The following is a 57,671-nucleotide window of genomic DNA, read 5'->3' as shown; positions in this document are numbered from 1 at the left end:
TATGAATACTTTGCGAAGCAATCTTAAAATATTCATCTAACATTTCTTCATGTTCATTACAATACATCGAATCTTGATGACAGGCGACTAATGCTTTTTTCATATTTTGCGCATTTTCAAAAATTTGATTCACATCTTTAGGATCTAAAGGATTTTCATACAACACCCTTTCCTTGTCATAACAATACTGTCCATTAAAAGTTAATGCCCCATCAAATGCAACTCCTTCAAAATGAGGAAGTACAAATTTTGGCCGCCCTGAAGCTAAAAATAAGCGAATTCCTTTTTTTTGAAGTCTCTGTAAAGCTTTTGTCAACGATGGTGTCAAAGTTTTGGTTCGTAACGGAAGCAAAGTTCCATCAATATCAAAAAATATGATCTTAATCATTTTCTATCTCCTTACAAATTTTAAAGTTTTCCGGCATTCTTTTGTTCTTTGGATATATATCCATATATACTTTTGAAAAAGATGATAAATTTGACCAGGTATAAAAAGCTCTTGTCTTTAATTTGGTATGATCTATCAACAAGATACTTTTTCGACTGCGCATCTGTACTTCTTTTTTGATCGTGCCTATATGCATATCAAATACATACGCTTCATCTTCTTGTACACTGATACCATTGGCCGTTAAAAAACAAAGATCAAAACGAAACTGTTTCAATAACTGTGTAGTCATTGATCCAAATGAAGAATCATACTTTTTAGAAAACTCGCCACCTAGTAAATACACATGTCCTTTAAAATCCAACGGCAATCTTTCTAACAGATAGGTGTTTGTCGTAACCAGCTCTACATCTTTATGTTTTAAGCCTTCCAATAAATAAACTGGTGTAGTTCCCGCGTCAATAAAAATACAATCCCCATCATGTACTTCTTCTATTGCCTTATGACAAATTATTTTTTTTGCATCTTTTTGTGTATCTTCTTTAAACTGCACAGCCGGTTCATTGTATCGTGACAACAAGACATCTGTATCTACAAGGCTGGCACCGCCTCGCACACGTAAAATGCGCCCTTGTTCTTCTAACTCTTGTAAATCACGCATAATAGATGAACGAGATACTTGAAAACGTTTCATTAAATCTTGAATCGACACAAATGAGTTTTTATGAAGCAGATCCATGATTCGAACCATTCTTTCTTCTGTTAACATCTTATCCTCCTATTTTGACGTATATGTTCTTTGTCTTTCCATACGCAACAAAAGCATTTAAAGTCTCTTTTTTCATCATGGGATAGGATGCATATGGATATACTTTATTTAAATTTTCCCATTTGTTTTTTCCTAAAGAATGAAAAGGTAAAAGATCCACTTCTGAAAATCCCAAACGAGATGCCTGATCGATCGTTTTTTCAATCTGATCTTCATTAAAATTCCAAATTACCGGCATACGAACAATGACTTTTTCAGGACAATGTTGCGAAAGATAGGTAAAGCTATCTTGTGCAAACTTTGGATTGGCACTGGTTATTTTTTGAAGTTTTTCTGGTTCCAAGTGTTTACAATCCATCAAAAACAAATCAATATAAGGTTCCACTTTTTTTAAATGTTCCAAAGGATAATTACCTGTCGTTTCTAAAGCTAAATGATAGCCTCTTTCATGAAGTGTACAAATCAACAAAAAAACTTCATCAAACTGAAACAAAGGTTCTCCTCCGGAAAGTGTCACACCACCATTTGATTTTTGATAATATCGATCATCTTTTTGTACTTCTTCTACAATTTCTTCTATGTCCATCCACTTACCCGATATTTCTAATGCTTCTAAAAGACACGCATCCACGCAAAGAGCGCACCCATCACATACATTACGATTTAGTGTAAACTCCGGTTGAAAAGAGATTGCCTGTTTTGTACAAGCTTTTAAACACGAATGACATCGTACACACTTATTTTCTTTATGCATCAAAACAGGATGTACATCCCAGGTTTCAGGATTGGCACACCATGGACAATGTAAGCTACACCCTTTTAAGAAAATCGTAGTACGAATTCCCGGTCCATCATGCGTCGCAAAACGTTCGATATTTGATACGCTAATCATATAAAGTCCTACTTAATAACTCATCTTGTATATCTTTGGTCAGATTAACAAACACGGCCGAATAACCGGCAACTCTAACAATCAGATCCGGGTATTTCTCTGGATGTTTTTGTGCATCTTCCAACTGGCCATGATCAACAACCGTAACCATTAACTGGCAGCCACCATTTTCAAAATACGTTTCGAATAAAGCTTTGACCTTCTCTTTATCTTCATGCATCATACGTGGTGCAAATTTGATATTTTGCACACTGCCGCCATGATATTTCGCATCAAAATGCACAAGTGAGTTCAAAACAGCGGTTGGTCCGGATTTGGCAGCACCACCTTGCGGGTTATTAGCCGGATTCATATACACACCTTTGTTTCTTCCATCCAGACTGGCATCTGTCTGATGGCCCCAGTCTGTATTGGTTTGATTGTTGGAAATGACGATCAGATAATAACCCATTCCGGCATCTATGCCTCGTTGACGTATGCCTTTGGCCACATATTCATAACAGCGATTGGCCAACTCATCACACTCTTTTTTATCATTTCCATATTTATCTTGTTTCAATAAATCTTTCTGAATTCGTTCATAGCCTTTAAAATCATGCAAAGCTGCTTCATTTAACTGCTCCAACGTATATTTTTTCTGATCAAACACCAGCTTCTTGATCGCATATAAGGCATCACTGGCATTGATATTTCCATATGTTTCATTGGTACCGCCTAAAATTTCAACTCCACCATCCAACAAAGCTTTTTCACGATGAATACAATCATCCATCAAGATCGAAGTAAATAAGAAGCTAACTTCCTGATTCATGATTTCATACGAATGTTTTTGTGCATAAATACTTAAATCAAAATAATAATCCTGCACTTTTTGATATTGATCCATCAAATCTTCAAATGTCTTTAGTTCACTTAATGGTTTACACTGTACCGGACCTGCCTTATAAATTTTATCCATAGGATCAAATCCTTCATTCATGGAAATCTGTAACAACTTTAACATATTCAATAATGTATTTGGCGTTCCTACACTTTTTCCCTGGATCACATATTCTCCACAACCAAAAGGAACATATTGTTCGGCAATCTTTTCCGGTACACGCATCGCATATTGTACAGCCGGTATATTGACATCATCATTGTATAAAGTCGGATAGGTAGCTCCTGAAGCGATACATTCATATGCCATATCCAAAATATCTTCCGGTGTATTATGATCAAAGCGAAGCGTAAACTGTGGTTCTACATATCGCACTTTTTTACAGACCTTTAAACACAATCGAGTGAACAAGTCACAAGCTTCTACATTTTCTCTTCCTCGTCCACCGACGATAATACGACCATTTACCGTAGTTCTGCGATTTTCGATCATTTTCCACAAAGAAGCAATATATTCCAGCGCCTTTTCTTCGGTCAATCTTCCTGCATCCATATCTTTTTTCAAATAAGGACCTAAAACCATATCCATACGTCCATAATTAATACAACCGGCACATAACGCATACAACCAGAATAACTGCAACGCCTGATGGAAAGTAACCGGTTTATGCTCCTTGATCCAGATTAAATCTTCTTCCATCACATCCAAATCCTGTTTCCAATCAAGACTTGCTTCTTTTTTTGCTTCTTTAACCAAATCTATCTGGTAGGAAATGACTGTTTGAAAGAGCTTCATTGCCTCCAACGAAGCTTGGATAAATGGCTTGGTAAGATCTTGTCTTTGAATCTCTTCTATCAATCCATTCACTCCCAAACGCATCAGCTTTTGATAATCTAACATCATACCAGACAATCTTGCCGTAGCCATAAATGGATATTTACAATCGATAAAACGGCCTGTGGTATCTTCAGTCAGCACATCCTGACAATAGATAGATTTCACATCATGATATTGCCAATAATCATATAAGGCATCCACTCGTGCCTTTTCTTCCTCCGTCTTTAACAAGGATTTAAAGGCTCGTAATTTATGAAACACACAATAATGCCCTACACCACCAATGGAAGTGACACTGCCAAAGCCGATCGGCAAAAAATCTAACCGTCCGGCAATTTGATCACCGGGTTCTAAAGTCCGAAATAAACGTGGAAATAAAACTTTTAAACAATGAATTTCTCGAAACGCTTTATCTAAATTTGCCCCATTTTTGTGCGCCTGCGTATAAGCTTCCATGATCTCCAGCTGTTCCTGTGGGCTTTTCTGGCTGGGAATCGGTTTAGATACTTCTACATTTTGTGCTCCATCAATGTTGATATGTGCCATACTGCAGACCTCCTATTCAGTTTCAATATAGCACCTCACCTTTTTACAATCAATCATTTTTGTTCTTTTTTGTTCAAATTTATTCATAGCGCTTGTAAAAAAAGGAGCTTTATTCCGTAGCTCCATATTCTGCATAATAAGCATCGATTCGATTTTTAAGGTCTGCATCCAATGCGTTTTTACTTTCGAGATATTCTACAACCTCTGGCATAGATACGATGGCTGCCGTTGGAAAGCCATATAACTCACTAACTTCCTTCAAAGCGGTTTTATTGCCTTTTCCTTTTTCGTTACGATTTAAGGAAACCATCAAACCTACGATTTCCACATTGGCTGCCCCTCTTACTTTCGGTACCGTTTCTTCCATAGATTTACCGGATGTAGTCACATCTTCAATCATAACGACACGATCTCCATCCTGAAGCTTTGTTCCTAAAAAGCTTCCTTTATCCGCTCCATGATCTTTTTCTTCCTTACGATCCGAACAATAACGAACTTCCATTCCATAAAGTTCATCCAATGCGATTGTTGTAGCAACAGCCAATGGAATACCTTTATAGGCCGGCCCAAATAAAACATCGAAATCTTTTCCATAAGTCTCTACAATGGCCTTGGCATAATATTCGCCCAGTTTCTTTAATTGATAGCCTGTTACATAGCCACCGGCATTTATAAAAAACGGACTTTTTCTACCAGATTTTAATGTAAAGTCTCCAAACTTAAGAACTTTGCTTTCTAACATAAAGTCGATAAATTCCTGCTTATACTGTTCCATACTTTCCTACTCCTTTATAATTTCTATATCAATTATAATGTATTTCACAAAGTAATTATAGCCTATTTGACAATTTATAATTGTGACTTCTTCACTATAAAATAATGAAAGAAACGATTTTAAAATTGTTATCTATATCCATCGCTACAATTTATCCGCATGTGCATTTTCATAACATTGTACAATGTCAGCAGGCATATCCTTTTCTATATGTTGTGGCATGTTCACTTCTGTTCCTTCTTTACAGGCTGTTTCATAATACCAGCACTTGAACTTGACCATATCCAATGTTCTCTGCAGCTCTTCCATCTGTTTTTCAATTTCCTGACGACGTGCATAAAACATTTCTTTTCGTTTTTCTAAAGTACGATCGCCCTGGCTGCACCAGTTCATAAATTCACGAATCTCTTTGATCTGCATCCCGGATTTCTTTAAACATTCAATGACACGTAACGCTTCAATCGATTTTTCATTAAATTTACGAATACCGGATGGTTCTCTTTCTAAGTCTTGGAATAAGCCTTCTTTATCATAATATCGTAAGGTTGGGATCGGTAAATCAAACATTTTTGAAACTTGTCCTATCGAATACATAAACATCCTCCTAAAAAATTTATATTTTTTTCTTGACCTAAAGTTAGCTTTAGGATTTACAGTAAACTTAATCCAACAGGATAGTATTGTCAAGGAGGAAGTTACAATGAATGAAACTTTACATTTATGCCAAGAATGGGACAAGGTTTTTCCATTAAGTGAGGAAGTACGCCATCATAAAACAACCTTTACCAATCGTTATGGAATCACATTGGCAGCCGATGTTTATGAGCCAAAGAAGGCAAGTGGAAAGCTGCCGGCTATTGCCCTCAGTGGGCCTTTTGGTGCCGTTAAGGAACAAGCATCCGGCTTATATGCACACCAACTGGCGAAAAGAGGCTTTTTTGCGATAGCCTTTGATCCATCCTATACCGGTGAAAGCGGTGGATTTCCCCGCAATGTCACCTCCCCGGATATCAACACCGAAGATTTTATGGCAGCTGTTGATTTTCTGTCTGTACAGGAAAATGTCGATCCCGATAAGATTGGAATCTTAGGTATCTGCGGTTTTGGCGGCATGGCTTTAAATGCTGCCACGCTGGATACGCGTATCAAGGCAACTGTCACATCAACGATGTACGATATGACCCGAGTGAATGCCAATGGTTATTTTGATGAAGAAGATAGCGAAAAAATTCGCTTCCAGAAAAAAGAAGCACTGTCCAAACAAAGAACGATTGATTTTAAGAATGGAAACTATGCTTCTGCCGGTGCCTTACCGGATGAAATTCCAGATGGTGCCCCTCAATATTTAGTCGATTATATTTTGTATTATCGCCGAAAACGCGGTTATCATCCTCGATCTCAGGGAGAAGGAAAAGGATGGAATGTGACCGGATGCCAGTCTTTTCTAAACATGCCGATTCTGCAGTATTCCAATGAGATTCGCAGTGCCGTCTTGATGATTCACGGCGAAAAAGCACATTCTTGTTATTTCAGTAAAGATGCGTATCAAAAGATGATGGATGGAAATCCCGTACCGGACAATAAAGAATTGTTGATCATTCCAGGAGCTGTGCATACCGATTTATATGATCAAATGGATATTATTCCATTTGATAAGATCACCGATTTCTATCAGACCTATCTTAAATAAGAAACCCAAGAGTCATTAGTCATGGCTCTTTTTATCATCCTATTTTTAAGGCTCTATCCTTTTCATTCTGTTTTTTGTGCATTAAAATAGAAGTAAGAAGAAAACCATACAGGAGGCCTTATTATGAAACACACGATCATTACCATTGGCCGACAATTTGGAAGTCATGGCCGAAGCATCGCCAAACAATTGGCAAAAAAATTGGGATATGCGTATTATGACAAGGAGCTATTAGTCAAAGCTTCCCAGGAAAGTGGTTTAGCCACCAGCTTTTTAGAAAGCATGGACGAAAGACAAGCCAGTCCATTCTTTTATTCCCTGTTAGCCGGACCGACACAATTTATGTGGAACGATCAATTCATTTCCACAGAAGCTATGGCCTATCAGGCACAACATGATACGATCCTAAAAGTCGCACAGGAAGGAAACTGTGTAATCGTAGGTCGCTGTGCCGATTACATTCTCAAAGATCAAGAACGACTGGTTCGTGTTTTTATCAGCGCCGATTTACAAGATCGAATTGCCCATGTCATGGAACGTGATCAGATCACTGAAAAAGAAGCACGAAAGAAAATAAAAGAAATGGATAAATCTCGTGCTGCCTATTACAACTTTAACACCGATCAAAAATGGTCCGATGCGGCAAATTATGATTTATGCATTAACACCTCTCGTCTTACAGAAGAGAAAACAGTAGAAACTATACTGCATTTTATTCATAATTTACTGGATTGATCCCGTCATGGGATCTTTTTTTCAAAAGAAATCTTATTTTATGCTATAATCAGATGGCTGTAACTTCAGAAAGGAAGATTCCATGACCGATTATCAAAACGACAACACTTTTTCCTTTGAAATTGAAAAAAGACTGGAAGGAAAACTAGGCCGTGCCGGTATCATCCATACTCCACATGGCGATATCAAGACACCGGCTTTTATGTGTGTAGGAACACGAGGCAGTGTCAACTTTTTATCGATGGATGATTTAAAAGCCATTCATGCACAGGCCATGTTGTCCAACGGATATCATTTGCGAAATGCCTCCTATGAGATTGCTCAAAACGGTGGACTGGCCGCCTGGTCAAAGTGGAACGGCCCAACTTTAACCGATTCCGGAGGCTTTCAGGTCATGTCATTAGGCTCCGGCAGTGGAAAAGTAGTCAGCATGAAGGTCGGTCATGATTTAAAAAACACCGAACCAGAACATCGCTTTGCCAAAGTAACCGAAGATGGGGTTGCGTTTACCGATCCTAACAGCGGGCAGGATGACTTTATCGGTCCGGAAGAATCGATGCAGATTCAATGTCGTATTGGAGCCGATATCCATATGGCCTTTGATGAACTGACTTCCTTAGCCGATGATTACGATTATAATGTGGAAGCTTTGGCAAGAACTGAACGCTGGGCACTACGAAGCATAGAAGAACATCGAAAGCATCAGTATGATCTAGGTTATTACCAAGCTTTATATGGTGTCATCCAAGGTGGCCGATGGGAAGACTTACGTCGATCCACTTCGAAAAAATTTGCCAAGATGGATTTTGATGGCTATGGCTTAGGCGGTGCCTTCTTAAAAGAAAATCTGGGAGATATTTTACGATGGTGTTGTGAAGAACTGCCGGAAACCAAGCCACGACATCTTTTAGGGCTGTCCCATCCAGACGATATCTTGATTGGAATTGAAATGGGAGCGGATACCTTTGACTGCGTGGCACCAACAAGAGAGGCTCGTCACGGAAAGATCTATACACGATATGGCAATATCAATCTTGCCAATTCTCGTTTTAAAGACAGTATGAAACCACTTGATGATGACTGTGACTGCCCTGTTTGTAAAGCCGGATGGACCAAAGGACAGCTTCGTGAATTATTAAAGTCTCAGGACAAAGAAAAACGTCACTTGTATTTTAACTTAGCTTCGCAACACAATCTTCGCTTTATTCTTCGGTTGACCGAAGAAGCCAGACAAGCCCTGATAGATGATACTTTCTATGAATATCGAAGTCAATTTTTAAAAGATTATTATCATAAATAAACAAATAGAACCTCAAGATCATAAATACTGATCATAATGAGGTTCTATTTTTTGAGCATAGAAAAACTAGGAAGATTGCTTCCTAGTCATTCTACTAACTATTTACGTTTTTTAAGCAAGGCAATTATACCAACAAGAGCAACGCTCATAGAGCCAAGTGCTCCAACAATGGATAAATTTGCCGATGTATTTGTTCCATCTGTTTTCTTTGTTTCTTCTTTTGATTGTTCAGTCTGCGCTGGTGTTGTAGGTTCCTGCGGTTTGTCCTCTGTCGGTTTTTCCGGACTCTTTTCTTTTTCGATTTCTACTTCCACAACACTACTTGTACCATATGCAACTGTTGTATGGATGGTATCGATTCCAGTTACAGAAACATATCCTTCCGGTATTTCTAGTGAAATGTCAAAAGTAGCTTCCTGACCAGGTATTCCTGCTTCAGAAGTGTAAGTTTTTGTCGCAACAACTTCTTCACCATCTACATAGTTTACTGTTAAAGATGCCGTTTTTAATTCCGCAAAATTAGCTGTATATGTATTGGAAAAACGACTTTGAGGAACAAAGCCAGGATCTGTACTTACCACTTCTCCATTAGCATCTGTCCAATTCACAAAATAATATCCTCCATTTGGAGTTGCGATAGAACCTGTAGGATTTTGATCCATAGATGTCAATGTTTCAGATGGCACAGATACGCTACCACCTTGCGCTGCGACATAATTGATTTGGTTGGCATTTACAGTAACATCGATACTACCTACGGTAACTTTACCGAATATTCCGGCAGTACAACGAATTGTCATAGAACCTGCGTTACTTGCAACCGTAGAAAACTCGCTATCATAATCGTTCATACTTTGGTCACCAATAAACCAGTGATGTCCATGTAACCATGAATCTACATTACATCTTACATAAATCGTTTCTCCTACTTCATAGGTTGTTTTGTCTGAGGTAACATAATTTCCATAGCTGTAAGCTTCAGGAGCAGCAGTTACTGTTGTTTCCTCTTGCGCCAAAATTGTTGTCGTTGCACCCATGGTAAAGGTAAAGCCCAAGGCCAAAGATGCTGCTAAAACTTTTTTCATTCTTTTCATGATTCTCCTCTCCTAAATTTTTTTATACTTCAATCACATCTTAACCCTCCCCTTAATAAACTGTCAATATATTTGTTGTTATTTTGCTTTATTTTAGTTATTTTTTATAAATAGAATAACCTTTACACAAAAAAAACGAATAAGGTTTATACTTCATTCGTTTTCACATTTTCTTATTTATTCTATTTCTTATTTCGAATATCAATGATAATCATCACAATAGACCGAAATACAGACAACAATACACAATAACTTCTTTGTTTCTGCAGCAGTTTATGTACTACATGGGTTTGAGAAATTTCTTTTTACAATTTTTTTCTCCTTCTGTAATTTATCTGAATCTGGTAACTCCCCCCACTTGGTCAACCGATGTTGGCGCCATATTTGAAGTCGAGACTATTCTTGATGGTTTTGAAGCCAAGTAGTTATCAATACAGCTTTCCTTGTCTTTTTAAATCATACCTTATTTACGCCATTACTATCCTTAAGGTTTTCATACCTTGCTCCATGCATTTTATGGCTTGATTGACAAAAGATCCTCCGCCTGAATCGCTACATCATGATCACTAGACTGAAAACTTCTATCCGTTTACTACTGATTCTGTCATATTCAGTTTTCACCTTTTATTCAAAGCTGGAGATCAATTCAAACGTAAAAGCATCTCCATCTTCAATCACCACTTTATCCATTGCCGGACACATACTGGCTTCTTTACAAACGGTATTGTTTTCGGATTCAAAAACAAGCCATGGGCCTTTGCTAATGTGTGATAAAGAAGCATTAGAAGTGTAAAAAATTTTGCCGTTCCTATCCGGCACTTGGCCATTGTGTCGGATAGGTCGGGCGGTTATTCGGGCAAGTCAATCTTGCCGACAAAGCTGTAATAAATCTCAATGTCCTGCCTGCGGGTGCCGTTCTCGTCGTAACTGCACTCATGCACCACGATTTTCTCTACCATTTCCCGCAACAGGGTGGGGGTCAGTTCTTCAAAGGCAAGGTGCTTGCGGACAATGCCCATGAATTTCTCGGCGTTGACGGTGGCGGCCTGCGACTTGTCCAGTTCAGCTTGCAGGGCTGCGGCTCTCTTTTTCAGTTCAGCTTGCTCGGCTTCATAATCAGCCGACAGTTCCATGAAACGCTCGTCGCTGATTTTGCCGTTTACATTGTCCTCATACAGCCGCTTGATAATCCGGCTCACTTCGGCAATGCGTTCCTGTGCCTGTTCAAGCTGCTTGGTGGCTGCGGCGGTCTTTCGCTTGCCGCCGATCTCGTTCTGCTGGACAAGCAGTTTCACAAACCGGCTCTCATGCTTGGCTGCGTATTCGGTCACTTGCCGAAGATTTGCCAGGACACCGGCGGTCAACAGGTCGGTGCGGATAAAGTGCGCCGTACAGTCGCGGGTGCGCTTCTTGTAGCTGCCGCAGATGTAACAGTCCTGCTTGCGGTCTTTGTTCTGATACCGCTGCTGATACAGCACATGGCCGCAGTCGGCGCAGAATAAAATCCCAGAGAACAGCCCCACTTCATCATAGCGGTTCGGGCGTTTGCGCTGCTTGCGTAACTCCTGCACACGCTCCCATGTTTCCATGTCGATCAGCGGCTCATGGTGGTTCTCAAAAATGGCCTGCTTCTCAATGGGGTTCTCTACGCTGTGCTTGACCTTGTAAGAGGGCTTTTCCGTCTTGAAGTTTACCAGACAGCCGGTGTACTCCCGATTTTCAAGGATATGCACGACGGTGTTTGTCGCCCACTTGCACTCATAGCCGGGGTGGTAACGGCGGGTGCTGCCTGTCCGCTGATATTCCAGCGTCCCCGGCGTGGGGATTTGCTGCTCCGTCAGCATACGGGCAATCTTGGTCGGGCCGTTCCCGGCAAGGCAAAGCTGGTAAATCTGCTGTACCACCGGGGCGGCTTCCTCGTCTATGATGAAGTTTTCGTCCTCGTCCATCACATAGCCGTAAACCGGCTTGCTGGTAACGGGCTTGCCGCTCATGCCTTTTGACCTTTTTACTGCCTTGATTTTCTTGCTCGTATCTCTCACCAGCCATTCGTTGAACAGATTTCGCAGCGGGGTAAAATCGTTGTCCATGCCGCCGTTTGCGCTGTCCACATTATCGTTGACAGCGATAAAACGCACACCCTTTTGAGGGAACAGCATTTCCGTGTAAAACCCCACTTGCAGGTAGTTTCGCCCCAGCCTTGACATATCCTTGACGATAACGGTTCCCACTTTTCCGGCTTCAATGTCTGCAAGCATAGACTGAAAGCCCGGTCTTTGGAAATTTGCCCCGGAATAACCGTCGTCGGTGTACCAGCGCAGATTGGTAAAGCCGTTCTGTTTTGCGTAGGCTTCGAGTATCCTTTTTTGGTTCGATATGGAATTGCTCTCTCCTTGCAGTTCATCGTCTTTGGATAATCTCGGATAAAGGGCGGTAATCAGGTTTTGGGTGGCTTGTCTTAACATAAAATCCTCCGTTTCCGACAGCCAGCCCCACTATTCCGTATTTTTATCATACCACATGGGGCGGCTGTCTGTATAGCGGCAAAAGTGTAAAATCTGCTTCTTTATAGTTTATAAAAAAGAGCGTTCTTTTCATAGGGATTATCATGAAAAACGGTAATTGAAAATCCCTTTACTTCATGCTATAATACGAAAAGCGTTACCAGCGACGATAATGCGGGATTTTGTCTGCAATTCATTGAAGGAGGTACAGGCATGAAGTTTGAAAAAATTGATTGTGGCAACGGAATTGCGGTTGCCGTATCAAGTGACAGCATGATTATTACTGATGTCGATTCTGCGCTTGATTTGCTTATGTCTGCCAAATACGAAGCAGGCACAAAGTATATTGTCGTGGATAAAAAGAACATCATTGAAGATTTCTTCATTTTGAGCAGCGGCTTGGCGGGAGAAATTCTTCAAAAGTTTATCAATTACGGTGGAAAAATCGCTATATACGGGGATTTTTCACATTACACCAGCAAGCCGCTGAAAGACTTTATCTTTGAAAGCAATAAAGGGAAAGATGTGTTCTTTGTTGCAACAAAGGAAGAAGCAATTCAAAAAATAAGTCAAAGCATTTAGTGGATAAAATCCCCATATCGGATAGTTGTGTATTAACCCAACGCGAAAGCGGCCATGTCAAAGCATGGCCGCTTTTTCCATGCCCCCGGCTCATGCCGGATAAGTCGGCTTCTGTGTAGCAGCGGCTTCGGCTTGCAGCACTTTTTCCATTTTGTCGATGGCAGTTTCGGTGCTGTCCTGCTTGAAATAGCCGGACACCACAAGGACAGAGTTGCCCATGCGGATTTTCGTCACGCAGTCGGGGCGGCGGGGATTGGTTTTTGTGGTCTGTTCGTAATCTGCCATAGGCTACTCCTTTCACTCATTCATCAGATTTTTCAGCCGTTCCAGCTTGGCTTGTGCGGTTTCCCTGCGGAAGTTGCCGCCCGTAAAACGGACAGGGGCGCACATTTCCAGCAGCCGGTCATAGATACGGGCATAGGCGGTGTCGGTTGGGTTCTGGATTTGCTGCAAGGTCAGGTTGGTGGTGACGATCAGCGGCCTGCGGCTGCGGTATCGGCTGTCTATCACGCTGTAAACCTGTTCCAGCCCGTAGGCGGTGTCACGCTCCATGCCAAAATCATCAAGGATAAGCAGCGGATAGCGGCAAAGCCGGGAAATGTATTCGTTCCTGCCCTCGAAGCTGGCGGCAAGGTCATTGAGGATAGCGGCAAAGTTCGTCATGCGGACAGGGATTTTCTGCTCCATCAGGGCGTTTGCGATACAGCCCGCAAGGTAGCTTTTGCCGGTTCCCACACCGCCCCAAAAGAGATAACCGATGTTCTCGGCCTGCATGGTGTCCCAATGCTCCGCATAGAACCGGGCAACGGCGGTCTGGGGGTTCCTGCCGTTGTCGTTTTCAAAAGTCCAGTCCCGCATGGCGGTATCGGAAAATCCCCGGCGTTTCAAGTCCTCTACGGTGTCAAGGTGTCTGCGCTGCTGTTCGGCGGCTTCACGCTCAATCCGCTGCGCCCTCTGGCAGTCGCACTCTGCCGGGTGGCGGTCAAGCCCGAAAAGCGTCTTGCCCTCTGGGAAATAGGCTTCTTTGGGCTTGCGGCATTTTCCGCAGTACAGCAAACCGTCCTCGCCTGTGTAGTCGCCGCTGTCCGGCTCGGTATCCGGCAGCAGATTGATATTCTCGATTTTGTTCATAAACTTTCTCCCTCCTTGCAGGTGTAGTCCGGGACACCCTGTTTCGGGGCGTCCTTTTTGTCATTCTCTGCCCATATCCGCAGGGCGGCGGCATAGTTCTGGTAGGTTCTCCCGTTGGCGGCAAGGTAGCGGCTCATTTCCTCAATGAGCCGTTCCAGTCTGTCCGGGAACTCGGCTTTCAGTTCTGCATACTCGGCTTCGGTCAGAAAAACATTCTCATATCTGCCAAACGGTTTGTGCGGCTCTCCACTCACTCCCATTGTTTGGTTTTCTATCAGGTTGTTTATAGTAAGGTTGTTAGGGGTCGGTTTTCCGACTGTCATAGGGTCGGAAATCCGAACTAATGGCGGCAGCTTCACATACAGGCGGTTGGCTGCGGAAAATCCCGCCCGTTTCCGTTCCAGAAGTCCGGCTGCGTCCAGTTCGTTCAAGGCGGCTTTGATGGCGGTCTGCCCCTTATCCAGCATTTCGGCAATCTCCGCTATGGGATAGACAATGAATGTCCTGCCCTGATCGTCCTGCCAGCCGTTCCGCTGTGACAGGGTGGTGCGGTCTAACAGCAGCGCATAGAGCAGCTTGGCGGTCTGGGAAATGTCCATTTTCAGCAGGAACCGGGGATATGGCAGGTAGGGCGGCAAGCCTGTGTCCAGCCCTACATAAATGGTTTCCTGCGTGTTGTCCGGCTTCATGGCTTCGCCCGCTTGGAGCGAAACGGCGGGCACTCGATGATCATAGCCCGGAAACTCTGCTTGCAGGTGCGGCGGCACTTGCGGCAAAGAGGATTGTAGGTGATACGGTTGCGCTCATTGAGGAAGAACGCCCATTCTTCCTTGCGCTTCTTGCTCATTCTCGGCATGGCGGCTCCTTTCTGCCGTTTCTATCGATGTAACCGGATAGGCGGCGTTTGGTGTATGATTTCGGTGTCATTTTCGGGGATTTTCCTCTCTGTATGCCCCTTGAAAAAGGCAGGTGGTATTGCGGATAGGGTCAGATATAGGGAACGCTTTTGTGCGGTTTCGGTATCATTTCGGGGTGGAGTTCAGTGGTCAATTTCCCATAGCAAAGGGGTGTCCAAAATGGAACCCCCTTTCCGGGTAGGGGTGGAACAAAACGGAACACCCTTACCGCTCCCAATCCCGACGCACCTCTTTTGTCCGTTCCTGCCGGAGCATGGCGGCAAGGTTGGATTTGACCTTTTGCAGCTCGGCGGCTCTGGCTTTCTGCTCCCGGTACTCGGTGTAAATCCCGTTTTTCTCGGAAATCAGGGCTTCATTTTCCGCTTGCAGCTTGGAAACGGCGGGCAGCTTCTTTAAGCCCTGTTGCCGAAAATACCGCACCGCCGCTTCATACAGCGTCAGGTCTGCATGAAACGCTTCCCGGTATCGTTCCGGCTTCTTGGCAGTTTTCAGCCCGTCATGGGCGGGCTTGGTTCTGCGGTAAACGCTGATCTGGTGCATGAGTTCCTTGTTGGCGGTGATTCTGGATTCCAGTTCTTTCAGCTTTTCTCCGGCGGCGTGCTGCCCGGAAATGGCGGCTTCCAAAGCTGTGTCCACTTCTTCGGGGCTGGCAAAACCATGCTCGGAAAGGAAATTCATGGTCTTTGCCATCTGTTTGAGGTTAAAGGTTTTTGCCCAACGCTCATAACCGATACCTTTTCCCTCGGCTCGCTTGGCGGCTATATCTACAAGCCGCTGCGGGCTGTCAGGGTTCGGGGTGATTTGGGCGGGTTTTGTCCGCTGTATGCCCTTAGTAAGCTGCGGCTGGTGTTCCTGTCTGTCCTGCATCTTTGCGGCTGCTCTATGGGCGTTCTGCTGGAAAACAGCAAGGACAGCGGCCTTGTCGAAGTCCGTCCCCAGCTTCCGGGCGGTGATGGGCTTTGTTCTGTCCGGCGTGAGATAGGACAGCCGCCCCCGGCTCTCCTTAACGGTCACGCCCTCCCGCAACAGGAGAGCGGAAAACTCGTCAAAGCTGGCGGCGGTGGCAAGGGCTTGGCGTATGGTCTGCCGCAAACGGCCTTTGTCGGTTTCAAACTTGGTCTGTCGGGGTGCGATACCCTCGGCAAGCAGCACAGCGTTTTCCTTGTCCAGCTTGGCTTGCCCCTTGCGCTTCGCCCAGTATTCACGCTCGGTCACTTTGTTTCGGCTGCCGTTCAAGAGGTCGATCTGGTAAAGCCCCTCCCGGTGGCACATCTCCATGACTTCGCTGCGGAAATACCGCATGGCGGCTGCGGTACAGCGGTGCTTGTTCCCGGCTCTGGTGTCGCTTGCCCTGTCCATGTAGGGCTTGCGCTCCACCTCGGCAATCCGCAGACTGTTGATGACAATATGCACATGGATATTGCCGCTATGGTTGTGCCCGTCCGGGTGGGTACAGACAAGGGCTTGGTGTCCGGGAAAATGCTCTTTGCAGTAGGCCAGCCCCAACGCCTGCGCCCGGTCTACGGTCAGGCCATTGTCGGCTGCGTCCCGTGGGTCAAAGCTGATGATATAGTGGTGGCTCTTGATGTCCTCCCGTTTGCTGTTCTTGCCGTACCGCAGATTTGCCCGGATACATGACAGGGCAAAATCTTCCTCCCCGCAGTTCAGCGTGTCCAGCCGGTAGTCCTGCCGGGGAATGAGCCGCCCGGCTTCATCAAGGGTGGGTTTCATGGTAAACTCGTCATGCTCAAAGGTGAGATAGGCTTCGGCGGCTCCGTAGTCGGCATTTTTAGAGCTGATATGCTTAATCGTTGCCATAGGCTTCACCTATCACTTTCAGCACCTCGAATTTGAGGGCGGCAAGGTCGGAAACAGCGGCTCTCACCTCACTGGACAGGGCGTTGTAGGGTGCGCCGTATTCGTTGAGATACCGGGCGATCTGGTTCAGGTTGCTGCCGATTTTCCCGTACTGCGCCACAAGGGAAGATATGGCGGTGAGCATTTCTTCGCTGTGGGCAGTCACCCGGATAACAGGAGAAATCCGGCTGTAAAAAACGGCTTGCCGGATATACTCGGACTGGCTCATGGAGAGGGCGGCGCATTTGTCCTCAAAGGCTCTGCGCTCGTCCTCGGTCAGACGGGTCTTGACAACACATTTCCGCTTGGGGGTGTTGTAGGTTTTGTGTGGCATGGTGGCTCAACTCCTTTCAAACTGCAACGGACAATTTTTATCTAAAACACAAGTATTGGGGCAAGTTTTTTCAGCGGCGCAAGCCGCAAAAGGCGGGTTTGGGGTGGCAACCCCAACAAGTATCTGACCGGGGGACAAATGAGCGAAAAGCGAAATTTGGTACACTGGTCGATACTTGCTCTCCGTGACTGCAAACTTTCTCTCACTTCCGTCCGCCACTTTTTTGGAAAACTGCAACCACAAAAGTTTGTTTCTCTTTTTCTGCTACTACTAATCCTGTAAAGGGCATTCCTGCCCGCTTTCGCTAAAATGACACCGGACGCAGTGGTTTCTACCCGGTGTTGGAGAAATCCTTTCTCTTTGCCCTCTACTACGGGTAAATGCTCCAAATGCCAAACACCAGGGCAGAAAAATTCCCTCCTCGCTTACTACTACAACCGGCAGGGGGCAAAATGGCCGGGAGCGGAGCCGGACAACAAAAAAAGCAGTAAATCTTTTTCAAGACTTACTGCTTTCGCTGGCCGCGTCGGTGGCGGCTGGTATTCAGTTTTTATGACTTGTCCGGTGGTTCGTCAAGCCGGAACTTGAATTGACAGTCAATTAACCGCTGCTTTACATAGTCCTCCACCTCGGCGTTGACCTGCCCGTTCACTTTTGAGAAATAGCGGATATATCCGGCGTAGTGGAGCAGGACAGCGTTCACGGCTTCTGGGTCGCCCTCACGGGCTTTGAGGATTGTTTCATAGGGGAGAAGTCTACTCATACCGGCTCACCCCCATTTCTTCGCGTAGCCGCTGCAAGGCAAGCTGGATATGCCGCCCCGCTGTGCTGCGTGACCGGCCAATACACGCGCCGATCACGCGCTGCGGCTGGCGCAGAAAGTAATAGCGCAGGATTTCTTCCCGCGTCTGCTCCGGCAAAACAGAGATCGCGTCGGCAAGGGCGGCGTTGCAGAGCAGGACGGTCTGACCGCAGACGGTAAATGGGTATTCCTCGTCCGGCTCCGACGCGGCAAACTGGACAAACTTCTCGTTCATCAGATAGTCAAGGGAAACTTGCCGTTCCCATTGCCGTTTAAGCTTCAAAATCTTGTCCAAGGCGGCACAGCGGATAACAGTCTTGCAAAAGGCGTTGTACCTGCGCTGGATATATTCTTGATAGGCTATCTGGTCGGTCATGGAAATTCCCCTTTCTGAATAATAGTGCGGGGCGGTGGCACTTCTTGCTGTCGCCCCTTGATTGCCTACCAGCAAAGGCGGGCGGGGCTGTCAACGGCTGCGCATATGCGCCGTTCATCTTGACCGTTGACTGGCTCGGCTGGGTTTGCTATTTACCCGACAAACTTGAATTTATTTTAAGCTATCACGTTTTACCTTCTTAAGCCTTACTATCATTACCATAGGAATTTCTTTGTTGGTTTTAAAACATTCTTCATAAAATCCATCAATGACAAATCCAGCTCTAAAACAAAGGTTAAAAATATCTTGTATGGAACGATGATAATAAATCTGCTCTTTCGGTTGCCCTTCAATCGCTATATCATAGTAACTGTGCGGTGTCATATATTTTTCAGTCAACGTGACAAAACAAGGGTGTTGCGTTGCAAAGACAAAAATTCCGCTTTCCTGCAACAGTTCATAAACAGCCATAAGAAGTGGTTCAATATCCGTAATATCCATAATTGCCATATTAGAAACTGCTTTCGTAAAGGCTCGATTTCTTTTTAATTCTAATATACTTTTTCTATCGGTCGCATCCGCCACACAAAATTCAATTTGTTTTGCATATTGTGATTGCCGTCTTTTAGCCAATTCTATCATTTTTTTGCTGTAATCAAAAGCGACAACCGAAGCGCCTCTTTGTGCAAGATACGAAGAATAATTTCCATTGCCACACGCAATATCCAAAATGTAATCCGCAGGATTAGGAGATAGAAGTTCCGTTACTTTGGGACGCACTACCTCTCTGTGAAATTCATTAGATTCGTCACCCATTGCATTATCCCAAAATTGTGCGTTCTCCTCCCAGATTTTTTTACTTTCCTCTGTTCCCATGTTCTCTCCCACTCCCCAAATTTGCTTTTTTGCTTCCATTAAATCTTCCTTACTATATTCCATTGTTACCCTCCATAACTTCTGATTGTTGCCGTCTTGACGATTATGTATCTTTACATTACCTTCTGAAACATATGGCGCACCTTGTCCAGGCGGCTGTTTGGACGGCGGGGCTGGATGACCGGCTGACCGACAGCGGCCTGATATCCTTTCAGCTCTGTAAGGCATACGCTCCGCCCGTTGGTGTAAAAGGCCAGATCAGTACGGTATGCCTGTATACAGCGGGCGGGAATCTCGCCAGTAAAGACAACTTCATCCTTTTTTACCTGGGCCGTTTCGATGGTGGCACAGTATTTCGGTGCATCATGATAAGCCCTGGAAAGGTATTCCTGGGGCGCATAGAGGATGAAGGAGAGATAAGGTTCCAGCAGCTGCGTCCCCGATTCCTTCAATGCCTGTTCCAATACAATCGGGGCCAATGAGCGGAAGTCCGCCGGCGTGCTGACCGGACTGTAATAAAGCCCGTATTCAAAGCAAATCTTACAGTCCGTTACGTTCCAGCCGAACAAGCCCTGCTCCAGCCCGTAACGGATACCATCCCTGACAGCGTTTTGAAAACTCTGGTTCAAGTATCCCAGCGAAACCCGGCTCTCGTATTGTACACCGGAGCCAAGCGAGAGTGGTGTAACAGACAGTCCTATGGATGCCCAAAACGGGTTGGGCGGCACCTCGATATGGATGGTGTGGCTGGCTGCTTTGAGCGGCCGCTCCATATAAATGACGGAGGGTTCCTTTACCACTGTTTCAAGCTTGTATTTTTCCGACAGCAAAGCGGAAACAACCTCCAACTGCACCCGGCCCAAAAAAGAAAGAATGATCTCATGGGTGATGGAATCCACTTCGCAACGCAAAAGCGGGTCAGTATCCGCAAGTTGCGTAAGAGCGTCCAGCAGCCGTTCTCTTTGCGCTGCCGTTTTCGGCGCAATCGTCGTCCGCAGCATGGGGAGGGGGTCCTCGCGCCACCTTTTACGAGGGAGCCGGGTTTGGTCCCCTAATACATCGTTTAACCTCACGCTGTCGCTGGGAAGGATAACAATTTCACCCTGATAAGCGGTGTCTGTCCGAACAATTTCCCCTTTGGATGGAATACGCATCTCTGTGATTTTCAGCTTTTCTCTCCCGGCCAGGGCCACCGTATCCCGCAGGCGCAGCGTTCCGCTGTATAACCGTAGATAGACACGCCGCTGGCCGCAATCGGTGTACTCAACCTTGAAAACGCTGCCGCATAGGGCGGCGCCCCCCTGTTCCCCAATCGGTTGGAACAGCCCTGTCACCGCATCCATCAACGGTTGAATGCCAAGGCCATTTTTGGCGCTGCCATGATAGACTGGGAACAGGGAGGCGTCTTGAACCCGCTGCTGTTCCTCCCGCGCAAGTTTTTCCCGGCTGATTGGTTCTCCTGCGATATACTTTTCCAATAATTCATCGTTATTTTCGATGACCGCATCCCATGCTTCTATGTCGGTATTTTCCTCCAGGACTATTTCCGGGGACAGCGACACCGTCTGCTTGATGATAATATCGGCGGAGAGCTTATCCCGAACAGACTGAACCACGCTCTGCAAATCAACGCCAGCCTGGTCGATCTTGTTGATAAAGATAACGGTGGGAATGTTCATTTTCCGCAGGGCATGGAACAGAATACGGGTCTGGGCCTGCACGCCATCTTTAGCGGAGATCACCAAGATGGCCCCATCTAAAACAGCCAAAGAGCGGTACACCTCCGCCAAAAAATCCATGTGGCCGGGCGTATCCACAATGTTAACTTTACATCTGTGCCACTGGAAGGAAGTGACTGCCGCTTGAATGGTAATCCCACGCTGCCGCTCCAAAAACATGGTGTCCGTCCTCGTTGTCCCTTTTTCGACGCTCCCCGGTTCTGAAATGGCTCCGCTGGCATATAGCAGGCTCTCCGTCAAGGTCGTCTTTCCAGCGTCTACATGGGCAAGAATTCCAATATTGATTATTTTCATGTGATTGTCCTCCCTTTACAGCCCCAAAGGGCATAAAAATCCCCAGCAGTAAAATACTTTTACCACTGGGGATTATAAGTTGCGGACATACACATATACAGCATACACCTGTTTGTGATTGCTGTTTTTGGGGATATGTCAAAATTGATAAGGCAAAAGTATTCTTAAATTGGGTACAAAAAACTAAGCCCCTACAAAAGGAGCTATCATAATCCTTTGTTCCCACTATTTGATTATAGTTTTATTTAAGAATACCTTGCCGCATATTTTTTACTCCTTTTCTGGATTAAATCCATTGTATCACATCAGTTTTAGGAAAGCAAGTACCTAAAAGAAATTTTTCTTCCCCTTATATGTAACAATCATACCGGCTTCCTAGCGTTCAGAATGTTTTCTGCTGTCTGCTGTGGTGTTTGGTTGGAATTGTCCAACCAAAAGCCGATCCGTGGTGTTGTCTGCATTTTACTAAATACAAATTCAATGTATACAGAAAGATATAAGGAGTGGGAGGGATTCCGCCGTAGTTGGCATTGTAGGAAAATCCAAAAGTTTAGATTTTCCCACAATGCTTATCTTTTGGTCTTTGGTTCGGAATAGTGTAGTGCTGGCGGTCTATCTCTTGTTTTCGGTTGCTTGCTTCCTTACCGTACATGAGCATTTCTCCATATCTTGTTTCAACCCGCAGATTTCATTCAACAAGGAACCATATTCACCTTGTTCGATATTCACATCCAGTTCTTCTGTTTCTTCTAAAAACTCTGTCAATGTTTTGGCATCTGTATAAAATGTTTTCTTAAATACTTCTTTATCTTTTGTCGCATCAACAACCTGAATTTCTATTTCTTTTTCACCTTCATGCGCCTTTGGTGCAAAGTATTGCGACCCAACCACCACACAAACAATAACAATCACAGCCGCCAGGGCCCATCTTAATTTTTTCTTCATTTTCAAAACTCCTCTTTTCTACTTAATTCTTTCCTGTTGTATTCTTTCCAGCACATGTATAACCGGCTCCCATAAAAAGAGTGTTACGATAAACGTTAGACATCCTTGAATGAGCGACGTTTTTAACCCCATCACCAGATAAAGCATCGTGATCGTCTTACTGAATAATAAAAAGGGAAGATCCACCAGCTGGCCTGTCAAGAAGGAAAAAAAGCCGGCCAATAGCGCATTGGCCCACAGACGTTTTTTCATAAAATCTCTGCTTTTGGAAAAAATCCAGCCATATAGTGGAAAAATCAGTAAATATGCGACATTCCAAAGAGTCAATCCGTTTAATAAAATTTGAATACATGCAAATAAGATACAGGAAATGACCACTTCTTTTCTTGTGAAGGCATGCGCAAAACATAGAATCGTAAAAGTGATCATTTCCAAATATAAAGTATTGGAAAAGGCTTGAAACACCGCATATAGTATAGCTCCCATCAATGCGATGTGTGCCATTTGTCTAACGTTCACGAACCCGTTTCCTTTTTCTGTTTGGTGTATAAGCCTCTTTAGGGCGCCTTGCCGGAATCAGACACTTCGGCCCGGAGCCGATCAAATCGTCCCGATGCGCCTTTTTTAAAGCACGATAGACAATATCATAGTTTTTCGGATATCGATACTGCATCAAAGCCCTTTGTTCCAGCTTTTCTTCATACGTTTTTGCCACATAGACCGGTTTCATGGTTCTTGGATCTAGTCCAGTATAATACATACACGTTGCCAGGGTTCCCGGTGTCGGATAGAAATCCTGCACCTGCTTAGGCGTATGATGAATCTTCTTTAAATAACAGGCCAGCTCGATCGCATCGTTTAGATCACAACCCGGATGAGAGCTCATCAAATAAGGGACAAGATACTGATTCATGCCAAACTCTTTGTTCTTTTCATAATACTTATCTACAAATTTCAGATACAACTCTTTTCTTGGTTTTCCCATTTTATCTAAAACTTTGGCACTGACATGTTCCGGTGCTACTTTTAACTGGCCGCTGATATGGTATTGCACTAAACGATCAAAAAAAGTCTCATCTTTATCGTACATCAAATAATCGTAGCGAATCCCCGATCGAATAAAGACTTTTTTAACCTTGGGCAACTGTATTACCGCATCTAACATTTCTACATAATGAGAGTGATCCACCTTTAGATTCGGACACGGCTTTGGCCATAAACACTGTCTTGTCTGACAGGCTCCATATTCCTTTTGTTTATCACAAGCCGGGCGGGAGAAATTGGCACTGGGGCCACCAATATCATGAATATACCCTTTAAAGTTAGGCATATCGATGATTTTTTTGGCTTCTTCTACAACACTTTCAGTACTTCTTGTAGAAATCACCCGACCCTGATGCGAGGTAATGGCACAAAAAGCACACGATCCAAAACAGCCTCGGTTGCTGGTGATGGAAAACTGCACTTCTTCTATTGCCGGCACATAGGTATATTTAGGATGAAAGATTCTCTCATACGGCAAAGAATACGTAAAATCCATTTGTTCCTGTGTTAAGGGAAGCGGTGGCTGATTACACACGACATACCAACCATCATAAGGTTCAATCAACATCTTAGACTGAATCGCATCCTGGTTCTGATATTGGATCAAAAAGCTTTTCGCATATGCCTTTTTATCCTTCTTGACCGTAGTAAAATCCGGTAAAAGAATATAATCATCCACGATCGTATCAATGGATTTTGTCTTCCAGGCCGTTCCACGTATATAACACAGATCCTGTACCTGTAATCCACTGTTTAAGGCATCCGCTACTTCGATGATCGTATTTTCACCCATGCCAAACATTAAAAGATCAGCCTGTGAATCCATTAAGATCGAACGTCTGACTTTATCATCCCAATAATCATAATGAGCCAAACGGCGAAGACTGGCCTCAATTCCGCCAATTAAAACGGGAACTTTTGGAAATAAGCGTTTTAAAATCTGAGTATAAACAATCGTGGCTCGATCCGGGCATTTTCCCATAATTCCCTGATCCGTATAAGAATCCTTATCTCTTCTTCTTTTATTGACTGAATAATGATTGACCATAGAATCAATATTTCCGGCAGAAACTAAAAATCCCAGCCGCGGTGTTCCAAATTGTAAGAATTCTTCATCGTTATGCCAATCCGGCTGAGCCAAGATGGCACAGCTGTACCCAAAGACCTGCAAGATTCTTGTGATGATGGCACAGCCAAAAGAAGGATGATCGACATAGGCATCGCCGCAGACATAGACAAAATCCACCTGTTCAAATCCTTGTTCTAACATCTCCTGTCGTGTTGTTGGTAAAAAAGACATAACATCCTCCTACTGTTTGAGTATTTGCTCGGCATAACGAACCGTTGCCATCGCATCTTTGGCGTAATGATCGGCATGAATCTGATCGGCAAATTCCTGATTTAAGACTGCACCCCCGACCACCACAAAGGTATCCGGTTTTTCTTTATGAAGCAGTTCAATGGTTTCCTCCATACTTTTGACGGTTGTGGTCATCAAGGCACTTAATCCAACCAGCTTTACTTCTTCTGAAATAGCCGTTTGAACAATCACTTCCGGGGCTACATCTTTGCCCAGATCCAATACCTCATACCCATAGTTTTCCAATAAAACCTTCACAATATTTTTCCCAATATCATGAATATCTCCCTGTACGGTGGCAAGGATAATTTTGCCTTTGGATAAAGACTGATTTTGTGCCATTTTTTCTTTTAAGACTTCGAAGCTGGCCTTGGCTGATTCTGCACTCATCAAAAGCTGCGGTAAAAATACCGTGCTTTGTTCAAAGCCTTTTCCCACAAGGTCCAAAGCTGGAATCAATTCTTCATCAATGATCTCTAAAGGCACTTTTGTTTCTAAAAGCGAAGTCGTAATTTCCTTTACACGATCCTGCATACCTTTCTGGATCGCAAACGATAAAGAAACTTCCGGATTTTCACTTTTCTTTTCTTCCACCTGCTTACTGTAGTTGGAAATATAATGCATGCATTGTGCATCTTGATTCATCAAGGCCATTGACGCATCAAATGCTTTTTTCATCATTTCATTATTCGGGTTGATCATGGCACACGATAGTCCGCTTTGTAAGGCCATGCTTAAAAAATAAGAATTGATGATCTCTCGTTGCGGTAATCCAAACGAAATGTTGGAAACACCCAGTGTCGTAGAAACATTAAGTCCTTCTTTAACCTTTTGTAGTGTATCTAACGTAACCAAAGCACCATCCGGCTGCGAAGAAATTGTCATCGCAAGGCCATCGATCACGATATCCTTTTTTTGAATACCATATTCCTGTGCCTTTTGCACGATCTTTTGGGCAATGGCCAGACGCTTTTTAGATGTAGAAGGAATGCCACTTTCATCTAAACATAGCCCAACGACCACCGATCCATATTTTTGAATCAAAGGAAATACAGATTCCATAGAATCCAGTTTCCCATTCACCGAGTTAACCATCGGTTTTCCATTATAAAGACGTAAGGCGTTTTCTAAAGCTTCTAAATTTCCGGTATCAATCTGTAACGGCAGGGCACAGACATTTTGAAGGCGCACAACCATTTCTTTCATCATCTCGGCTTCATCAACATCCGGTAATCCCACATTCACATCTAAGATCTGGGCACCTGCTTCTTCCTGCTCCAACGCCTGCGAAAGAATATAATCAAACTCTTTGTTTCGTAAAGCTTGTTGAAAGCGTTTTTTTCCCGTAGGATTGATTCTTTCCCCAATCACAACCGCTTTTTTTCCGATCTGCACCGCCGATGCATAAGAAGTTACCCACGTTTGTTCTTTCATCGTATTCGGTTGGCAGGGAATATCCTTTACAGCTTCTATTATTTTTTGTATGTATTCCGGAGTAGTTCCACAACAACCCCCTAATCCCTGTACACCGATCTGTGCAATCTTGACCATCGCCTGGGCAAAATCATCGGCTTTTAAATCATAGACAGTCTTTCCATTCACCTGGACAGGGAGTCCGGCATTGGGATTGACGATGATGGGAAGAGAAGAAACTTCCCGAATCCTTTTGACAACCGGAAGCATCTGTTCGGGACCTAAGCCACAGTTGATTCCCAAGGCATCAACACGTAATCCCTCCAACATTGCGACAGCGGATTCTACACTGCCACCGGTCAATAATCGCTGGTTTTCATCAAAGATCATCGTTACGATCACCGGAAGATTGCTGTTTTCTTTCGCGGCCAAAACCGCCGCTTTGGCCTCATACGTATCCGACATCGTTTCAATCAAGATAAGATCTGCACCGGCCTTTACACCGGCTTTGACCATTTGGGAAAAATACGATACAGCCTTTTCAAAAGGAAGATCCCCCATAGGCTCCAATAACTTCCCGGTCGGGCCGATATCCAGAGCAACATAGGCATCCATACACCCTGCTTGTTTTTTAGCTTCTTTTGCCAGTTGAATCCCGGCTGTAATAATTTCTTCCACATTATCAAACTTGAGACCATTGGCCCCAAACGTATTGGCGTTGATCACATGACAACCGGCTTCCAGGTAAGCCTTGTGTATCGCAATCAATTCTTCGGGATGGGTAAGATTCCAGGTTTCGGGATATTCGCCGCCCGGCAATCCTCTTTCCTGCAACATGGTTCCTAAACCACCATCAAAATAGATCCACTCTTTTCCTAAACGATCTGTGATCATACCTTCACCCCTTTCGATACATACAATCTGTCTTTTCACATTGTTGACAAGAACCAGCCAAATCTTGATTAGCTTCTCTGGTCAGTCCGATCATGGCCGTAACGGATTTATACGGCACCATCAAATCACCCTGCGTCAAGGTCACACCGACCGTCTTTGGCATATCCAAGATTCGAATAAAATCTCTTTGGTGTGCCAAGGCACAATCCCCATAACCACATGAATACCGGGGACGGCAGCAATAGCCTCTTTGTCGGGCATCTATTTTGATCTGCTCATTGATTTGATCCGTATAAGCTTCAATCATGGCACAGCCTAAAGCCTGTAAGATCACACTTTGCGCTTTATTTTGTATATTCGCTCTGGCGATCAATCGATCCGGCACAATACCTAATGTCGTTGCCAGACATACGATTTTTTCACAACCTTTTAAATTTTTGGATAAATCCTTTGAATGAATATGGACCGATGAAAAATAAAGATCTTCACCGCATTGTTTCAAATCAAATTCTTTCATCACAAATTTAGGTGTACACTGCTGCATCTGTTCCATACAGCTTTGAATCTGTTCTAATATCGATGCATCCGGAGTCTGGTTGCGATAGCCCAAATAGCGGTACACTTCCTTTTCGTTGACCTGTATCATTTGATCATTTCCGACAGATTAGCCTGAATGCGTGCTGCCACATCCGGCTTATTCATCGAGTACACATGGATATGTCGAATTCCATTGGCAATCAGATCAATGATCTGTTCACTGGCATAAACGATACCCGCCTGTTCCATGGCTTTAGGATCATCTCCAAAATGATCGATAATTGCCTTAAAGCGCTCCGGCACCTGTGTACCTGACATCTGCACACTTCGAGCCAACTGCTTTTTATTTGTAATCGGCATAATTCCTGCCAACACGGGTACTTGAATGCCGGCTTCACGAATTCGATAAAGAAAATTGTAAAAGATATTATTGTCAAAAAACATCTGTGTGGTCAAGAAATCACAACCGGCATCTACCTTTTCCTTTAAATGAAGAATATCTTCTTTTTTATGCTCACATTCAATATGACCTTCCGGATAACAGGCTCCTCCAATACAAAAATCACCTTGCGCTTTGATGTCTTGGATCAACTGACTGGCATATTGATAATCGTGTGCGATCCGGCCATCTTTAGGAATGTCCCCACGTAAAGCCATGATGTTTTCTATACCGGCATCCTTGCATTTTTGAATCATATTCAACACATGTTCTCTGGTACTGGAGACACAAGTTAAATGTGCAATGACCTGCGTTCCATATTTCTGATATAAATCTCTTGCGAGATCAACCGTATATTGACTGGTACCTCCACCGGCTCCATAGGTTATCGACATAAAATCCGGATGCAAAGATGCAATCTTTTTTGCGGCCGCTTCTACCTTGGAATAATCATCGATCTTTTTTGGCGGAAACACCTCAAAGGATAATGTCACTTTATCTTGTGTTAATATTTCTGAAACTTTCATCGAAGGTAACTCCCCTCTTTAAATATGTGATATTAAGATTATACTAAAAATCACTTCGTTTTAACATATAAAAAAGAAGTCCCTCAGGACTTCCGATATCATACGGCATGAAAGGCATTTTCTAAATCGAATAAGATATCTTCAATATTTTCAATTCCGATTGATAAACGAATCGTATTTTCATAGATTTCTCTTTCCTCTAATTCTTCTTTTGTACATTGTGAATGCGTTGTAGTAGCCGGATGAATCACCAGACTTTTGACATCGGCTACATTGGCCAATAAAGAGAATAACTTTAAATGGTCAATAAACGCAAACGCCTCTTTTTGTCCACCTTTGATATTAAAAGTAAAGATGCTGCCGCCACCTCGCTTAAAGTAGCGAACATAGGCCTCATGATCCGGATGCTCTTTTAATAAAGGATGATTGACACGTTCTACCTTTGGATGTTTTTGTAAGTATTCTACAACCTTTTTTGTGTTCTCAAAATGACGTTCCAATCGCAATGATAGTGTTTCCGTCCCCTGTAATAGTAAGAAGGCATTAAACGGAGAAATGGCAGCACCGGTATCACGAAGCAAGATGGCACGAACATAGGTTACAAATGCGGCCGGTCCGGCTGCCTCGGTAAAACGGACACCGTGATAGCTTGGATTAGGTTGGGATATGTTCGGAAATTTCTGACTTTTTGCCCAATCGAAGCTTCCTCCATCAACGATTACGCCACCCAGGCTTGTTCCATGCCCACCAATGAATTTGGTTGCCGAATGCACAACAATATCCGCTCCATGCTCTAATGGTCGAAACCAGAAAGCCGCTCCAAAGGTATTATCCACAACGACCGGAATGTTTCGTTCATGCGCCAATTTGGCAATGGATTCAAAATCCGGAATATCACTATGCGGATTGCCGAAAGTTTCCAAATAGATGGCTTTCGTGTTTTCCTGAATTGCTTCTTTGACTTCCTGTAAATCATGAATGTTGACCAATGTCGCATCGATACCAAAGCGCTTATACGTATGCTCTAATAAATTGGAAGTACCGCCATAAATCGTTTTCTGTGCCACAATATGTTCCCCCTGTGCTGCCAATGCCTGAATCACATACGATACAGCCGCTGCCCCAGAAGCAACAGCCAGTCCGGCAACACCACCTTCTAAAGCCGCAATACGCTCTTCAAATACACCTTGTGTCGAATTGGTCAATCGACCATAGATATTCCCTGCATCACGTAACCCAAAACGATCGGCCGCATGTTGTGAGTTGTCAAACACATACGAAGTTGTCTGATAAATCGGCACGGCTCTGGATCCTGTAGCTGGATCTGGTTGTTCCTGCCCTACGTGCAGCTGCAATGTTTCAAACTGTAATTTTCTTTCTGTACTCATGTCTATTTACCTTCTCTTTCTTTTTGGATGGTTTTTGTGAGTGTATAAAAAAAGACCCATCCCTTAGGACGAGTCTATTGATTCGTGTTACCACCTAATTTTATCATCACCTTACGATAATGACCTCACCAAGCACCATCATGCTCTGTTGCGATAACGGGCAATCCCGTGATGACCTCATCGATCATCCGACTCCAAGACCATGTTCATCCTGCCTTCTGCACTTCTTTTCACCAACCAGAAGCTCTCTACGCCATCCAACAAAACTACTCTTCTCTTCTTTGTCTTTTCTTATGGATGAATACATATTATATAACTAGGTATTGAATGTCAAGCGTTATTTTCATTTTCTTTCAATTATTTTCATCCCTTTTAATTTGTATATGATTAATACTTCAAAAGAATCAAGAAATAATATTTCGATGATATTGTAACTGATTAAGTATATACAACAAAGTTCCTACAATTGATAAATTTAAAAATCCTATCCAAAGTGGATAAACCTGAAGTCCTTCTGAAATTGAGGCAAAAGAACGAAAATTCATAGGATTTGAAAACTGTAAAGATTGGTCGTGACCAGCATCAAAATAACACTTGAAAGCACTAAAAGTCCAATTACAAGAATTGTTATGATTTTATTTTCTTTGTTCAGTAAAAATACTTGAATCAGGAAAAAAACAAGTAATTTTTCTATCGATTTGTTAGTTTGATAGTTAATAGTTCGTAAGGTCCAATAGAGTTTGTCAGTTCTTTTACATTTTCGTTTGCATCGACAACACTAACTTTATAAGTTGATTTTAATCTAGATAAATTAACGTCTTTTTTTTGCTTAGTCAAGTTTTTAATCTGAATTAGGAATGAATCCGAATCATACAGCGATGGAACAATCGAGAATACATCTAATCCTTCTAAATCTAATAAATCACATTTATTTTTCAAATCTTTGGGATAATTCACCAACAGTTTACTGTCAAGTCTACAAATAAATTCATTAAAATGTTGGAGTTGGTAGTAAATATCCTGTTGATGAAAAGTATCAGATGCATGTATTATTTGTTCAGCATCAAAATTACTTTCGCTATAACTTACCTTAAAATCATATTCATAAACCCCTAACAATTGTGCTTCAGGAACTGATAAAGGAATATGTCCTTTCTTTGTAGTATCACCACTTGCCCTGCCTGGTCGATATAATAAATCAGCTTTCCCTAGCTCACCAGTAGTTGCTAAAAGTGTCAAATAGATTCTGTCCTCAACAATCTGATATTCTTTTACTCCTTTAGAATATACGGTACAAATATTTCTATTATCAGTTAAACTCACATTTTCTTCCATCACTTCCAAGTCTACCGGTATTTCTGAATATCTGCTCTCCCAGTTTTTTGGTACCTCTTTTAGAACCGGTCTTTTTATAAATCCAAACGCTGTTGATGCAATGGAATGATCTGTACAAATATCTGTTTTTATTCCTAAACGAAGTCTATGACTTTCAACAGTATTATTTAACTGTACCTGAATTTCTGGATCCGAATCACCTTCACGTAAAACTATTCTAATCTGAATTTTAATGACATTCAGATTGCTACCTTTTATACGGTTTTCTAATTTTTCCGGTAAAGTCATCTTCATTTCCACATCCATGATCTGGCGCATAGAACCAATACATACCTTAGCTACTTCAACATCAGAAAAATATAGTGGAGAATCGTTTCTTAGAGGAGAAAAATCATAAGTATCTCCATCATTTCCGCAATCTTCAAAAATTAACCAATCCTTTATAGTTTTATTTCCGACTTGTAGATGCAATTTTCCATCAATAACTTCAATAATATATTTATCATTTTGAATTTTTTGAATGTCAGACTTTTTGATTCTTACTGAATCTCCTTCTTGGATATGAATTACTCTATAGCCAAATTTTGGCATTTCTGTTTTTACTTCCACTTCATACTCATAATAAGCCGGCTCATCTACAAAGTAATTTCTATTTTTTCCTTCCACCATAATATTATTGCGAGCCGGATGTTTAATACACTCTAAAACTTCAATTTGAGATACCTCTGGAATAGAAATTGAATCATATTTTGAAAATATACGAATTATTTGTGATTGTTTCAATTCTTTTCCTGTAACGTTAAACAACAAAACCTCGTCTTCTGACAAGCCTAATCGTTTAGCTATTTGATTTTTTATTCGATTTTCAATGCCATCACATATTTCATTGGCTTGTTTATAACGATGACGTATATCTTGTGCAACACTGTCAGTTACACAACCGGCCATACCATCATGAGCTTGTCCTTCCATGACTTTCTCCCAAGCAGCTATTAGTAATTCTTTAGAAATTGAAACTCCAATTTGTTGAGCAAGAACCATCAGAGGCTCAATACGCCGCACTATTTTTTCTTCTGTTTTTTCGTTTAATAGTTTTAGGTCCATCCTTACAGAGCCAATAGTTTTATGAACTCTACCAGTTGTCGGTGTTCTAAACTCTCCTTCATAAATTTCCAAAGAATCTTTTTGTTCACGTAGATAATTTATAAAATCATCAAGTGTACTACTAATATACTCACTCTCTGATTTTTTATTAATCTCTTTAAGTTTTTTTGTGAAATCATGAGATATTGTATTTTGATCATTACCAATTGGGATTAAAACTTCTTCCAAATCTGTTTTTGCTCTCAGTTTTTGTTCTTGAGCAAATATCTTATTTTTTAAAAAGTCGTCGTCTGTGAACAGCTGCGGAATACTCCCATACCCATCAATCAAATTCACTGCATAAACTTTTGAACTTCCTAATCCTTTCCATTGGAAATAGGGGCTTTTAATTTTTGTATAATCAATTCCTCTCCAAAAAATCGCAGAATCTATCCCACAATGATTATAGATAGTTGGCATTTGAGAATTAAAACCAAATGTATCCGGTAAATATCCGACATATAAAACTGAGCTAATCTTTTGGGCCTCATATATACCCACCATTAAATTTCTTAAAATGGAAATTCCACCAACTAATTGAGCGTCACTTTGAGTATACCAAGGACCTAAAAATAATTGTCCTCTGTTTACTAATTCTTGAATATCGCCTTTCCATTCGGGACGGATACTTAAAAACTCTTTAACGATAGAAATCTGACCGTCTAAGACAAATTTAGCTTCTGGATGATTTTTCAGCTCTTGTAAAACATCCAAAAATACTTCATCACTAAGGACAAGAGAATCCATAGTTGAGAAGTACCATTCTCTATCCCAATGTGTATGGTTAATTAAATGTACTTTTTTCATTTTAATCTCACTTTCTTAAGATTGATTTCCAAACCTTATTGAAAACACCTGCACACGGTCCTACTAGTAATGTAATAAAAATTGTTCCAAGTCCAATTGGACCTTTCAATAAGAATGCAATCAACAATCCACTGATATCAACAACTAATTTAGCTTTCCCGATATCAATAGGGTATCGTTCTGTAAGAGCTAAGGTAAAATCATCTAAGGCATTTGGAGGTAATCCGCTTTGAAGGTATAAAGCGAAACCGATACCCGCTAAAAGTATACCCAATGCTAAAAAAGGATATACCCTCCAACTTTCACTTGGAATGGTAAAAAATGAAGTAATGAAGAGGCATATATCTGTTCCAAACCCCATACAAAATGCAGTAATTAATGTCGTAAAGCGAAATCTTCCTTTTCTAATCACGCCAGCCAATATAACCATGATTACACCAACCGTAAATGAAGCTAGACTTATACTAGAATTAAATAATTTAGAGATTCCTAAGTTAACCGAATCCCAGCACCCCAATCCTAGTTCAGTGCGAACTTGTATAGCCACTCCCATCTGTAAAATAAAGATTCCGCTAAAAAAACATAATAACTGAGATAAAGTAAAAAGAGGTTTCTCCCTCTTTTTACATAACACCATCGATATCTTCCTCGTCAAAACCTTTTCCTAAGAAAATAGCACCTGCAGCAATTATAGCTGTACCAGCTATGATACCCAAAATGTAGATAGGCCAATTACTTACAAGTAACCATCCGTAGCATCCAGAAATCGGGATTTCATTTACGGCGCCTCCCATTACCGCTATAGCGGACCCCACAGCACATCCAACCATATTAACAATCATCAAACGAGTTGGATTTACTAATGTAAATGGAATTGCCCCTTCAGAAATACCAACCAATCCCATGATAAAGCTTGCTTTTCCTGCTTCTTTTAACTCATTAGAAAACTTTTTCTTAGCAATAAATGTAGCAACTCCGTATCCTAATGTAGGAATGATAATTGCAACTTGTGCTGCTGTATTCGCCAAAAATAATCCTTCTGTCAATAAAGCCATTGCAGTTGTTACAGCTGCTTTGTTAACAGGACCTCCCAAATCGCAGCCAACCATTGCGCCAATAACTATAGCTAAAATCAATGCGTTACCACCATTTGACATCATAGAAACCCAATCAACCAAAGCCTGGTTAATAGCTGCAAATGGAGCCCCTACAACATATTGCATAAACAATACAGTAAACAATGTACCAAACACAGGTAAGATAAATACAGGTAATACACTTGAGGCACTTTCTGGCAAATGAATTTTCTCTGCCATGAATTTAATTAAATAGCCGGCAAATAGACCTGAAATCAACGCACCTAAGAAACCAGTCCCTAAATTACTAGCCAATAAGCCACCAACAATACCAGCAACTAAAGCTGGGCGATCAGCTACTGAAAAAGCAATGAAACCAGAGAAAATCGGCAACATCATATTCAAAGCCAATCCACCTAAACCATCTAGTGTATTAAAGAAAGGAATAAGTCCTGCATCTGCTTGATGAGCTGCATCCCAAATATCTGTTACACCATAAAACATACCACCAACTCGGGCAATGCCCATAATAACTGCACCTGCGATAGTGAATGGGATCATGTAAGAAACACCAGTTAAGATGTGCCCTTTCATGTCTTGTAAAAACTCTTTCATTTTAAATTCTCCTTATTTTCGATTATATTTTTTCCAATGCATCTTCAATGACAGCTCGTCCGTTTTTAATTGGAGCCGACACACTAGTTTTATGAATAACCTTACCTGCAAAACGTTCTTCTTCACGAACTTTCTGATCTACTGAAAAAATTACAACATCTGCCTGCTCAATTTCTTCTTTAGTCAAACGATTTTGAATACCTAACGCGCCCTGCTTTTCAACTTTAATTGTATGTCCCATTGCAGTTCCATGCTTCATTAAAGCTTTAGCTGCCATATTTGTATGAGCAACACCAGTAGGACATGAAGTTATTGCTACAATTTTCATAATTCTTCCTCCTCGATAGCTACTTTTAACACTTTAAACAATTCTTCTTTATTTTTGGCGTTGCGTAATCCTTCAGTAAATGATTCTTCCATTAGATTAGACGCTAATTTGCCAAGTAGTTCTAAATGTAACGTACCTGATAAAGCTTCTGGTATAGCTAAAGCAATCACAAAATCAACGGGTTTTCCATCCATAGCTTGCCATTCTATACCTCGATTTAGCGTGATAACAACAATAGCTGCTTCATGTATTGCACTTGACTTGCAATGTGGAATCGCAAAGCTATCACCAAAGCCCGTTGTTCCTTCTGATTCTCTTGCTATATACCCTTCATAAACTTTTTCTTTATCATCTATGTATTTGTTAGCCCATAAAACTTCACCAATGAAATGTAACACTTCATCTTTAGTATTTAGTTTTTCCTTAAGATATATATTTTCTATACATAGCATTCTGCCTATTTCCATTTTACCTACCTCAACAATCTAATAAATTCTTGATACGTTTTTACTTTTAATATAGAGAACACTGTACTTTCATCGCTTAAGATTTCATACATCCCCTCAAAAATAGTTTCGAAATCTTTGAATAATTCTTTGCGAATACTCAATAAAATAACCAAACGAACCTTCTCTCTTTCCCATAAAAATGGCTTATCATTGATTAATATAGCTACTTTACTAATTGGAGGATCCAGTTCTATCGCATGTGGAATTGCTGTTAAATTTCCAATCTCTGTTGATGATATATTTTCTCGTTTATAAAACTTTTCAATATCCTCTCTATTCAGATATTCATTTTTAACCATGTTATCCAAAATAAAACCTAACGCTTCTTGACGTGTACTGAAATTCGTGTTGTTAAAAAATAGCTTTTCATCTGTATACTTCAAGAAATCTAAATAAGTTTTTCTATCTTTTAGAATCTGTTCTTCCACATACTTAATATCTTTAGTCGATAAAATTACAGGAATCCTAAGTACTTGTTTCCCTAAAAGGCCATATTCCTTTGAATCAATATCAACTGTTGAGAACACAACATCAAAACTTTCTCGATCAACATTCTTGAGCTCATTTAATGAAATCACTTGGGTAACTCCTACCCATTGAGAAAAGTGGCTTTTAATCTTTGCCGATAACAATACAGCCGTTCCCAATCCAGATGCGCAAACGATGATTGCCCTTAATTTTTCATTTTCATAAGGCGTCTTCATTCGCTCCAATGCTGCTCCAAAATGTAAAGCTATGTATCCTATTTCATCATCATTCACTTTGACAGTAAGTTGTTCCTCAATATATTGAGAAGCCACGCTAGCTATCTTATAAGCAAACGAATAATTTTTTTGTATATCAACCAGCAAAGCATTACTCACATTCATTCCAAAACGAATTCGATTTAAGGCACTTTGAAGATGTACCGTTAATGAATTCACTAAAATCGAATCTCGGCAAAAATCTAGATCCAATTTTTCTTTTAGATAAACTAAAGTTTTCTTCACAATATCTTGATAATCTTGATTCATTGATATTTTTTCATCTAGATTCATTATTGACACCTTTCGAGTTAACAAATGAATTGTGATGTAATAAACTTCTTCGTCAGGCAATTCAATTTTCAAAGCATTTTCTATATCGCGTTTAATATCTTTTGCAACATGATTTTCTTTTGTTTCGAACAAAGATTCATCATGCTCAACAACAGATATCAAATTTTTTGAACGTACTCTCTGAATTGAGATAAGAATATGCATTAATAAATTTACATAACCTATATCCGTAATAGTTAATTGATGCCTCTCCAAACAACTTCTTAAAATTTGATCGGCTAGTGTCGTTTCCTCTTCTCCGAAAAAAGGAATAATAGATTTAAAATCAATCAAAAATCCTTCTTTTTCTCTCGATATATAATAATGCAACGCCTTTCGAATATCTTCTTCTTTTCCCTGTATTCGAATTCCTTTAATACCATCTTTGACGATACTCAAATTAAAGGATGAAAGTATTTTACGTACATCTGCCATATCTTGTTTCAAAGTTGTTAATCCAATGTACAAACTCTCACAAAGAACACCTTGAGTAACAATCTGATGATTATCAAGTTCTTTATGCAATAATTTGAGTATTATGTAATTAACTCTCCCTTCATGACTAGTCGGAATCATAATTGAAGAATTAATCTGATCTGCTATCAAACCATCCTTAAAAGATGAAAACTGTTCAAGATCGTTGATTATTAACCGATACCCTTTTCCTTTGATACCAGATATAGTTGCTCCAAAAGTAATCAAGGTACGATTCAAAATATGAATATCATTACGTAATGTCTTGGATGAGATTTCTAAGAAAGTGGCCAATTCTTTCCCAGATACGTACTCATTTTTGTTTTCAAGAAACTTAATAATTTTAATTTCTCTTTGATTTAGCATGAATATCATTCACCTCATCTGTATAAAGTATAATAATTAAACTTAACTTATCATAGACGCACTATTTCCGTTGATAAAGGAAATCAAACGCTAGATTAATATCCTATCAATAAAAATTGAAAAACGCATCTTAAACACTAGATGTATTTATAACAGCCGTATTTATAACAAAACAAATCCGAAACCTCATTTATTATGTAAATAGTTTAAAATGAATAATATTTTTAAATCATTCAAACAGCATTTGAAGTACTCGATTAAGTTCGTGATAACATATAAGGCGTACTTAAAATATTACGTTAGAAAGGGGTGATGCTATGAATGATACATTAAATGCATCAGAAGCCAGGAAAAAATTCTATCAAATTATGGATGAAGTGAATTTTGGATTCAATACAGTACGTATTGTCAAATCAAATGACAATAATGTTGTGATGGTTTCTAAAAAGAATTGGCTGAAATTATGGAATCAATTAGTATTCTAGATAGTCCTGGTATGACAAGAGATTTAATCAAAAATGCTGAAAATGAAGATTTTAAAGATATGAGAAGATATGAATCAGATACAGAATTTGTCTATGAAATTTATTTTTCAAAAACAGCATTAGAAGGTCTTAAACAATTAGAAAAATTAAATCTTATAAATCAAGCTAGAGACCTTTTGGAATTGATTCAAAAAGATCCTTTTGCACAGCCACCACAATATAATAAATTGGTTGGTAATTTAGATGGATTCTATTCACATAGAATCAACATACACCATAGATTGATTTACAAAGTGTATGAAGAAGAAAAAAAGATTAAAGTTCTCCAATTATAAATTCTATTTTTAAGAAACTTAAAATTTCATTAGGTACAAGAACAAGAACCTTACTCCTTTGAAACCTATAGCGGAAAAGTTCTTCAACTTTTCCTTTTTTAATACCACCTATTCTTAAATTCCTACCATCTATCTTTGTTTTATTGTATCTATGGACTTGCCTTATTATAATGACTTCAGAAAGGAAAGTTCATGAAAGTACAAATTCAAATTGAAAAAGACTGTACGGAAACACAAGTGATCATCATCACAAAAGCTTTGAGTGCATCCATTCAAGAACTGGCATCTCGTATAGAAAAAGAGCCGTTATCTGTATTAACAGGTATACAGGATGAAAAACATGTTCTCATCAAGTCGGAAGAAATCTTTCGTATTTATGCTGACCATGGAAAAGTTTGGATACAAACCAAAAAAGGTCTTTTTCAAATACGAAAAACGCTTTACCAGATAGAAGAGTTGTTAGATGAAAAACAATTTATTCGTATTTCGCATTCAGAAATCATTTCTATATCAAAAATTGTGAATTTTGATCTAAGCTTGAGTGGAACTATCTGTGTAAACTGTATCGATGGTTCAAAAAGCTATGTATCTCGTCGATATGTGCCAAAAATCAAAAAAATATTAGGAATGTGAGGATTGTATGAAAAAAGAAATAGTAAAACGTAGTTTGATGGGAATACCTTTAGGAATCACAATATCCTATTTGTTGTCAATCATAATCTCTTATTTAGCAGGAAGTGAAGATTATATCCCCTGTGCTCCGGCTTTTCTGGCATTATTTGAATCTTCACTGCAAGCGATTTGTGTACAAACTCTATTTTCGTCATTGATGGGTGCTATTTTCAGCGCAGCCAGCCTAATATGGGAAATCGAGTCTTGGAGCCTTTTGAAACAAAGCTTTATACACTTTTTATGTATGAGTATCACCATGTTTCCCATCGCATGGTTCATGCACTGGATGTCTCATACCGCATTCGGTGTTTTAGCATACAGTGTTTTATTCTTTATCCTTTATCTTTGTATATGGCTTATTTTGTATCAAATCCAAAGAAAAGAAATTCAGCGTATGAACCAACATCTTAAAAAAAAGAATGAAAAAAGGGCTGAGCAAACTTCTAATCTTTGATCAGAGTTTGTCACAGTCCCTTTTACCTTATCGCATCACAACATCAACCAGTTGTTTGACCAAAGCGGCATCCACTTGATCATAATCCGATTCATGAGGTGCATCCATATAGGCGTAAGTCACATATTGTGATACTGTTGTTGGATCTTGTGCATAACTTTTACAGGAAGAATGAATCTGATGCACTTGTGCCTTCTCTAACATTTCTTTGGCATTTTGTACATTCATTCCGCTACCCGGTAAAATTTGAATCTTGTCTCCATATGTTTTTTGGATATGTGCAATACATTCGATACCTTCCATCGCTTTTGCCTTTTGTCCGCTGGTCAAAATACGATCCACACCACAGCGAATCAAGCATTGCATCGCTTCATCAATATCAATCGTTACATCAATAGCACGATGAAAAACCGCTTCTTTTTGATACGACTTGATCAGCTTGACCATATCTTGTGTCTTTTCTTCATCGATCGTTTTATCTTCTTTTAAGAAACCAAATACGATTCCATCAGCACCTTGCTCCAATAACATTCTGGCTTCTTCCATCATAATGTCTGTATCCGTTTTGTTGTAACAGAAACCACCGGCACGAGGACGCACCATGCACATCACTTTTAGATCCGTCTCTTTTTTCAAGCGTTTTAGTGCAACTACACTCGGTGTTAATCCACCCACACTTAAAGCGCTGTTAAGTTCGATACGTTTGGCACCACCTTTATAAGCGGCAATTCCATCCTGATAACTTCCACAACAAATTTCTACCTGATTCATCTTATTCACCATCGGCTACCCGTAAAATGCTTAACGCATAGATTTTTGCGTTTTTGATCAAATCACTTCGATCCATCCATTCATTGGGGTTATGGCCGATTCCTTTCTGTCCGGGAAAGCTTGGGCCAAAGGGTACGATATTGGGCATGATCTTGGCATATGTCCCTCCGGTTGTCGTAACCGGTGTCCCGTCCATTCCGGTTACTTTTTCATAAGTTTCTTTTAAAGTCTGACACAAGAAACAGTCTTTTTCAAAGCGTACGGGATCATAATTGCTGGTGCAAGTCAGCTCCAAATGATCAGAAAGCTTTGAGCGAATTTGTTTTAAAATTTCTTCATTGGTGATCACAGCCGGATAGCTTAAAGAAAATTCAAATACTAGTTTTCCTTCATCATCGACCAGCTTCTTGTTTCTTAACTGCATGATACCAAACTCGTCATCTTGAATATCAAGCCCCAGCTTATTGGCATGATCATCACTGGATAACAGGTATTCATTGACAAAGGCATTGAATTCCTTTTGATGATTCATATCGGCTTTGATCTGATAGACACCTCGTCCACGCTCGGCATAGACAACCGGATACTTACAGTCAGGTGTCCAGCCCATGATCGGTGGCTTTTTTACTTTTAAATAGTGCTCCAAATCATGAAATCCTGTTTCTTCATTGGTCCCAAATAAGACCCATACCGGATGTTTGAGCTGAATTTGCAGTTCCTTAATGGCATATAACGCATAGAGATTAGCTAAGATCGGCCCTTTATTATCTAAAATACCACGAGAATAGATTCTTCCGTTTTCATCTTCATAGGCTGAGAATGGTGGCTTCTTCCATCCATCGCCCACCGGTACAACATCTAAATGCCCCATGATACCAATGTAATCATCATCGGATCCATATTTGGCAATACCGACCATATGATCGACATTTTCTGTTTCAAAACCTAATTCATGAGCCAGCTTTAAAGTTTCTTCCAAGGCATCATTGACACCTTTTCCAAAAGGCATATCTTCGCATGGTGTGCCTTCCACACTATCGATACGAACGATTCGTTTGATACCTTCGATCATCTGATCACTGATTTCATCAATTTTTTCTAATAGTTTTTCTTCCATGATAAGCCTACTTACGAACTAAGGGAGCGGTTCGTGTCTTCATATAATTATCCATCCATTCCTGGCTGGCTTCTTCAAAATATTGTTTTCCGTTTTCATCAAACTTTACTAAGTAAACAGTCGGTTTTAAATCTCTTGTAGCCACAACAAAAGAGAACCCTTCAATATTGGTAGCACAGCCCCATTCCCCTTTATTATTCATGGCGATCAAAGACATATCTCCGGCTTTTCCTCGTCTTTCTTTCAACTCTTGATCAAAAGACTGTACCGCAATCTCACAAGCTTCCTGCGGTGTCTTTCCTTCCTTCATCAATCGCACGATCTCATACGATACACAGCCTTTCATCACATCTTCGCCTAAACCGGTCGCACTGGCTCCACCGACCTTGGAATCCACATAGAAACCGGAACCAGATACCGGGGAGTCACCTACACGCCCGGCATGTTTCATAAATAAACCGCTGGTACTGGTTGCACTGGTCATATGCGCATCGGCATCCACACAAACCATACCTACCGTATCGTGTCCGGAGTAAGGTTTCAATTCACTGTCGGCACTTGTTTCTTTAACACGGTTATGATAATGAATCTTGGCTCGTTCCGTTAACATATTTTTTCGTTCAAATCCATGACGATGAGCATATTTTTCTGCACCGGCGCCGACCAGAAAGTTATTGACCGGCTCTTTGGATAGAGCTCTTGCGATACTGACCGGATTGGCAAAATCCTTGATAGCTCCCACACATCCAACATCCAATGTATCGCCATCCATAAAGGCTGCATCCAGTTCAACTTCCATTTCTTCATTAGGAAGTCCACCATAGCCTACACTTTTATAGAATTCAAAATCTTCCACATCTCGAACAGCAGTTTCAATGGCATCCTTGGCATTGCTTCCTTCTTTTAACATCGCATCAGCTTTTGTGATCCCTTCCAAAGCCATGCGCCATGTTGCGATAATTCCGTACATACGCTTCCTCCTGTATTCTAAAAAATCGCTGTTGACAGCGACTATTTGTTTTTAAATTTTTTCATCTGTACGATGGCTTTTTTCAATACCTTTTCGGCATCCATCATACCATAATCGGCAGCATCAATAACCATAACCGGAATTTTGTCCCCATATTTATTGTTGATTTCGTCATACAAAAATTTTGTCTGTGGACCGATCAAAATACAATCCAGTTCGACTTCTTCCAATACTGCATCGATTCTTTTGTATGAATGAGCTTTACATTCAATTGGCAAATTATGCTTGTCTGCCACTTCCTGCATTCTCTGTGCCATCATACTTGTGGACATTCCCTGATCACAAAATAAATATACTCGTTTCATTGTTTCTTCCTCCTATCCCAATTTGTTTTCTAATGCCTGAAACTTCTTAAAAATCAGAATCTGTTGTTGGGCAAATGCTTTAAAATTCTCAGCAGCCATCAGCTGATCTTCTGCATGCATCAACAACATCGTTGGTGATACACCCTGACCGGCTGCTTCCTGTTGAATCAAAGAAGCATGAACTTCATGACCTTTGACCATCACTTCATCGGCTTCATCGATCATATTTTGTGCTTTGGCAAATTCATAGTTTTGCGCCAGCTTTGCCGCTTCGATAAACATAGATTTTGCTGTCCCAACACTGGAAATGATTTGGAAGCAAATCAGTTCTAATCCTTCCATATACTTTTCCTCCGTTTATTTACCATCATTTTACAATAACTACCTTCCCTTTTCTACCAACCGTATTTCCTAGCACCTAGGAAATATAGCGGTAAATCAAGCATTTAAAGTCGTTTGCTTATGCATGACTACAATCCAAAACTTGTGACATTGAATCCATCATAAAATAATAAGCTTTAAATGATCTCACGATCGCAACTTTTATAGTCAGAACCATCTTTAAGCGATAATTCATGCTGTTATAAATGCCAATCACTCATTAAAACAGGCTTCTTCCTTTATGAAAGATTATAGCCAAGGTTTACTTCCTAATGATAGGAAATGGATTCACCCTCTTCTCTTTTAAAAGATGCCTATAATAAAAATAAAGAAAAAGGAGAATCTTTATGTCTAAATCAACCCATTGGAGCCTGGATGCCCTATATACCGGCTATCAGGATCCTCACTTTCAAAACGATGTACAGGCTTTAAAAGAATTATCTTCTAGTTTACTTTCTTTTTGTGAAGACTTGCAGAAAGAAAAAGAAGAATGTATTTTACATGACGGTCTTAAAAAACTGGAGGAGATCCAGGATCTTTGTTATCGATTAAAGATGTACACACAACTGATGTTAAGCGTCGATGCCAACAATACCGATAACATTGCCTGGTCCAACAACATTTTATCTTTGTGTTCCTCTTTAAATCTGTATCAGTCTAAACTTTGGTCGATGATCTTAAACATTGAAAACTTAGAAGAAAAGCTACAGGACGATGAGTTGGCAAAATCCTACTCTTTTATCATTAAGGAAAAGCTTTCGAAGCGATCCCATGCGTTAAGTGACGAACAGGAACAAATCTTATCCATGGTCTATCCGACCAGCTTAAAAGCTTTCTCGGATATGTATTATGCTCTGACCGGTAATGCTAAAGCCTTTTATAATGGCCAGTGGCTGCCTTTGACACAGGTTAAAAATATGTGCCACGATACGAGTTCAAAAGTACGTAAAGAAGCTTATGAAGCCGAACAAAAAGCTTACGAAAGCATTGCCCAGCCATTATCCTTTGCGATCAGTGCCATCAAACAACAACAATACAAAGAATCCCGATTGCGTGGCTATAAAGATCCATTGGAAAAGATGTTGATCGATTCTCGTATGTCTGAAAAAACGTTACAGGCAATGACAGAAAGTATCGAAGAATACTTACCACTTTTTAGAGATTATTTAAAAACTAAAGCTAAACTTTTAGGATATGAAAATGGACTTCCATGGTATGAGATATATGCTACATTAGGAGATTGTGATTTCAACTTCTCCATCGATGATTGTGAAAATTATCTTCTTAAACACTTTAAAAATGTCAGTGAAAACTTATATCGAATGACGAAACAAGCCATTGATGAACATTGGATCGACTATCCAACACGTCCTGGTAAACAACCAGGTGCTTTCTGTGAGAATTTAGGATGGATCCGTCAAAGTCGTATTATCACAAACTACAACAATACATTAAGTGATATCGTAACGGTAGCTCATGAATTAGGGCATGCCTTTCATGGCATGATGATAGAAGACCAGCCTGTTCTTAATCGTGATTATTGTATGCCTTTAGCCGAAACCGCAAGCACCTTTAATGAGAATCTGATCTATAATGCCTTAGCTAAAGATATGGATGAAAAAAATCGTTTGCTGGTCATTGATTCACAATTATCTGCGCTATGTCAAAATATATTAGATATTTATGCTCGATTCCAGTTTGAAAAATCAGTATTTGAACATGTACAACATGGATTCTTAAATGCCGATCAGCTTTGTGATTTGATGAAAAAAGCACTTTTAAAATCCTTTGGAGATGGACTAGATCCAAATTGGATCCATACATACCGTTGGATCACAAAAGTGCATTACTATATACCGGATATTGCTTATTACAACTTCCCTTATACATTTGGCGCCTTATTCTCCAGAGGTTTATATGCCAAATACCAAAAGGAAGGACAAGCCTTTATTCCAAAGTATGAAGCACTTTTAAAGGCTACGACAACCAATACCGTAGAAGATGTAGCCGCCATTGCCGATATTGATTTAAGTGAACCAGATTTCTGGAAACAAAGTTTACAGTCTATCGTAGATCAAATGCACGAATTTTTAGAATTATCCCAGGGAGAAAAGGCATGATATTCGCAAATCTTCACGACGATATAGGCAATGATCTTTTCGATCATAAAGACAGTGATCCTAATCGTTTAGATCACTTTCATTATCCTCGTTTTCGACAAGGAAATATGAAATTTTCGGCCATTGTATGTTGTTTTGATGGAAACCAAGATTGGAAAACCATGCAAGAGACAGTCAGCTATACAGAAACATGTATATTCAATAGCCGCTACTTTTCCTTTGATCCAGATAAAGAAATTCAAGTCTTTATCGCTGTAGAAGGATTATGTGGAATCACAGAAGATCCTGAAGAAAAAATAGAATGGTTGTATGCGCATCATGTACGTATGGCCTCTCTTTGTTGGAATGATGAAAACGCTTTAGCCTGTGGTGCAAAAAAGGGCAATAAGCCTTTAACCGATTTAGGAAAACGTGTCATTCATACTATGAATACCGTTGGCATGGCCGTAGATACCAGTCATTGCTGCGAATGGAACTTTTACGATATTGCCAAAGAGAGCATAAAACCCATTATTGCTTCCCACAGCAATGTCAAAGCACTTTATAATCATTATCGTAATCTTAGCGATCCACAGCTTCAGGTCATCAAAGAAAAGAATGGCTTGGTTGGAGCTATTCCGGTACGCTGGTTTGTCAAAAAGAAAGAAGACAATGCAACGCTGGAAGATTTTATAAATATCCTCATCTATTTAAAAGAGAAGATCGGTATCGAACATATGGCACTAGGCTTTGATTTTATGGATTATATTGAAGGTATGGAAGATAGCAATGTCGTTGGTATGAAAGATATCACGCAGATTCAAAACATTGCCGATGCATTAAAGCACTATTCTTTTACGCCAGAAGAAATCGAAAAGATCTGTTATAGAAATGCATATGATTTTATGCAAAAGTACCTGCAGTAATATAGCTACAGGTACTTTTTATTACCAATTACATTTTTATGTACGAACTTTTGTGCTTGCACTACACTTTTATGTACGAACTTTTGAAAAGCTATGTGTTTTTTTCACAGAGCTTTATACGCAGTTGATAAAATAGTTACTATTCTTCTTTCATGGCTTCCGTACAAAATCTATTCTTCTTCGATCTTGTGGACAATCTTTAAAGATATCTTCATTATGTTTATTCAAATACTGATAAAACATTTTCGGGTTTTGTTTGAGCTTCTGATACAAAGAAATTAAGTTAAGCCGATCCGTAAAAACTTCTTTCGGTGCTCTTTGACAAAATATCATCGCATCATCAAAATCATACGTTTCTATTTCCAAATCCCATTCTTTTACTTTTATATGGATCGTGAGTACATAGCTTTGTCGAATAGTTGCTCTTCGCCCACAAACCGACAATTCCAACGATTCAATATCTGCATACGAAAAAGAATACTGCTCCTGTTTATATTTCAGTAAGAATCCATGCTCATCATACTCTACATGCACATAGCCGGGATACACTCGATATGTCATTTCAAATGGTGTCCTGGAATAAGATCCTGTATAAATAGATGCCAATAAAATATACTGTTTTGAAAGTTCTTTTAAACTCATTTTTTATCTCTTTCTTTCTGTTTATTTTTCCATTTCTGATATCTAGATGTTTTATGCCATGGGCGTTTTTCCCAAAAGTAGTCATCTAAAAACTTATAGGCCTTTTCATGCGACATCTCCAGGATTTTATCTAAATGTTTGGGATCGATCCATTTGGGCGCTTTATCATGTAATACACGGAACACCAGCATAAAGTGTTCTTCCCCATAAAACAGATTGGAATCCAAACGAATGGCTCGTTCAACCTTCGTAAATAAAATGATAAAGAAAGAAAGAAATAAAGTGATTTCCTCCTGTAATCATACCTTTGGTCTGTGCATCCACTTTGACCGCCACCAAATCATCAAAAGATACAAATTCCATACATGATAAATAATCGTTTTTCAAAATATGTATAAACAAATCCCATGAAGAACATGGCGATTGTTTATCCAGATAATAGATACCACCTTCACGAAGTTCAAAGTAGGTAGTCTTACACATATAAACAGACATCAAAAATGTTAGGATAAGCACAAGAATAAAGATCAACGAATTGATCATAGGCTGTGAAAAATTTCCGGAATTCTTCAATAATGTATTCAAAAGATTGCCTAAAAACAAATAACCTAATACAAAAAAATATTAGCAGTCCGGCAATACTATTTATCAATACAGCTCGCCGACTCAATCGATTTTTCACATTACTGGACAACAAGCGACCATAAACCGGTTTTTTGGACCTATATCTTTTTTCTTGTAACGTATCTTCTATGAGATTGGTTACACTGCTGCTTAATGGAAGCTTTTGATTTTCTAACTGCTCACACATTTGATAGATTGCATCCATGTCTTTTCTTTGACGATTCAGCTCTTGTTTACGCTCTTGAATAATCTGATAAAAAGTCTTCTCCTTTTTAAAATACGCTTTGATCGAATCAATGCGGATGCCAAGATTTCGCAATGTGCGAATTTGTTGAAGTCTTTCAATATCTTTCTTTCCATAATCCCGATATCCATTATCAACTCTTGTTGCCTGAATCAAACCTACTTCTTCATAAAAGCGAATATTTCGTGGTGTCATTTGACACATTTCCGCTGCCTTTTTGATTTTCATATCCTTCACCTCACCCTTATAAAACACCTTACAGTTGATGGAAGGTCAATCACTTTTCTAAAAAAGACGAGATTTTGATCTCGCCTAAAATTGTTTTAGTTGTTTTAACAGATTTGTATCCAGACGACGAGCAAATTCAGCCATCAGTAAGACAGTCTGCCAGTAATCCTTTCTATGAATGATCAGACGATGCGAATGCATATAACGTGTGGGAATGGAAAGTGTCATGGTTATAACACCATCATGCGCCTTATGGATATTGTCAGCATCCGTTCCACCGACTGTCATCATATCATAGTTGATATCCAGATTTAAATCTTTACAGATTCGCTCCATTTCATACAGGAAATTTTTGTTACCGATGATACCGGCATCCATCACACTGAGTATGACACCTTTTCCTAGGCCATTAGCTCCTTGATCCATCGGAGTATCCATGCTTGTGGTTACATCTAAAGCAATCGCCACATCCGGATGTAACATATTGCTGGCAGTTCTGGCTCCTCGTAATCCAACTTCTTCCTGTACTGTACCTACACCATACAACGTACAAGCGTGTGCTTCTTTTCGAAGCATGCGCATAACATCGACTACCATAGCAGCACATAAACGATCATCCCATGCTTTTCCCATCAAATAATTAGGGTTATTCATGACAGTAAACTGTGTATCCGGTGTAACCATGTCACCAATCTGAATCCCCAGATCATAGATTTCCTGTGCATTTTCTACACCCATATCCAAAAACAAGTCTAACGGGTGAATGACTTTTTCTTTCACTTCCTTGGAAAGACCATGTGGTGCACTGGAGCCGACGACCCCCTGATATCGTTTTCCTTCCCGTGTTGTTACGACTAGTGTTTGGCTTGGTAGTACATGTCCCCACCAGCCTCCAACCGGCAACAATCGAATAAATCCATTCTTATCAATTTCACGAACCAGAAAGCCCACTTCATCCATGTGACCGGCAATCATCAAAGATACATTTTCTGTACCTTTTTGCACACCGATAATAGAACCATTGTTGTCGTAGGTAATTTCATCGGCATAAGGCTGCATCCATTTTTTCATGATGCGGCTGACTTCTTTTTCGTTGCCACTAATACCATGGGCTTCGCTGAATTCCTTCAGCATCTCTAAATTGATATCTCCTATTGCTTCTTTTGTCATAGAAAACATCCTTTCTAGCGATTATATTCCTTAAACTTCTGTATCTTCTCTTCGTTTAAGCCTTTGACAATTTCAACCAATGCCTTTTTGGCACAATCCAGATCATGCATATCAATTTCTACATTTCCGGTATGAGAGTTTCTGGCACAAACACCCAATGTCAAAGTAGGACAGCCGCTAAACAGCTTATGTACCCAGGCAGAATCCGTCAGTGTCATCGTGTAGTAGTATTGCGAATCGATCTTGTTTTCTTTACAAACTGTTTCCAGTTCTAACAATAATCCACGATTTGGCATCATTCCTTTATCGTAATATCGAATCAGAACGCCTTTTCCTAACTGTCCGACTTCATTGTCTTTTCCTTTATAGTCACTGGCTGCTCCACCATCTAATACAATGCCAAGATCCGGATGAATCAAACCGGTGGCTGTGGTTCCTCCACGTTGTCCAACCTCTTCCATGACGCTGGCACCCACATATAAATCAAAATCCAGTTCTACATCCTTCAATGCCTGTAATAATGCAAGACCCAGTACACAACCGTGGCGAGCATCGGCCGCCTTGGCCATGATACGATTTTGATGTAAGGTTGTATATTCACCGGTAAAAACTGCCGTATCCCCGGCCATGATGCCTTGTGTCTGTACTTCTTCTTTACTGTCTGCTCCGATATCGATGCGCATTCCTTTTACATCGTTATTTTTTATCGCATCTTCATCGGCTACGATTACACCGATCAATTCTTTTTCGCGTGTCTGAATACGCACTCTGCTTCCATATAAAGCCTTTTCTTCAATTGGCCCGATCTTGATAAAAGACAATAATCCATTCTCCTGAATTTCTGTGATCATCAAACCAACTTCATCCATATGGGCACAAACCATCACACGTTTCGCATTTTCTTTTTTACTTTTCTTGAGCGCAAATACCGATCCTAAATTATCATAAACGATTTTATCGCATAGTACTTGATAAGCCTTTGCCAAGTAACGAGAAACTCTTTTTTCATCACCTGATACACCTATGATCTGTGTTAATTCTTTCATCCATTCATTATACATAATTAAGCCACCTTTCTCTGTCAGTTTTATTATAGGCTTTTTTCGTTTCTTCATATTTTAAGGTTGTTTCCTAGCTTATAGGAAGTCAAAAAAAAGAGGTCTGTGGATAGTGGAGTGACCTCTTTGGAAAGTTTAATTTTAATAGGCGTGTTCCTGAATAAACGCTGTCGTATCTTCTTTATTCGCTAACATACGCGCAAATACGCACATTTCGCTTAATGCTTCGTTTAATCCGGTTCCACCTTTTTTTGGCATTTTCAAGATCGTAACTTTATCTTTGAATTCTTCAATGGCTTGTTCACATTCTTTGGACATGATCGCAAAAGCCGGAATATCCGTATGCTCGTTGATCGTTAGTGCTGTCTTGGCTGCCATCCATCCATAGCCTGGATAGTTAAAACATGGCCCACAGATCACTACATCCGGATTAAACTTTTTAGCCATGGCCGCAAACTTCCTGGCATTCGTTTCCGGATCTTCTTTGAATGTTCCATCTCCACAATACAATGTGGCAATGATCTTACCATCATTTTGTTGCATAAAACGTTCAAACATTCCACAGGAGCCAATCGCCATTGCCTTTCCTCCCATCGCAAGATCCGGGCTTTCTTTACCGCCTAACCCTGCCTGGGTCTGATCAAAAATCATCATTACTTTCATCAGTATGCCTCCTTATCGTTATTATACTATATAAGCACAAAAACAGGCATCAGGATAGATGGCCTGCTTTTGTATCAATCTTATAGATCGTCTAAATCTAAATCATCAAAAGAAATGTCTTCTTCTTCGCCACCGGCAGCTTCCGCATTAGCCTCATCCTGCAGATATTTTTTATCCAATGTCTTTAAGAATGGGAAGTAGATCAACATGTTCAGTACCAGTAAGAACAACTGCCATACACTGGCTGTCCAGGAACCGGTAGAAAGCCATCCGGAGAATCCGATTGGGGTTGTCCAAGGCAAGTTTACACCGGTTGTCTTTGGAATGATTTCCCAAAGTGTGGCAAAATAAGACAATGTCAGGTTCAACATCGGAGCCAGAATGAATGGAATCGCAATAATTGGGTTCAATACAACTGGTAAACCAAAGATGATTGGTTCGTTGATTCCAAAGAAACCTGGTACGATAGACAAACGTCCCAATTGTTTGATTCGCTGTGACTTACAAACCGTACACATCAAAATCACAAGACCTAATGTGGAACCTCCGCCTCCAAAGTTGGTAAAGAAGTTACTGAATGGGTTGGTAAAGATATATGGTAATTCTTTTCCAGCTTCAAATGCCAATAACTGCTGTGCCGTTAATACATTTCCGATGAAGTAAACAGAGTTACATACAGCCGGACCGTTGATACCAAAGAACCAAAGGAAAGAACACATGAATGTATATAGTGCATTAGCTCCTAATGTATCACCTAAACCTTGTAATGGTGTCTGTAAGATTGCAACAACAAAGTCCTGCATTGTTCCAAATTCTGTAAAGGAAAACAGAATTCGAATCAGGAAGGCAGCTGCCATAACCATTGCACTTGGTACTAAAGCGGCAAAAGAATCGGTAACTGCCGGAGGAACACCCTTAGGCATTTTGATCGTCCATCCTTTTTTATAGGCAAAACAGAACAACCATACACCTAAAATCGCACAAATCAACGCCATGAAGATACCATCTGGTCCGATGTAGTCAAAAGACAAACCGGCAACGGTAGCACCTTCTACCAAATTACCATCTGCATCGCTGGCAATGTGTGTCGTTGGCATTAAAATAAAGAACGCAACAACCGCAACAGCTGCGCCCTGAATCTTATCGCCGCCAAATTCACGAGCCATCGCATACCCTGTACCTAAAGCTGTTAATAAACCGGTACAGTTAAAGGATGCCTTAGATACTGCTGTAAACCATCCTGTCCAATCTGGACCTAATACAGATGAGATTGCCTCATTCCACCCTGGAATAGGGAAGTTTGCGATCAACAAGAAAATAGATCCAACGATCAACAATGGTGTCGTTATCAAGAATCCATCTCGAATCGCAATCAAAACTCGGTTTTTCGTAAGAATATCTGCCATTGGCATGAGCAGTTTTTCGAGTTTATCCATAATATACCCTCTCTTTCTTGAAATAACGTTAACATTTTGTGAAAATTCATACAAAATAAATGATTTCCTATCTCTAGGAAATCAATTCTCATCTTTTGTACTAATAATATGCGTATGCGCAATAAAGTCATGAATCATCTTTCGGGAAGGACTGGCCAGTCCAATCAAAATCGAAACTGCGGAAATGATTCCAAATAAATAGACCGCAAGATCCATGATATTAAAATCGGTAAACAGCTGCAGAATCTGACGAAGATAGCTGGAACTGTTAGCTAAATACCCTTCGACAATCATGATTCCCAAGCCTTCTCTTAGTAGGATCGTTTTAAAATCCACATCGCTTCCATCATCTTTTACGACCTTCAGCTTAAAGATACGCTTTCCAAAGCTTTGTCCCTTATAGACTTTTAGCTCTACAACAAAATAATAGCCCAGATAAAAGACGATAGCTAAAATACCGGCTATAACGGCCCAGCCTAATGGTAAGGTACTTAAATCCTGTGTGATCGTTGTATTATGATTGATCGATGTGGCAATCAAAGTAATCGGAATACCGGCAAACATCGATGCGATATACCAGTCAATCAAATAGGCACCTACACGAGAAAAGTTATTCACACTCGTCTTCTGTAGCTGTATCCCGGCCCTTATATTATGTTTTTTACTCATGATAGTCCTCCTATTCAACGATCTTGGCGACAAAGTCGTCGTAATCTTTTGTTTCCAGTAAAGCGGCAAAATGATTGGCATTGTTGATCATACCGCTTAACCACTCAAAGAACATGATCAGAAGATCCTGATGTTCTTCATTGACCGCCAGCAGCAAAACCATCTTGACATCAAATTCGCCCCATTTGATTGGACGCTTTAAGAAACCAACAGAAATGGCCGGCCGAAAGCTTGGTACATTCAAAGAATGCGGTACCGCAAAAGAATAGACAAAACTGGTGGCAGCCACTTCCTCTCTTTTCAAAACCGCCTCTTTAAATGAAGAATCGCAATAGCCTTTCTTCTCCAAATTATCACACATATAAGTAATCACTTCCGTAGGTGTGCGCAATTCCAGATTCTTATAAAACAGCTCCGGTTCAATCAGATCAATTAACTCATCTTCAAATTTTTGTTGATAGCGCTTTTTATCCAAAGCATTCAATGCCTGAAAGATCTTACTTTCATCTTCGGTACTGATAAACAAAGAAATCTGAATCGTTGAAATATCTAAATTGTGCTGCAGCTGCAGTGTTGTCAAAATCAGATCCGGATTTAACTCTTTGATCATCTTTTCTTCAAAGAAACTGGAACAGTTAATTACTGTCATTCGCTCCGAAAACAGCGTATCGACTTTTCTTAACAAGATATCCCCAAAAGCCTGATCGACCGGATAGATCATCACAACTCGATACTTTTGAAAAGAATGCGATCTTTCATAAGCGGCTCCTAAATGGAGTGCCAAAAAACCAACTTCATTTTCTGATACCTGCATATCTAATGTTTCATTTAAGATTTGTCCGACATGAATCGCCAATTCAAAGACAAGCGGATATTTTCTCTTTAATTCCTGTAAATATAGATTCGATACGACAATATCCTTTTTCTTTCGTTCGATCAAGCCTTGTATATGAAGAGCCAAACCGGTTCTTAGATCGAGATCTTTGACAAAATCGATATCAAAATCTTCTTTGATCATCGTGACGATCTTTGTCACCAGATCATTGACATTGATGCCATCGGTTACGCTTTGTACAAGGTCGTTATGCATCGTAATTGCTTTCTTCCCTCGCAACAAAAGTGCCAGTAACACGACTTCATTTTCATTGACATCGATATGGATCGATTGTGCCATCGTATCAAAGAACTCTTTGGTGATGCTGTATTCCTTGGTGTTTCTAAGCTCCGGTGTATCTCTGGAAGTTTCCACATAATTGTGGTGGATCATTCTCTCTAATGCTATTCCTACATGAATCATCAACATAGGTTTTTGCATTTCACGAACATGAAAATTGTACTTTTTAAACATCTTGTCCAAAACTTCTTTGGCATACTCCAAATCTAAATCATGAAACATACTGGAAAGTCGGTTTAAATTCAAAAAGTTTCCCTGTGTTTCTTCAAACAGTAATTGCTTATAAAGTTTCCGTTTACTTTCTTCACTGCCATCCAAACGAATACAGTTTTTAGAGCGAATCAAAGAAAGATCCTGGTACGGCTCCAACATCTTTTTGATGCGTTTGATATCATTATCGATAGAATATCCACTAATAAAAACTTGTTCCTGAAGATCTAACAAGTTGATTTGTTTCTTTTCTAAAATTAACTCCTGCAAAATATATGTACAACGCTCATCCGGTGTCTGCGGAATCGATACCGCATTGAGTTCGATTGGCAATGTCGTCAGTATTTCTTCATTGATTCGATAACCACTGCGTAAATTCGATTCAATCAAATGCGCATTGTATGTACGATTGATCGTATCGATATCACTTCGTATCGTTCGATCTGAAACATTCATCAAACGGGCAAATTCCTTACCCGTGATCCATTTCTTCGAATCCTGCAAGAGCATGATGATTTTTTCCTGTCGTTTATTTAACATAGTCTAATCCCTTACTTTATTGTATGCATCCTCTTTATTTTGTCCATTTTTCCTGTTTCCTAATATTAGGAAATAAAATCTTTGCGGTTTTTCCTTATCTGTTAGGAAGACAATCTGTGATAGAATCTCTGTATTTTTCTCTATAATGGCTTCTGTACTAAAGGAAGGTTCATTATGGCTTCTCAGATTCATCAACTTCAAAAAAACAAAATCACACGTTTTATATTTTCGGTCCTTTTGATCCTAAGCAGTGCATGGATGCAGGTTTATATCATACAGGTTTTTATGAATCCTTGCGACCTGCTTTCCAGCGGATTTACTGGTCTTTCCATTCTGATCAATCGCATCACTCAACTGCTTGGCATTGATTTTTCCGTATCCTTGGGCATCTTAGTTTTAAATATTCCAGCCGCTCTTTTGTGCTATAAAAGCGTATCCCATCGCTTTACATTTTTAAGCTGCCTGCAGTTTGGTTTAGTTTCTCTATTTCTTCAAGTTTTTAATTTTACACCTTTTTTCTATGACAAGATGTTAAATATACTGTTTGGAGGTTTTTTATACGGTCTTTCCATCGTTCTTGCCTTAAAAGCCGATGCCTCAACCGGAGGTACCGATTTTATTGCTCTCTATGTATCCAATAAAATCCATAAGAGTTTATGGGATTATGTATTTTTATTCAATGCTACTTTGATATTGATCTTCGGTGCTCTCTTTGGTTGGGAAGCAGCCGGTTATTCCCTGGTTTTTCAGTTTATCTCAACCAAGACCATTTCTGGTTTTTATGATCGTTATGCCCAGGTAACTCTGGAAATCACCACCGATGATCCGGAAACGGTCAGTGATGTTTTTATCGATCATTTCCGTCATGGCATGACAATTTTAAAAGGGCAGGGTGCTTATAGTAAAAAGCCTTATTATGTCTGCAAAACCGTTATCAGCACCTATGAACAACGTGATGCTATTGATTGCATACGTAATGTCAAACCCGATGTTTTGATCAATGTCTATAAGACGCATCACTTCTACGGTGCTTTCTATCAAAAACCCATTGAATAAAATAAAAAGTTTTGAAGTTCGATACCTCTTTGAAAAAATGCGTTCTTTTAAATATATAAATAATATCGAATAAAATGTATGATTTTGTCTATTTTATGCGTATTGATTAATAGGTGGTTTAATCATCTCACATTTAAACGAATTAGGTCATATTTTGGAACTGGACAAGCAGTATTTTGATGCCCAGTCCAAAATCATTCTTTCTTTTAAATTGCTTCAAGCTGTTCTTCTTCAACAATGTTTAGACAAATGTAAACATCTTTCCCTGCAAGAAACAGCTTCTCTGATTCAGCCAGTCTCATCCCTTCCAAGATGAGCGATGCATTCTGATTCGTATTGAAGCCCAAGATGAAGAATACTATACGTATCGTCTTTTCCGCCGTGGTCTTTAATATGCCTATCAACTCATTGCCGGCCAACAAAACCATTCTCCAGGATTTCAGAACATATTGTACGATGAGGGCTCGATGTTCGATCGATTTGGATCTGCTTGCGCAATGCGAAGAAAAAAGATAGCTACTGGTTAGAATATACAACCGAAGAAAAGAAAGAAAAACGAAGACTTTCGATTTGATCCAGAGATCTATGGAATCTCAAAAGATATCATGGAGTTATTATCTTTACTGTTTCTATCCGACAGAGAATTCAACCAAATTCTATTAATCCTAGAAAAGATTCATGTTTGAGAAATGTGCACATTTGTCCAGGGCGCTTTTCTGGCACGGAAAAAGAAAGTTGGATAATTTAATTGACAACATTTCCATTTTATTGGAAAGTAGCACAATTTCAGATATCCACCAAGCTTTTTCTATTCTTCATGTTCAAAACGAATTACAGCCTAAAATTCTTGAACAATTGAATTTTCATTCATCCTTTTAATATATAAAAAATTCTCCTGGTCTATTTTCATTATCCGGAGAATTTTTTGTGTGTAGCCACTTTTTAAATCAAATTCAATTTTCGTAACGCCCAGCTGATTCCTTCTTCTTTGGCAGACGGAGCTTTTAGATCGGCTAACTCTTGTAAATGCGGGGCATGCTTTCCAATTAAAACACTGCAGCTTGCTTCCTTTAACATCTCCATGTCATTATCACTATCACCAAAGGCGATACTTGTAGAACATGGAAGTGATAATTCTTTCAACAACATGCGCATACCACTGGCTTTCGAGTGCCCTTTTAAAACAGCCTCCGCTTTAAGATTTGGGAAGTTGATGAAGTCAAAATCTTCCTTTAATAGATTTTCAAATTCATCTTTTTGTTTTTGATCTGTATAATAGAGACTCATCTTAGAAAACGCAAAAGAAGGATCCTCTGTAGACAACATATTTACATTCATTCGTTTAAAAAAGGAAATCACCTGGTTCAGCTGATCTGAATACGTCTGATCGACAAACAGGCCACCATGACCTTCTAAAAACGCATCGAGCCGACATGTGCGTAAAGCCTTGAGCACACGCTCTTTTTGAATCGATGTAGCTTGTACTTCATATAATATCTGCCCGCGATATCGAATATACGTGCCACATCCGCAAATAACACCATCTAGCGGTAAATCTCTTGCCTGTCCTTCCAAAGAAGAAAAACAACGTCCGGTATTGATAAAGATCAAGTTGCCTTCTTTTCGCAAAGTTCTTAAATTCTGTATTGTTTCTTTTGAAACTTCATTGGTTTCCGGTACACGTAAAGTACCATCAAAATCAAAAAATAATGTATGCATAAAGATTCCTTTCCAGACAACTTATATATTATAGGCTATTTTTCTAAAATCAAAAAATAAGATTTTTCC

60 protein-coding genes and 1 other annotated feature (1 of these 61 running past the window's edge) are annotated in these 57,671 nt (G+C 40.4%); of the genes, 12 read left to right on the top strand and 48 right to left on the bottom strand.

Going from position 1 to position 57,671, the window contains the following annotated elements; all coding sequences use genetic code 11:
• The 6 genes from ACTQX6_RS06135 to ACTQX6_RS06110 form a co-directional block, all read right to left on the bottom strand.
• Positions 1-388 carry the beginning of a Cof-type HAD-IIB family hydrolase gene (locus ACTQX6_RS06135; RefSeq protein ID WP_294687774.1) on the bottom strand. Its footprint begins 398 nt before the window's first position, so 388 of the gene's 786 nt are visible here — the first part of the coding sequence; it begins with the start codon at positions 386-388; the stop codon falls past the left edge of the window.
• Entirely contained in the window at positions 381-1,157 is a 777-nt protein-coding gene (locus ACTQX6_RS06130; protein WP_195222655.1) for a DeoR/GlpR family DNA-binding transcription regulator, read from the bottom strand. The genes ACTQX6_RS06135 and ACTQX6_RS06130 overlap by 8 nt, the downstream gene beginning before the upstream one ends.
• 1 nt (position 1,158) lies before the next feature.
• Positions 1,159-2,049, bottom strand: a complete 891-nt coding sequence (locus ACTQX6_RS06125) for a glycyl-radical enzyme activating protein (protein ID WP_294687768.1) — start codon at positions 2,047-2,049, stop codon at positions 1,159-1,161.
• Entirely contained in the window at positions 2,042-4,312 is a 2,271-nt protein-coding gene (locus ACTQX6_RS06120) for a pyruvate formate lyase family protein (RefSeq protein ID WP_294687766.1), read from the bottom strand. Before ACTQX6_RS06120 ends, ACTQX6_RS06125 begins: the two co-directional genes overlap by 8 nt.
• Positions 4,313-4,421: 109 nt before the next feature.
• Positions 4,422-5,087 carry an orotate phosphoribosyltransferase gene (pyrE, locus tag ACTQX6_RS06115; protein WP_441657365.1) on the bottom strand — a complete coding sequence of 222 codons (666 nt, stop codon included), beginning with the start codon at positions 5,085-5,087 and terminating at the stop codon, positions 4,422-4,424.
• Between the two features lie 144 nt (positions 5,088-5,231).
• Positions 5,232-5,681, bottom strand: a complete 450-nt coding sequence (locus tag ACTQX6_RS06110; protein WP_117445584.1) for a MerR family transcriptional regulator — start codon at positions 5,679-5,681, stop codon at positions 5,232-5,234.
• Between the two features lie 106 nt (positions 5,682-5,787).
• Here ACTQX6_RS06110 and ACTQX6_RS06105 point away from each other — a divergent pair, with 106 nt between their 5' ends.
• From ACTQX6_RS06105 to tgt, 3 genes are all read left to right on the top strand, one after another.
• Entirely contained in the window at positions 5,788-6,777 is a 990-nt protein-coding gene (locus ACTQX6_RS06105; protein ID WP_272001567.1) for an alpha/beta hydrolase, read from the top strand.
• 123 nt (positions 6,778-6,900) lie between these two features.
• Positions 6,901-7,512, top strand: coding sequence for an AAA family ATPase (locus tag ACTQX6_RS06100; protein WP_220412048.1), 612 nt, complete (start codon positions 6,901-6,903; stop codon positions 7,510-7,512).
• A gap of 82 nt (positions 7,513-7,594) precedes the next feature.
• Positions 7,595-8,812 carry a tRNA guanosine(34) transglycosylase Tgt gene (gene tgt / locus ACTQX6_RS06095; protein ID WP_441657366.1) on the top strand — a complete coding sequence of 406 codons (1,218 nt, stop codon included), beginning with the start codon at positions 7,595-7,597 and terminating at the stop codon, positions 8,810-8,812.
• A gap of 98 nt (positions 8,813-8,910) precedes the next feature.
• Here tgt and ACTQX6_RS06090 read toward each other — a convergent pair whose 3' ends face one another.
• Positions 8,911-9,906: a hypothetical protein gene (locus tag ACTQX6_RS06090; protein WP_320863030.1), complete on the bottom strand. Its 996-nt coding sequence runs from the start codon at positions 9,904-9,906 to the stop codon at positions 8,911-8,913.
• Positions 9,907-10,465: 559 nt separating this feature from the next.
• Between ACTQX6_RS06090 and ACTQX6_RS06085 the strand changes: the two genes are divergently transcribed.
• A complete protein-coding gene (locus ACTQX6_RS06085) occupies positions 10,466-10,699 on the top strand; it encodes a hypothetical protein (protein WP_294687750.1) in 234 nt (77 codons plus the stop codon).
• A 55-nt stretch (positions 10,700-10,754) separates the two neighbouring features.
• Here ACTQX6_RS06085 and ACTQX6_RS06080 read toward each other — a convergent pair whose 3' ends face one another.
• Positions 10,755-12,371, bottom strand: a complete 1,617-nt coding sequence (locus ACTQX6_RS06080) for a recombinase family protein (protein ID WP_118101863.1) — start codon at positions 12,369-12,371, stop codon at positions 10,755-10,757.
• A 252-nt stretch (positions 12,372-12,623) separates the two neighbouring features.
• Here ACTQX6_RS06080 and ACTQX6_RS06075 point away from each other — a divergent pair, with 252 nt between their 5' ends.
• Positions 12,624-12,992, top strand: coding sequence for a DUF4180 domain-containing protein (locus ACTQX6_RS06075; RefSeq protein ID WP_087988644.1), 369 nt, complete (start codon positions 12,624-12,626; stop codon positions 12,990-12,992).
• 90 nt (positions 12,993-13,082) lie between these two features.
• Here ACTQX6_RS06075 and ACTQX6_RS06070 read toward each other — a convergent pair whose 3' ends face one another.
• The 23 genes from ACTQX6_RS06070 to ACTQX6_RS05960 all read right to left on the bottom strand — a co-directional run bounded on the left by ACTQX6_RS06070 (position 13,083) and on the right by ACTQX6_RS05960 (position 37,594).
• On the bottom strand, positions 13,083-13,277 hold the full coding sequence (locus tag ACTQX6_RS06070) for a transposon-encoded TnpW family protein (protein WP_087988643.1): 195 nt from the start codon (positions 13,275-13,277) through the stop codon (positions 13,083-13,085).
• A gap of 12 nt (positions 13,278-13,289) precedes the next feature.
• Positions 13,290-14,123, bottom strand: a complete 834-nt coding sequence (locus ACTQX6_RS06065) for an ATP-binding protein (RefSeq protein ID WP_087988642.1) — start codon at positions 14,121-14,123, stop codon at positions 13,290-13,292.
• Complete coding sequence (locus ACTQX6_RS06060) at positions 14,120-14,812, bottom strand: replication initiator protein A (RefSeq protein ID WP_441657367.1); 693 nt, start codon at positions 14,810-14,812, stop codon at positions 14,120-14,122. Before ACTQX6_RS06060 ends, ACTQX6_RS06065 begins: the two co-directional genes overlap by 4 nt.
• Complete coding sequence (locus ACTQX6_RS06055; RefSeq protein WP_195494817.1) at positions 14,809-14,970, bottom strand: hypothetical protein; 162 nt, start codon at positions 14,968-14,970, stop codon at positions 14,809-14,811. The genes ACTQX6_RS06060 and ACTQX6_RS06055 overlap by 4 nt, the downstream gene beginning before the upstream one ends.
• Before the next feature lie 274 nt (positions 14,971-15,244).
• Positions 15,245-16,858 carry a relaxase/mobilization nuclease domain-containing protein gene (locus tag ACTQX6_RS06050; RefSeq protein WP_136890944.1) on the bottom strand — a complete coding sequence of 538 codons (1,614 nt, stop codon included), beginning with the start codon at positions 16,856-16,858 and terminating at the stop codon, positions 15,245-15,247.
• Entirely contained in the window at positions 16,845-17,231 is a 387-nt protein-coding gene (locus tag ACTQX6_RS06045) for a plasmid mobilization protein (protein ID WP_441657368.1), read from the bottom strand. The genes ACTQX6_RS06050 and ACTQX6_RS06045 overlap by 14 nt, the downstream gene beginning before the upstream one ends.
• A gap of 550 nt (positions 17,232-17,781) precedes the next feature.
• Positions 17,782-17,994: a helix-turn-helix domain-containing protein gene (locus ACTQX6_RS06040; RefSeq protein WP_002586615.1), complete on the bottom strand. Its 213-nt coding sequence runs from the start codon at positions 17,992-17,994 to the stop codon at positions 17,782-17,784.
• Entirely contained in the window at positions 17,987-18,409 is a 423-nt protein-coding gene (locus tag ACTQX6_RS06035; protein WP_002586616.1) for a sigma-70 family RNA polymerase sigma factor, read from the bottom strand. The genes ACTQX6_RS06040 and ACTQX6_RS06035 overlap by 8 nt, the downstream gene beginning before the upstream one ends.
• Before the next feature lie 171 nt (positions 18,410-18,580).
• The gene (locus tag ACTQX6_RS06030; protein ID WP_002586626.1) at positions 18,581-19,348 is read right to left on the bottom strand and encodes a class I SAM-dependent methyltransferase; all 768 of its coding nucleotides are present in this window, start codon (positions 19,346-19,348) and stop codon (positions 18,581-18,583) included.
• A gap of 50 nt (positions 19,349-19,398) precedes the next feature.
• Entirely contained in the window at positions 19,399-21,318 is a 1,920-nt protein-coding gene (gene tet(W), locus ACTQX6_RS06025) for a tetracycline resistance ribosomal protection protein Tet(W) (RefSeq protein WP_002586627.1), read from the bottom strand.
• Between the two features lie 612 nt (positions 21,319-21,930).
• A complete protein-coding gene (locus tag ACTQX6_RS06020) occupies positions 21,931-22,263 on the bottom strand; it encodes a hypothetical protein (protein ID WP_441657369.1) in 333 nt (110 codons plus the stop codon).
• Between the two features lie 18 nt (positions 22,264-22,281).
• Positions 22,282-22,782, bottom strand: coding sequence for a cytochrome B (locus ACTQX6_RS06015; RefSeq protein WP_441657370.1), 501 nt, complete (start codon positions 22,780-22,782; stop codon positions 22,282-22,284).
• Positions 22,772-24,607, bottom strand: a complete 1,836-nt coding sequence (locus ACTQX6_RS06010) for a YgiQ family radical SAM protein (RefSeq protein ID WP_441657371.1) — start codon at positions 24,605-24,607, stop codon at positions 22,772-22,774. Before ACTQX6_RS06010 ends, ACTQX6_RS06015 begins: the two co-directional genes overlap by 11 nt.
• Positions 24,608-24,616: 9 nt before the next feature.
• The gene (locus ACTQX6_RS06005; protein WP_272001556.1) at positions 24,617-26,974 is read right to left on the bottom strand and encodes a homocysteine S-methyltransferase family protein; all 2,358 of its coding nucleotides are present in this window, start codon (positions 26,972-26,974) and stop codon (positions 24,617-24,619) included.
• 4 nt (positions 26,975-26,978) lie between these two features.
• Entirely contained in the window at positions 26,979-27,620 is a 642-nt protein-coding gene (locus ACTQX6_RS06000) for a vitamin B12 dependent-methionine synthase activation domain-containing protein (RefSeq protein ID WP_168964739.1), read from the bottom strand.
• The gene (metF, locus tag ACTQX6_RS05995; RefSeq protein WP_272001554.1) at positions 27,617-28,477 is read right to left on the bottom strand and encodes a methylenetetrahydrofolate reductase [NAD(P)H]; all 861 of its coding nucleotides are present in this window, start codon (positions 28,475-28,477) and stop codon (positions 27,617-27,619) included. Before metF ends, ACTQX6_RS06000 begins: the two co-directional genes overlap by 4 nt.
• Positions 28,478-28,575: 98 nt before the next feature.
• On the bottom strand, positions 28,576-29,865 hold the full coding sequence (locus ACTQX6_RS05990) for an O-acetylhomoserine aminocarboxypropyltransferase/cysteine synthase family protein (protein WP_294686459.1): 1,290 nt from the start codon (positions 29,863-29,865) through the stop codon (positions 28,576-28,578).
• Positions 29,866-29,926: 61 nt separating this feature from the next.
• Positions 29,927-30,156 (bottom strand) — a binding site (T-box leader).
• A 399-nt stretch (positions 30,157-30,555) separates the two neighbouring features.
• Positions 30,556-33,150 carry a glycoside hydrolase family 38 C-terminal domain-containing protein gene (locus ACTQX6_RS05985; RefSeq protein WP_294686462.1) on the bottom strand — a complete coding sequence of 865 codons (2,595 nt, stop codon included), beginning with the start codon at positions 33,148-33,150 and terminating at the stop codon, positions 30,556-30,558.
• 7 nt (positions 33,151-33,157) lie between these two features.
• Entirely contained in the window at positions 33,158-33,787 is a 630-nt protein-coding gene (locus ACTQX6_RS05980; RefSeq protein ID WP_195222453.1) for a YczE/YyaS/YitT family protein, read from the bottom strand.
• The gene (locus ACTQX6_RS05975) at positions 33,774-34,841 is read right to left on the bottom strand and encodes a PTS fructose transporter subunit IIC (RefSeq protein ID WP_168964734.1); all 1,068 of its coding nucleotides are present in this window, start codon (positions 34,839-34,841) and stop codon (positions 33,774-33,776) included. Before ACTQX6_RS05975 ends, ACTQX6_RS05980 begins: the two co-directional genes overlap by 14 nt.
• A 22-nt stretch (positions 34,842-34,863) precedes the next feature.
• On the bottom strand, positions 34,864-35,169 hold the full coding sequence (locus tag ACTQX6_RS05970) for a PTS fructose transporter subunit IIB (RefSeq protein WP_117445569.1): 306 nt from the start codon (positions 35,167-35,169) through the stop codon (positions 34,864-34,866).
• The gene (locus ACTQX6_RS05965; RefSeq protein ID WP_117445568.1) at positions 35,166-35,636 is read right to left on the bottom strand and encodes a PTS sugar transporter subunit IIA; all 471 of its coding nucleotides are present in this window, start codon (positions 35,634-35,636) and stop codon (positions 35,166-35,168) included. Before ACTQX6_RS05965 ends, ACTQX6_RS05970 begins: the two co-directional genes overlap by 4 nt.
• Positions 35,637-35,641: 5 nt before the next feature.
• Positions 35,642-37,594 carry a BglG family transcription antiterminator gene (locus tag ACTQX6_RS05960; RefSeq protein WP_181965562.1) on the bottom strand — a complete coding sequence of 651 codons (1,953 nt, stop codon included), beginning with the start codon at positions 37,592-37,594 and terminating at the stop codon, positions 35,642-35,644.
• Between the two features lie 317 nt (positions 37,595-37,911).
• Here ACTQX6_RS05960 and ACTQX6_RS05955 point away from each other — a divergent pair, with 317 nt between their 5' ends.
• The 4 genes from ACTQX6_RS05955 (at position 37,912) to ACTQX6_RS05940 (ending at position 39,540) form a co-directional block, all read left to right on the top strand.
• On the top strand, positions 37,912-38,079 hold the full coding sequence (locus tag ACTQX6_RS05955) for a type II toxin-antitoxin system Phd/YefM family antitoxin (RefSeq protein WP_117445566.1): 168 nt from the start codon (positions 37,912-37,914) through the stop codon (positions 38,077-38,079).
• 11 nt (positions 38,080-38,090) lie between these two features.
• A complete protein-coding gene (locus ACTQX6_RS05950) occupies positions 38,091-38,414 on the top strand; it encodes a Txe/YoeB family addiction module toxin (RefSeq protein WP_272001543.1) in 324 nt (107 codons plus the stop codon).
• Positions 38,415-38,606: 192 nt separating this feature from the next.
• Positions 38,607-39,047: a LytTR family DNA-binding domain-containing protein gene (locus ACTQX6_RS05945; protein WP_272001541.1), complete on the top strand. Its 441-nt coding sequence runs from the start codon at positions 38,607-38,609 to the stop codon at positions 39,045-39,047.
• Positions 39,048-39,054: 7 nt separating this feature from the next.
• Positions 39,055-39,540 (top strand): DUF3021 domain-containing protein, encoded by a 486-nt coding sequence (locus ACTQX6_RS05940; protein ID WP_294686481.1) that lies wholly within the window; start codon positions 39,055-39,057, stop codon positions 39,538-39,540.
• A 27-nt stretch (positions 39,541-39,567) separates the two neighbouring features.
• Here ACTQX6_RS05940 and ACTQX6_RS05935 read toward each other — a convergent pair whose 3' ends face one another.
• Genes ACTQX6_RS05935 through ACTQX6_RS05915 form a run of 5 tightly spaced genes read right to left on the bottom strand, consistent with a single transcriptional unit; the run spans position 39,568 to position 43,105 of the window.
• Complete coding sequence (locus ACTQX6_RS05935) at positions 39,568-40,311, bottom strand: copper homeostasis protein CutC (protein ID WP_294686483.1); 744 nt, start codon at positions 40,309-40,311, stop codon at positions 39,568-39,570.
• A gap of 1 nt (position 40,312) precedes the next feature.
• Positions 40,313-41,428: a Sapep family Mn(2+)-dependent dipeptidase gene (locus ACTQX6_RS05930; RefSeq protein WP_294686485.1), complete on the bottom strand. Its 1,116-nt coding sequence runs from the start codon at positions 41,426-41,428 to the stop codon at positions 40,313-40,315.
• Between the two features lie 7 nt (positions 41,429-41,435).
• Entirely contained in the window at positions 41,436-42,398 is a 963-nt protein-coding gene (locus ACTQX6_RS05925; protein ID WP_117445561.1) for a N(4)-(beta-N-acetylglucosaminyl)-L-asparaginase, read from the bottom strand.
• A 41-nt stretch (positions 42,399-42,439) separates the two neighbouring features.
• The gene (locus ACTQX6_RS05920) at positions 42,440-42,763 is read right to left on the bottom strand and encodes a PTS sugar transporter subunit IIB (protein WP_117445560.1); all 324 of its coding nucleotides are present in this window, start codon (positions 42,761-42,763) and stop codon (positions 42,440-42,442) included.
• 12 nt (positions 42,764-42,775) lie between these two features.
• Positions 42,776-43,105 carry a PTS lactose/cellobiose transporter subunit IIA gene (locus ACTQX6_RS05915; RefSeq protein ID WP_117445559.1) on the bottom strand — a complete coding sequence of 110 codons (330 nt, stop codon included), beginning with the start codon at positions 43,103-43,105 and terminating at the stop codon, positions 42,776-42,778.
• A 386-nt stretch (positions 43,106-43,491) separates the two neighbouring features.
• Between ACTQX6_RS05915 and ACTQX6_RS05910 the strand changes: the two genes are divergently transcribed.
• On the top strand, positions 43,492-45,264 hold the full coding sequence (locus ACTQX6_RS05910) for a M3 family oligoendopeptidase (RefSeq protein ID WP_294686491.1): 1,773 nt from the start codon (positions 43,492-43,494) through the stop codon (positions 45,262-45,264).
• Positions 45,261-46,169, top strand: coding sequence for a dipeptidase (locus tag ACTQX6_RS05905; RefSeq protein WP_168964725.1), 909 nt, complete (start codon positions 45,261-45,263; stop codon positions 46,167-46,169). The genes ACTQX6_RS05910 and ACTQX6_RS05905 overlap by 4 nt, the downstream gene beginning before the upstream one ends.
• A 150-nt stretch (positions 46,170-46,319) precedes the next feature.
• Here the strand turns inward: ACTQX6_RS05905 and ACTQX6_RS05900 are convergent, their stop codons facing one another.
• The 10 genes from ACTQX6_RS05900 to ACTQX6_RS05855 all read right to left on the bottom strand — a co-directional run bounded on the left by ACTQX6_RS05900 (position 46,320) and on the right by ACTQX6_RS05855 (position 54,827).
• Positions 46,320-46,811, bottom strand: a complete 492-nt coding sequence (locus ACTQX6_RS05900) for a hypothetical protein (protein ID WP_294686496.1) — start codon at positions 46,809-46,811, stop codon at positions 46,320-46,322.
• On the bottom strand, positions 46,808-47,002 hold the full coding sequence (locus ACTQX6_RS05895; RefSeq protein WP_294686498.1) for a hypothetical protein: 195 nt from the start codon (positions 47,000-47,002) through the stop codon (positions 46,808-46,810). The genes ACTQX6_RS05900 and ACTQX6_RS05895 overlap by 4 nt, the downstream gene beginning before the upstream one ends.
• Positions 47,003-47,051: 49 nt before the next feature.
• Positions 47,052-47,294: a hypothetical protein gene (locus tag ACTQX6_RS05890; protein ID WP_294686499.1), complete on the bottom strand. Its 243-nt coding sequence runs from the start codon at positions 47,292-47,294 to the stop codon at positions 47,052-47,054.
• Positions 47,287-47,907: a MerR family transcriptional regulator gene (locus ACTQX6_RS05885; protein ID WP_195222464.1), complete on the bottom strand. Its 621-nt coding sequence runs from the start codon at positions 47,905-47,907 to the stop codon at positions 47,287-47,289. Before ACTQX6_RS05885 ends, ACTQX6_RS05890 begins: the two co-directional genes overlap by 8 nt.
• A gap of 84 nt (positions 47,908-47,991) precedes the next feature.
• Positions 47,992-49,077 (bottom strand): M42 family metallopeptidase, encoded by a 1,086-nt coding sequence (locus tag ACTQX6_RS05880; protein ID WP_294686502.1) that lies wholly within the window; start codon positions 49,075-49,077, stop codon positions 47,992-47,994.
• Positions 49,078-49,091: 14 nt separating this feature from the next.
• Positions 49,092-50,138 carry a M42 family metallopeptidase gene (locus ACTQX6_RS05875; RefSeq protein ID WP_195222465.1) on the bottom strand — a complete coding sequence of 349 codons (1,047 nt, stop codon included), beginning with the start codon at positions 50,136-50,138 and terminating at the stop codon, positions 49,092-49,094.
• A gap of 138 nt (positions 50,139-50,276) precedes the next feature.
• Complete coding sequence (locus ACTQX6_RS05870; protein WP_272001521.1) at positions 50,277-50,798, bottom strand: GrdB-related putative oxidoreductase; 522 nt, start codon at positions 50,796-50,798, stop codon at positions 50,277-50,279.
• A gap of 80 nt (positions 50,799-50,878) precedes the next feature.
• Positions 50,879-52,237: a PTS sugar transporter subunit IIC gene (locus tag ACTQX6_RS05865; RefSeq protein WP_366558431.1), complete on the bottom strand. Its 1,359-nt coding sequence runs from the start codon at positions 52,235-52,237 to the stop codon at positions 50,879-50,881.
• 78 nt (positions 52,238-52,315) lie between these two features.
• Positions 52,316-52,903, bottom strand: a complete 588-nt coding sequence (locus ACTQX6_RS05860; protein ID WP_195222466.1) for an RDD family protein — start codon at positions 52,901-52,903, stop codon at positions 52,316-52,318.
• Positions 52,904-52,913: 10 nt separating this feature from the next.
• Positions 52,914-54,827 (bottom strand): BglG family transcription antiterminator, encoded by a 1,914-nt coding sequence (locus tag ACTQX6_RS05855; protein WP_117445542.1) that lies wholly within the window; start codon positions 54,825-54,827, stop codon positions 52,914-52,916.
• Between the two features lie 174 nt (positions 54,828-55,001).
• On the opposite strand from ACTQX6_RS05855, the gene ACTQX6_RS05850 reads away from it, so the two are divergent.
• A complete protein-coding gene (locus tag ACTQX6_RS05850) occupies positions 55,002-55,883 on the top strand; it encodes a YitT family protein (RefSeq protein ID WP_294686517.1) in 882 nt (293 codons plus the stop codon).
• A 206-nt stretch (positions 55,884-56,089) separates the two neighbouring features.
• On the opposite strand, the gene ACTQX6_RS05845 is transcribed toward ACTQX6_RS05850, so the two are convergent.
• Both ACTQX6_RS05845 and ACTQX6_RS05840 read right to left on the bottom strand, forming a co-directional pair.
• Positions 56,090-56,305, bottom strand: coding sequence for a hypothetical protein (locus tag ACTQX6_RS05845; protein WP_441657372.1), 216 nt, complete (start codon positions 56,303-56,305; stop codon positions 56,090-56,092).
• 520 nt (positions 56,306-56,825) lie between these two features.
• A complete protein-coding gene (locus tag ACTQX6_RS05840) occupies positions 56,826-57,602 on the bottom strand; it encodes an HAD-IIB family hydrolase (RefSeq protein WP_272001514.1) in 777 nt (258 codons plus the stop codon).
• Positions 57,603-57,671: the final 69 nt, after the last annotated feature.

Source organism: Faecalicoccus sp. LCP19S3_E2, assembly GCF_052121255.1.
GTDB lineage: Bacteria > Bacillota_I > Bacilli_A > Erysipelotrichales > Erysipelotrichaceae > Faecalicoccus.
The sequence above is the reverse complement of the archived record's forward strand: the minus strand, read 5'-3'. Positions and strand labels throughout refer to the sequence as shown.

Bases quoted from the DNA above. Each gene is read 5' to 3' on its own strand.
- ACTQX6_RS06130 (WP_195222655.1), bottom strand. From the start codon at position 1,157: ATGTTAACAGAAGAAAGAATGGTTCGAATCATGGATCTGCTTCATAAA.
- ACTQX6_RS06125 (WP_294687768.1), bottom strand. From the start codon at position 2,049: ATGATTAGCGTATCAAATATCGAACGTTTTGCGACGCATGATGGACCG.
- ACTQX6_RS06120 (WP_294687766.1), bottom strand. From the start codon at position 4,312: ATGGCACATATCAACATTGATGGAGCACAAAATGTAGAAGTATCTAAA.
- pyrE (WP_441657365.1), bottom strand. From the start codon at position 5,087: ATGGAACAGTATAAGCAGGAATTTATCGACTTTATGTTAGAAAGCAAA.
- ACTQX6_RS06110 (WP_117445584.1), bottom strand. From the start codon at position 5,681: ATGTATTCGATAGGACAAGTTTCAAAAATGTTTGATTTACCGATCCCA.
- ACTQX6_RS06105 (WP_272001567.1), top strand. From the start codon at position 5,788: ATGAATGAAACTTTACATTTATGCCAAGAATGGGACAAGGTTTTTCCA.
- ACTQX6_RS06100 (WP_220412048.1), top strand. From the start codon at position 6,901: ATGAAACACACGATCATTACCATTGGCCGACAATTTGGAAGTCATGGC.
- tgt (WP_441657366.1), top strand. From the start codon at position 7,595: ATGACCGATTATCAAAACGACAACACTTTTTCCTTTGAAATTGAAAAA.
- ACTQX6_RS06090 (WP_320863030.1), bottom strand. From the start codon at position 9,906: ATGAAAAGAATGAAAAAAGTTTTAGCAGCATCTTTGGCCTTGGGCTTT.
- ACTQX6_RS06085 (WP_294687750.1), top strand. From the start codon at position 10,466: ATGATCACTAGACTGAAAACTTCTATCCGTTTACTACTGATTCTGTCA.
- ACTQX6_RS06080 (WP_118101863.1), bottom strand. From the start codon at position 12,371: ATGTTAAGACAAGCCACCCAAAACCTGATTACCGCCCTTTATCCGAGA.
- ACTQX6_RS06075 (WP_087988644.1), top strand. From the start codon at position 12,624: ATGAAGTTTGAAAAAATTGATTGTGGCAACGGAATTGCGGTTGCCGTA.
- ACTQX6_RS06070 (WP_087988643.1), bottom strand. From the start codon at position 13,277: ATGGCAGATTACGAACAGACCACAAAAACCAATCCCCGCCGCCCCGAC.
- ACTQX6_RS06065 (WP_087988642.1), bottom strand. From the start codon at position 14,123: ATGAACAAAATCGAGAATATCAATCTGCTGCCGGATACCGAGCCGGAC.
- ACTQX6_RS06060 (WP_441657367.1), bottom strand. From the start codon at position 14,812: ATGAAGCCGGACAACACGCAGGAAACCATTTATGTAGGGCTGGACACA.
- ACTQX6_RS06055 (WP_195494817.1), bottom strand. From the start codon at position 14,970: ATGAGCAAGAAGCGCAAGGAAGAATGGGCGTTCTTCCTCAATGAGCGC.
- ACTQX6_RS06050 (WP_136890944.1), bottom strand. From the start codon at position 16,858: ATGGCAACGATTAAGCATATCAGCTCTAAAAATGCCGACTACGGAGCC.
- ACTQX6_RS06045 (WP_441657368.1), bottom strand. From the start codon at position 17,231: ATGCCACACAAAACCTACAACACCCCCAAGCGGAAATGTGTTGTCAAG.
- ACTQX6_RS06040 (WP_002586615.1), bottom strand. From the start codon at position 17,994: ATGAGTAGACTTCTCCCCTATGAAACAATCCTCAAAGCCCGTGAGGGC.
- ACTQX6_RS06035 (WP_002586616.1), bottom strand. From the start codon at position 18,409: ATGACCGACCAGATAGCCTATCAAGAATATATCCAGCGCAGGTACAAC.
- ACTQX6_RS06030 (WP_002586626.1), bottom strand. From the start codon at position 19,348: ATGGAATATAGTAAGGAAGATTTAATGGAAGCAAAAAAGCAAATTTGG.
- ACTQX6_RS06020 (WP_441657369.1), bottom strand. From the start codon at position 22,263: ATGAAGAAAAAATTAAGATGGGCCCTGGCGGCTGTGATTGTTATTGTT.
- ACTQX6_RS06010 (WP_441657371.1), bottom strand. From the start codon at position 24,607: ATGTCTTTTTTACCAACAACACGACAGGAGATGTTAGAACAAGGATTT.
- ACTQX6_RS06005 (WP_272001556.1), bottom strand. From the start codon at position 26,974: ATGATCACAGATCGTTTAGGAAAAGAGTGGATCTATTTTGATGGTGGT.
- ACTQX6_RS06000 (WP_168964739.1), bottom strand. From the start codon at position 27,620: ATGATACAGGTCAACGAAAAGGAAGTGTACCGCTATTTGGGCTATCGC.
- metF (WP_272001554.1), bottom strand. From the start codon at position 28,477: ATGAAAGTTTCAGAAATATTAACACAAGATAAAGTGACATTATCCTTT.
- ACTQX6_RS05990 (WP_294686459.1), bottom strand. From the start codon at position 29,865: ATGAGTACAGAAAGAAAATTACAGTTTGAAACATTGCAGCTGCACGTA.
- ACTQX6_RS05985 (WP_294686462.1), bottom strand. From the start codon at position 33,150: ATGAAAAAAGTACATTTAATTAACCATACACATTGGGATAGAGAATGG.
- ACTQX6_RS05980 (WP_195222453.1), bottom strand. From the start codon at position 33,787: ATGGTGTTATGTAAAAAGAGGGAGAAACCTCTTTTTACTTTATCTCAG.
- ACTQX6_RS05975 (WP_168964734.1), bottom strand. From the start codon at position 34,841: ATGAAAGAGTTTTTACAAGACATGAAAGGGCACATCTTAACTGGTGTT.
- ACTQX6_RS05970 (WP_117445569.1), bottom strand. From the start codon at position 35,169: ATGAAAATTGTAGCAATAACTTCATGTCCTACTGGTGTTGCTCATACA.
- ACTQX6_RS05965 (WP_117445568.1), bottom strand. From the start codon at position 35,636: ATGGAAATAGGCAGAATGCTATGTATAGAAAATATATATCTTAAGGAA.
- ACTQX6_RS05960 (WP_181965562.1), bottom strand. From the start codon at position 37,594: ATGCTAAATCAAAGAGAAATTAAAATTATTAAGTTTCTTGAAAACAAA.
- ACTQX6_RS05955 (WP_117445566.1), top strand. From the start codon at position 37,912: ATGAATGATACATTAAATGCATCAGAAGCCAGGAAAAAATTCTATCAA.
- ACTQX6_RS05950 (WP_272001543.1), top strand. From the start codon at position 38,091: ATGACAAGAGATTTAATCAAAAATGCTGAAAATGAAGATTTTAAAGAT.
- ACTQX6_RS05945 (WP_272001541.1), top strand. From the start codon at position 38,607: ATGAAAGTACAAATTCAAATTGAAAAAGACTGTACGGAAACACAAGTG.
- ACTQX6_RS05940 (WP_294686481.1), top strand. From the start codon at position 39,055: ATGAAAAAAGAAATAGTAAAACGTAGTTTGATGGGAATACCTTTAGGA.
- ACTQX6_RS05935 (WP_294686483.1), bottom strand. From the start codon at position 40,311: ATGAATCAGGTAGAAATTTGTTGTGGAAGTTATCAGGATGGAATTGCC.
- ACTQX6_RS05930 (WP_294686485.1), bottom strand. From the start codon at position 41,428: ATGGAAGAAAAACTATTAGAAAAAATTGATGAAATCAGTGATCAGATG.
- ACTQX6_RS05925 (WP_117445561.1), bottom strand. From the start codon at position 42,398: ATGTACGGAATTATCGCAACATGGCGCATGGCTTTGGAAGGGATCACA.
- ACTQX6_RS05920 (WP_117445560.1), bottom strand. From the start codon at position 42,763: ATGAAACGAGTATATTTATTTTGTGATCAGGGAATGTCCACAAGTATG.
- ACTQX6_RS05915 (WP_117445559.1), bottom strand. From the start codon at position 43,105: ATGGAAGGATTAGAACTGATTTGCTTCCAAATCATTTCCAGTGTTGGG.
- ACTQX6_RS05910 (WP_294686491.1), top strand. From the start codon at position 43,492: ATGTCTAAATCAACCCATTGGAGCCTGGATGCCCTATATACCGGCTAT.
- ACTQX6_RS05905 (WP_168964725.1), top strand. From the start codon at position 45,261: ATGATATTCGCAAATCTTCACGACGATATAGGCAATGATCTTTTCGAT.
- ACTQX6_RS05900 (WP_294686496.1), bottom strand. From the start codon at position 46,811: ATGAGTTTAAAAGAACTTTCAAAACAGTATATTTTATTGGCATCTATT.
- ACTQX6_RS05895 (WP_294686498.1), bottom strand. From the start codon at position 47,002: ATGCTGGTGTTCCGTGTATTACATGATAAAGCGCCCAAATGGATCGAT.
- ACTQX6_RS05890 (WP_294686499.1), bottom strand. From the start codon at position 47,294: ATGTGTAAGACTACCTACTTTGAACTTCGTGAAGGTGGTATCTATTAT.
- ACTQX6_RS05885 (WP_195222464.1), bottom strand. From the start codon at position 47,907: ATGAAAATCAAAAAGGCAGCGGAAATGTGTCAAATGACACCACGAAAT.
- ACTQX6_RS05880 (WP_294686502.1), bottom strand. From the start codon at position 49,077: ATGACAAAAGAAGCAATAGGAGATATCAATTTAGAGATGCTGAAGGAA.
- ACTQX6_RS05875 (WP_195222465.1), bottom strand. From the start codon at position 50,138: ATGTATAATGAATGGATGAAAGAATTAACACAGATCATAGGTGTATCA.
- ACTQX6_RS05870 (WP_272001521.1), bottom strand. From the start codon at position 50,798: ATGAAAGTAATGATGATTTTTGATCAGACCCAGGCAGGGTTAGGCGGT.
- ACTQX6_RS05860 (WP_195222466.1), bottom strand. From the start codon at position 52,903: ATGAGTAAAAAACATAATATAAGGGCCGGGATACAGCTACAGAAGACG.
- ACTQX6_RS05855 (WP_117445542.1), bottom strand. From the start codon at position 54,827: ATGTTAAATAAACGACAGGAAAAAATCATCATGCTCTTGCAGGATTCG.
- ACTQX6_RS05850 (WP_294686517.1), top strand. From the start codon at position 55,002: ATGGCTTCTCAGATTCATCAACTTCAAAAAAACAAAATCACACGTTTT.
- ACTQX6_RS05840 (WP_272001514.1), bottom strand. From the start codon at position 57,602: ATGCATACATTATTTTTTGATTTTGATGGTACTTTACGTGTACCGGAA.